We start from the raw sequence: 53,860 nt of genomic DNA, 5'->3' as shown, positions 1-53,860 counted from the left end.
CGGACATCCCGTGGTTGCAGCCCGCACCGGACAGCCTGTTGTACGGCGCCACCGACGACCCCGCGGTCGTCGTGTCGGTGCGCAGCAGCGTCCGGTTGGCGTTCGTCGCCGCCCTGCAGCATTTGTCGCCCTTGCAGCGCGCGGTCCTGCTGTTGCGCGACGTATTGGGTTGGCAGGCCGGCGAAGTCGCCGAAATGCTGGAGACGTCCACCCCGGCGGTCAACAGCGCCCTGCAACGCGCCCGCGCGCGATTGGCCGAGGCCGGCCCGACGCTCGACGAGCTCGGCGAACCCACCGAACCCGAACTGCGCGACGTGCTCGACCGCTACATGGCCGCCTTCGAACACGCCGACGTCGACGCATTGGCGGAACTGCTGCGCGCTGATGTCGAGCTCGAAATGCCGCCCATTCCAACCTGGTTCACCGGTCGGGATGCGGTGTGCGCGTTCCTGGCCCGGGTCGTGTTGCACACCGCGGATCAATGGCGGCTCGCCCCCACCCAGGCCAACGGCGCCCCGGCCCTCGCCATGTACCGGCGGGCGCCGGACGGTTCGTTTCACGCCCATGGGCTGGACGTGCTGTCGTTGGCCGGCGGTCGCATCTCGCGCATCGTTGCCTTCAACGACGCGGCGCTGGTCGCAAAGTTCGGGCTGCCCGAGGCGTTCGTGGCACCGGGGAGCTGAAGGCTCCGGGCGTGTCCGACACCGACGAGCGGGCCGTGCTGACAGAGGCGGCCCGTTACCTGTTCCAGAACCTGCTTCTGGTTCGCGAAGCGGACCTCGCGGCGCCGACGCCCTGTCGACAGTGGGACCTGCGCCGCCTGCTGCAGCACGTCTGCGCCTCGTTGGCGGAGGTCGCCGACGTGCTGGCGGCGCGCGACTTCGACGAAGGGCCGGCGGCACGTTCCGATCCGGTGGGCGCGGTGCGGGCCGCGATCGTCGACTTTGTGCTCGCGGTCCAGGCGCACCAGACCGCTCCCGGCCCTAGGGGCCGGTGGTGCGAAATCCAGGGCCGGACGCTGTCCGCCAAAACCGTTGTCCACGTGGGTGCCATCGAGATGGCCGTGCACGCGTGGGATATCGCCCAGGCCTGCGGGATCGATCGACCCATTCCCTCGGAGACTGCGTCGGCCCTGTTGTGGGTTTCGCCACCCCTGGCCCGGGCCGGGCGGGCCGGACACGTGTTCGCCGAACCGGTGCCGGCACCGGCGACCGCTACGCCAAGTGATCAGCTACTCGCCCTCTTTGGCCGTCGGTGCGTCCCTCGTTAAGACCGCCTCGTCGCCCCGACCGCACCGTTCGCGGCGCCGCACGGGGGCACGGACCGGCCGCGGCGGGCACCTAGACTGCGCTCATGGATTGCGGTTCCCGGCACAGCGCCGCGGCTCCACAGGGGCTGCTACTGATAGAGGACTGCCTGAACGCCGAGGGCGGCGTCGAGTTGCCGCCGGGCACCACCCTGATATCGCTCATCGAGCGCAACATCGCCAATGTCGGTGACGCCGTGGCGTATCGCTTCCTGGACTATGCCCGCTCCGAAGGAAACGCAAGAGAAGTGACCTGGGCCCAATTCGGGGTCCGGTTGGGGGCCATCGCTGCGCGGGTGCAGCAATTCGCCGGCGAGGGCGACCGGGTGGCGATCCTGGCGCCGCAGGGCATCGACTACGTCGCCGGCTTCTACGCCGCGATCAAGGCCGGGACCACCGCGGTGCCGTTGTTCGCGCCCGAACTGCCCGGCCACGCCGAACGTCTGGAGACGGCGCTGCGCGACTCCCGGCCCGCCGCGGTGCTCACCACGGCGGCCGCGAAGGAAGCGGTGGAGAACTTTCTCGTCAACCTCCCGGACTTGCGCAAGCCGCAGCTGATCGTCATCGACCGGATACCCGACTCGGCGGGGGAGCTGTTCGTGCCCGTCGAACTCGACGTCGACCGCGTTTCGCACCTGCAGTACACCTCGGGTGCGACGCGCCCCCCGTTCGGGGTGGAGATCACCCACCGCGCCGTCGGCACCAACCTCGTGCAGATGATCCTCTCGATCGACCTGCTGGACCGAAACACCCACGGCGTCAGCTGGTTACCGCTCTACCACGACATGGGCCTGTCGATGATCGGCTTTCCCGCCGTGTACGGCGGGCACTCCACCCTGATGTCGCCCACCGCCTTTGTCCGCAGGCCGCTGCGCTGGATCCACGCGCTGTCCGCCGGGTCGAAGCAGGGTCGGGTGGTGACCGCCGCTCCGAACTTCGCCTACGAGTGGACGGCGCAGCGCGGGCTGCCCGCGCCCGGTGACGACGTCGACCTCAGCAATGTCGTGCTCATCATCGGTTCCGAGCCGGTCAGCATCGAGGCGATCCGGACCTTCAACAAGGCCTTCGCCCCGTATGGATTGCCGCGCACGGCATTCAAGCCCTCGTACGGCATCGCGGAGGCGACCCTGATGATCGCGACCATCGATGCCTCCGCCGAGGCATCCGTCGTGTATCTCGACCGCGAACAGTTGAGCGCCGGTCGCGCGATTCGCGTCGCGGCGGACGCCCCGAACGCGGTGGCGCAGGTGTCCTGCGGGCGGGTCGCTCGCAGCCTGTGGGCGGTGATCGTCGACCCCGACAGCGGATCCGAGCTGCCCGACGGTGAGGTCGGCGAGATCTGGCTGCAGGGCAACAACGTCGGTCGCGGATATTGGGGGCTGCCCGAGGAAAGCCGGCTGGCCTTCGGCGCCACGCTGCACTCGCGGCTTGGCGACGGCAGCCACGCCGAGGGCTCGAAGGCCGGGCGGCCCTGGTTGCGGACCGGGGACCTGGGCGTGTACCTCGACGGCGAGATCTACGTCACGGGCCGCATCGCGGACCTCATCACCATCGCGGGCCGCAACCACTACCCGCAGGACATCGAGGCCACCGTCGCCGAAGCCTCGCCGATGGTGCGACGTGGGTACGTGACCGCGTTCTGCGTGCCGGAGCACGGCCAAGAGCGTCTCGTGGTGATCGCCGAACGCGCAGCGGGCAGCGGTCGCGAGGATCCCCAGCCGGCGATCGAGGCGATCGGGAACGCGGTATCACGCCGGCACGGCGTGCCGGTCTCCGACGTGCGTTTCCTGCCGGCCGGTGGCATCCCGCGCACCACCAGCGGCAAACTGGCCCGCCGAGCCTGCCGCGCGCAATACCTCAGCGACGCACTGGGAGTGCATTAGCAAGCGCCGCCCCCTCGCCGGAAGGCACAGCGGTGGCATCCTGGCGGGGTGGGTCTGCTCATCCGACTGGCGGAGCTCCTGATCGTGATCCTGCCGCTGACGGGCATGGTGGTCGCGGTGGTGCGGGCGTTCACCGCCAACAAGCGGCGCGCCGAAGAGCCGCGGGAGCTGGATCAAACGCGCCCGGCGGAAGCCGTGGGGGCGCCGGACGGTAACGCCAATAGCCAAGCGGCGCAATGGTATTCGCTCCGGCGTGTCATCGACGAGCACGGCCGCACCGACGCACGCTGGCTCGAGTACGAACTCGACGTCGCCAAGCTGCTCGACTTCCCGCTGATGACCGACATGCGTGATCCGCTCACGGTCGGCTTCCACAAAGCCAAGCTCCGGGCGGACTTCCTGCGCCCCGTCAAGGCCGAAGACCTCCTGGATGATCGGGAGGCAGCGGCGCGGTATCAATCCGCCGTCGAGGACTACGTGACCGCGTTCAACGTCGCCGAGGCCGAGGCGACGCGCAGGCGCCGCAGCGACTTCTCCGCCGAAGCCCGGCAGCGGATCGCGCGCGCCCAGAGCCTCTTGCGGGTGGCCGCGGACCCCGCCGCGGCGCCGCAGGAACGACAAAAAGCCTTCGACCTGGCCCGCAAAGAGCTCGACGGCCTCATCGTGTTGCCCTCGACGACGCAGGCCAGCATCGCGCGGGGGATCTCCGGTCAGCTGGAGGGATAGGCGGCAAAGCCGACGAGTGCCACCATGATCGAGTGGCCGTCCCTCCCGAACTTCCGGACGCGCAACCGGGTCTCGCCGGGTATCCGGTCGCGCCGCCACCGCTTCCGGGACGCGTCACCTTCGAGCAGCGCTGGGCCGATCTGACCTTCATCCACTGGCCGGTGCGGCCGGAAAGCGTCGACGCCCTCTACCCGCCCGGCACCCGTCCGGACGTCTTCGCGGACGGGATGACCTATGTGTCGCTGATCCCGTTCGTGCTCGCCAGCACCCGAGTTGGCACCGCGTTCCCGCTGCCTTACTTCGGCCGATTCGCCGAGACCAACGTCCGGCTCTATTCGATCGACGACGCCGACCGGCACGGTGTGATGTTCCGGTCGCTCGAAACCGCGCGCCTGGCCGCCGTGCCCGCGATCCGGGCGGGCCTCGGCGTGCCCTACACCTGGGCGAAGATGCGGGTGACGCGCCGCGGCGACCACATCGACTACGACAGCGTGCGCCGCTGGCCCCGCCGCGGCCTGCGCAGCCGGGTGACGGTCGCCCTCGGTGACGTGGTCGAGCCGACACCGTTGGAGGTCTGGCTGACCGCCCGGTGGGGCGCGCACACCCGCAAGGCCGGCCGGACCTGGTGGGTGCCCAACGAGCACGACCCGTGGCCGATGCGCGCCGCCGAGATCGTCGAACTGAGCGACGAGTTGCTGGGCGCGAGCGGGGTACGGCCCGCCGGCGAGCGCCTGCGTGCCCTGTTTTCCGACGGCGTGCGGGCGCGCTTCGGTCGCCCGTGCCTCGTGGACCGACCCACGATCACGGGCAGCAGTACCCACCATCGATGACGATGTCGGAGCCGGTCATGTAGCTGGACGCCTCGCCGGCCAGATACACGTACAGGGCGGCGAGTTCCTCGGGCCGGCCCAGCCGGCCCATCGGTATCTTCGGCTCCCACTGGGCGTGTAGGTCGGCGAAGGGCATGACGAGCTCCGTGAGGATGTAGCCCGGACTGACGCTGTTCACCCGGATGTGGTGCGGCGCGAACTCGACGGCCATGGCCTTGGTCAGGTGGATGACCGCCGCCTTGGAGGCGCAGTAGTGGCCGACCTGCTGGGGAATGTTGATGATGTGCCCGGACATCGACGCCGTGGTGATGATGGACCCACCCCGGCCCTGCGCGACCATCGCCCGCGCCGCGGCCCGGGCGGTCAGGAACACGCCCGTCACGTTGGTGTCCTGGATGCGCTGGAATTCCTCGGGCGGCATGTCCAGCATCGGTGTGACGGTGATGATCCCGGCGTTGCAGACCGCGATGTCGATGCCGCCCAGCTCCGCGGTCGCCCGGTCCAGCATGCCGTCGACCTGGTCGGGCCGGGTCACGTCGCAACTGATGGGCACCACCCGGCCGCCGGCCGCCGTAAGCTCCGCGGCGGCCTCCTCCAGGGCCTCGGGATGTCGTGCCGCGATCGCCACTTCCGCGCCGGCTTGGACGTAGGCCAGCGCCACTTCCTTTCCGATGCCGCTGGATGCCCCGGTCACCAGAGCCTTCTTGCCGTGCAGGTCGAACAGCTTCAGCACGCCCATGCGATATCTCCATTCAGAGCAGTCACCTTGAATCGAAACACGTTCTAGTGTGTCCGCTATGGGCAAATTCAGCAGGGCCGAAATCGAGCAAGCCGTCGACAACTACACGACGGTCGTCGAGGGGTGCAGCGCCTCGGGCGACTGGCGACCATTTGCGGATCTCTTCACCGAGGACGTCGTCTACACCGAGCATCACTACGGCGTCTTCCACGGCCGCGAGGCGGTGCGGGACTGGATCGTCGCGGTGATGGCGCCCTTCCCGCACATGCGTTTTCCGAATGACTGGGTTGCCCACGACGAGGACAACGACGCCGTCGTCGTCATGATCAAGAACCTGCTCGACCACCCGACCGACCCGGACGGCGAGCCGTTCTGGTTTCCCAACTGGACCCGGCTGGTCTACGCCGGCGACGGCCTGTTCTCCAGCGAGGAGGACATCTACAACCCGAACCGGGACGCGCCCCGGGTAGTCGCGGCCTGGATGCAGGCCGGCGGCCAGCTCGCGTCAACCGAGATCCTGCAACCCCAGGCGTAGCGCGGGGCTAATCGCCTGAAACCACTCGGCCCGCGACGAACGCGAGCGCTTCACGGAGCAGCGCGGGCCAGGCTTCTTCGCGGCCAGATCCGATGGAGGCCCATTCGCGAAAGCGCCGACCGGAAGGCGCGAACGGTTCGGCCGCACCGGCTTCGATGAGTCCGTCGACCCGGGCCGCCGGCAGCTTCACGACGAGCGCGTTGCTGCGCCGGTCGTAAGAGGCGAAGAAATGGCCGTCGGCGCGCAGGCAGGGGAGGCCCATCATGGTCGACCGGGTGATGGTGGCGTCGGCCAACAACGGTTCGGCGACCGCCCAGAAGCTGGCTTCGGTGGACCCGCCGGTCACCGGTGTAGCTCCGCACGACTTGGCACCCGACGATCGGCCCACGGATCGGCGCCGACGTCCTCGCCGTCGGCGGTGCGGCGTAGCCGGTCGAGGTAGTGGGTCCAGCCGCCGTCGTGAGCCTCCGCGGCCCCATCCTCGAGGCCACGATGGAGCAGTTTGACGAGCGTGGTGCCGTCCGGCTGCGCGACGAGGTCGATCTCGACTGTGGTTGAGCCCGGCGGGATCCCGACGTCGGCGCGTTCCCAGCCGTAGGTGAACACGATTCGCCGCGGCGGGTCGACTTCGACGTAGCGGCCCGACACGGTGTCGCCGTTGGGGTGGGTCCAGCGGACGACGCCGCCCGGGGTGGCCTCCAGGATTGCGCCCTCGGCCATCCATTGGCCGAATTGCACCGGGTCGGTGAACAATTCGAAGACACGCTCGGGGGTCGCCCGCACGGCAAGCTGCTGGATGACGAGCTTCACGGCGATTCGCCTTCGGCGGCGGCGCGTAGCCGTTGCAGCGGCGCGGCCCAGAAGTCGTCGAGCAGCGCGGCCACCTCGGCGACCCGCGCCAGGTCGGCGCGATACAGCCGACGCGTCGCATCGACACGGACGTCGACCAGTCCCGCGTCGCGCAAGATCTTGAGGTGTTGGCTCGCAGCCGATTTCGACAGCCCGGCGGCCTCGGCGAGGGCTGACGCGGGCCGCTCCCGATCCCATACCAATCGAAGCATCGTGCGCCGGCCCGGGTGGGCCAACGCCCGGATGGCATCCTCGACGGCCGGCTCTGTCATGGTGCGCGGCCCATCGCCGCCAGCAGCCGATCCTGCGCCGACGCGCCCGCGCCAGGCACCACCTCGGGGCCGATGATCCCCGCTTCGCGCCCCCGCCTTGGCATTTCGGGGAGAAACATGGCCGCGCAGGCCTCCACCAGGCCCGCGTCGAGCCGTTCATCCTGGCCCGTCGCCCGGGCCAGGTCCCAGGTGTGGATCAGCACGTCCATGAACGTGCCGGCGACGGCGTCGGACACCGGCCAGTCGAAGCCGAGCGGCGAGACGCAGACGCGCTCCATCGCGCCGGGCGATTCGAGGGCGGTCAGGACGCGGTCCACACGGTCTCGGTAGTCGGTGGCGGCCCGTCCCGCGGGCGAAACCGGCTCGGCCCCGGTCGCCGCCGAGAGCAGATAGTCCGCGCCGCCGACAAGGTGGTCAATGAGCTGCTGCACCGACCAGTCCGAGCACGGCGTCGGCCACCCGAGCTGGTCGGGCCTGACCGCCTCGACGGCCGCAACCGCACGATCCGTCGCAGCGCGGTACAGCAGCGGGGGAGCGACGCCTTTGTTAAGCACTCGCTAAATTTAGGACTTGCTAAACGAATAAGTCAAGCCCCGCGCGCACGCTACGACCTGCCGACCGGTACGGCCGTGGCGGTAAAGACCCGCCTCCGCCGGCGCGACCGGACCGCGCTCAACGCCTGATCCCAGGCCAGCAGCGTCGTCGCCTTCAGGTTGGCGGGCTTGACGCTGTCCCTGGACAGCAGCGCCGTGGCGGCGGCCTTCGTGCTCGCCGACGCCTTGGACATGTGACCGGAGTCGAACGGCGGCTGCGGGTCGTATTCGATCGCGAGCTGGATCGCCTTGGCGCGGCCCTCCCCGCCGATCTGGCCGGCCAGCCACAGCGCGAGGTCGATCCCGGCGGACACGCCCGCGCTCGTGATCACGTTGTCCTGCTGCACGATCCGCTCGTCGGACACCGGGATGACGCCGAACGCCTGCAGCGCGGGAAGAGCGATCCAGTGCGACGTGGCGCGGCGGTCCTTGAGCAGACCGGCGGCCGCCAGGATCACCGAACCCGAGCACACCGACGTCGTCCAGCCGGCGGTCGAATGCGCCCGGCGCAGCCACTCCAGCAGCGCCTCGTCGCGCGCGTGCACCGGAGTCGACGGGCCGCCCGGCACCAGAATCACGTCCGGGGAGGGGGTTTCGGCCAGCGAGTGCGAGGCCCCGATCACCAGCACGCCCGAGTCGGCGGTGATCGGTCCGGGTTCGTGCCACACGAATCGCACCTCAGCGCCGGGCAGGTTGCGCAGCACCTCGTAGGGGCCGATCATGTCCAGCGCGGTGAAGCCAGGGTAGACCACGATTGCGATTTGGGTTTGGGACATCGGGGTGATCCTTTCTCGATCAGGCGAAAGCCTTGCGGTACTGATCCGGTGGAATGCCGACGCGCCGAATGAAGTTGCGCCGCATCGTTTCCGCGGTGCCGAAGCCACACCGGGCCGCGATGGCGACGACGGTGTCGTCGGTCTCCTCCAACTGCCGGCGCGCGGCTTCGGTGCGGATGCGTTCGACGTAGTGGCCGGGCGCCTCGCCCACCTCGTCGGTGAAGACGCGCGTGAAGTGGCGCGGGCTCATCGCCGCGCGGCGGGCCAGGTCCCCGATGCTGTGCGGACCACCCGGTTCGGCCTCGATGGCCTCCTGCACCTGGCGGATGGAGGTGCGTTTGGCGCGCGGCATCCACACCGGCGCCGCGAATTGTGTCTGGCCGCCCGGGCGGCGCAAGTACAGCACGAGCCAGCGGGCGACCGTCTGCGCGACGTCGGTGCCGTGGTCGTCCTCGACCAGGGACAGCGAGAGGTCGATGCCGGCGGTGACACCCGCGGCCGTCCACACCGTGTCCGAGCTGCGGATGAAGATCGGGTCCGGATCGACGTCGACGGCGGGGAACTCGCGGGCCAACCGCCCGGCGAACGCCCAGTGGGTGGTAACCCGCCGGCCGTCGAGCAGCCCCGCCTCGGCGGCGAGGAACGCGCCCGTGCAGACGGTGACCACCCGGCGGGCGTTTCCGGTGACCCTTTTGATCCAGCCGAGCAACTCCGGATCGGATCGCGCTTCCTCGACGCCGCCGCCGCCGGGCAACACCACGGTGTCGATGGCTTCGCTCGGGTCGGGCAGCGGCTCGGCCAGGAAGGCCAGGCCGGTGGCGGTGGTCACCGGCCGGCCGTCGACCGACGCCACGAGGACGTCGTACCCGCCCCCGGTCAGCAGCGACGCACCGGTGAACACCTCGTGGGGCCCCACCACGTCAAGCCCCTGAACGCCGGGAAAGCCGACGATCACCACCTTGCGAGCCATGCACTCAGCCTCGGCCACCCCTGGCATGGCGTCAACGCCCCATACCCCACGAATTAGGACATACGGACCTGACCCGAGGGGTCCGCACCGGGCTTGGCAGACTGTGCCCATGGCACAGATAACCTTGCGTGGAAACCCGATCAACACCGTCGGCGAGCTTCCGGCCGTCGGCTCTCCGGCCCCGGCCTTCAATCTGGTCGGCACCGATCTGGGCGCGGTCAGCAACGACCAGTTCAGCGGTAAGCCCGTGGTGCTGAACATCTTTCCGTCCATCGACACACCGGTGTGCGCGACGAGCGTGAGGACCTTCAACGAGCGCGCGGCCGCGAGCGGCGCGTCCGTGTTGTGCGTGTCGAACGACCTGCCGTTCGCACAGGCGCGATTCTGCGGCGCGGAAGGCATCGAGAACGTCAAGACGGGGTCGGCGTTCCGCGACAGCTTCGGACAGGACTACGGCGTCAGCATCGTCGACGGCCCGATGGCCGGACTGCTGGCGCGCGCCGTGGTCGTGGTCGGCGCCGACGGGCAGGTCGCCTACACCGAGTTGGTGCCCGAGATCGCGCAGGAGCCCGACTACGACGCGGCGCTGGCGGCGGTGGGCTGACGCCGTCTGTTTGCAGCCTCGAGCGCTAGGGCCCTCTGAGCTGCCATATCGTCACAATTGCGTGTTAGCCTCAACAATGGCAAACAGCAGCGCCCGCTTAGTCGCGGGCTCCGTCGCAACCTTGGTCCTGCTGACCGCGTGCAGCCCCAAGTCCACCGTCAGGCCGGAGGGGGCGGCGCAATCCGTCGTCGACGTCGTCTCCGGCCAGACGGGCTTTCACCCGACCGATGTGCACTGCCCCTCGGGGGTGGAGGCCAAAGTCGGCCAGGAGTTCGACTGCCACTTCACCGGCCCCGAGGGCAAGCCCTACACCGCGCACATGCGCATCACCAAGGTCGACGGTGAACGGGTCGACTTCGACGTCAGAAGCCGTCCGTCGTAACCGGCCCTATTCGCTCGGCCGTGGCCACCGGCGTCAACGGTCATCAGCCGCGCGGGTCGATCAGGTCGCGGAAGCCCGCCGCGGGATAGACGGACGCGCCTAGCGCGGCGACCCGATCGGTCAGCCCTTTGTCCGATGTCACCACCCGAATGTCGTGCGGCCGGGCGTCGGCCCGCACCAGCCGGACGATCTGGTCGTCGGCGGAGTTCGCGGCCGGCCGGGGAGCGTACGCGACCTCGATCACCGAGGTGGGGATGGCGGTCGCGGGCGGCCGCTCAAACACCACGGTCACCGGCTCTCCTTGCATCGCTGCCCATCGGTCGAGACTTTCCACCAGCGCGACCATGGCGCGGCCGCGGTCCTTCCACCACCCGTCCGGGCGACTCCCGATCACGTTCATGCCGTCGACGATCCACCGCACAGACACACGGTAGGGCACAGCGGTTGCGGGGCTCTTCGGCGTTCTGGTGTGAACCCTGGGCGTTTCGTGTGCGCTCACGGCGGCGACACGCCGAGGGGACCTGCCCTGAACGCACGCTCAAAGCCCTCAGCGCACACTCGACCGGGACATGTGCAGGCCGAGTACTACGGCGGCGACGGTCGCGATGGTATTAACTACGGTCACCGGTATCAGTGTTCTCCACTGCTGCCTCACACCGATGATGGGAAACGCCGATGACGTCGTTAGCCGACACGGAAGACCGGGTGGTTTCGCTGGCCCGCGGCATGCGGGACCTCGTGCAGGCCCAAGCCGCCGAATCCGAGCGGGCGCGCACGCTGACCCCGGCGATCGTCGACGAAATGTGGGAAAGCGGGCTGATGTCGTCGTTCAACCCCGTCGAGGCCGGGGGCGTCGAGCCGTCGTTCACCGAGATGATCGAGACCTGGATCGAAATGGCTTGGCAGGACGGATCATTCGGGTGGATCGGCATCGCCAATCTGCCGTCTTCCTTCGCCGCCGCGGCGTACCTGCCCGACGAGGGCTTCGCGGAGGTGTTCACGGCGCACGACAACCGGGTCACCCTGGGCGGGCAGTTCTTTCCGAACGGGCAGGGCGCCGCGGTCGACGGCGGTTACCAGGTGACCGGGGCGTGGAACTTCGGCTCGGGCATCGGTCACTCCGAATACGTCGCGGCCGGGTTCCTGCCGATGGACAACGGCGAAATGCGTTGGATCAGCGAGGGCTTGCCGGAGATGCGCGTCGCCGTGATTCCGCGCGCGCAGATCAGCTTCGACGACGGCTGGCACGTGCAGGGCCTCAAGGGAACCGGCTCCTACGACTACAGCGTCCAGGACGTGTTCGTGCCGTCCAGCCGCACCTTCGAGCTGTTCGTCCGGGAGCCGCACCGCGGCGCCTCACCGGCCACGCGGATGGGGCTGATGCCGGTCACCGCGGCCGGTCACGCGTCGTGGGCGCTCGGCGTCGCCAAGAGCATGCTCGACGACGTCCAGGAACTGGCGGCGACGAAGTTCCGGATGAGCGACATGGCCTCGCTGGCCAGCCGCCCGACGTTCCAGAAGGGGCTGGCGCACCACCGCGCGGCCTGGCGCGCCGCGCGCCTGCTGGTGATCGACGCGTTCACCACCGCCGAGGCCGCCGTCGCGGCCGGCGACGACCTGACACCGGCCCTGCGCGCCGACATGCGGGTGGCCGCCGTCTATGCGACCGACACGGCGCGGGCCTGCGCCGAGTGGGCGCATCTGGTCGCGGGCACCAGCTCGATCCGCGAGGGCAGCCGCCTCGAGCGCGCCTTCCGCGACATCTACACCGGAACCCAGCATGCCTTCATCAGCGAGAAGGTGGCCATCGATGTGGCGCAGATCTGGCTGGGCATCATCGACGACCAGCCGGGTCTGTAAGTCGCTGACGCCGGCTATGGCGGCCGCCGGACGCCGAAATCGACGCTAGCTGCCGCCCACTCGAACTTCTGCGCGCCAGCGTCGATCTCGACGAATGACACCCCTGAGCACAATGCGCAAAACCGGGTAATCGTCGCTTATTTCGACTATCGCCCACAACCGCGACACCGGCCGCGCCGCACCGAAATTTCGGTTTCAGCAGATAACCGGCTACACCGCACCAACGCGGCGCGACGGCCCAATACCGCTAACGCGAACGAGATTCGCGCAGCAGCCATTCGGCCACTCCCGCGCCGCGACGGAAAGTGCGGATCAATGGAGGGACGGGATTCCACGTATTCGGTGACGGCCTCGGGCGCGACCAGCCCGAAGCGGACCTGCAGGTCGATGGGGTTCAAGCCGAAGTACTTCGCGGCCCTGATCAGATTGTCGGCGGTGATCAGCCTGCCCTCGCGAGCGGCCTTGTAGTTAGGCCGACTTGCGGTACCCGAACGCCTCGTAGACCTCAGTGGCGGCAAGGGGCCTACCCACCAGGTAGGGCAGGACCACCGTCGGATCCTTGTCGCGGTCGTCCATAGTGCGAAACCAGTAGCCCACGGCGGTGGACACCGCCCGGCATGAGGACACCCATCGGTGTCGGCGGATGGCAGCGCCTACTATCAGCGCATGCGCGGCTCAAAGATCTTGATCACCGGTCCGACCGGTCAACTCGCCACCCCCATCGCCCTGGCGCTGGCGTCGGAAAACGAAGTGTGGGGCATCGCCCGCTTCAGCAACCCCGCCGCACGAGAAGGCCTCGAGAAGGCGGGGATTCGGTGTCAGACCGTCGACCTGGCCGCCGGGGACTTCACCGGCGTCCCGGACGACTTCGACTACGTCCTGAACTTGGCGGTCGCCAAGAGCGGACATTGGGACAAGGACCTCGGCGCCAACGCGGAATCGGTCGGCCTGCTGATGGCGCACTGCCGCGGGGCGAAGGCCTTCCTGCACTGCTCCTCGGCGGCCGTCTACGACCCGCCCGACGACGAACCCCGAACCGAGCACGCCGCCCTCGGCGACAACCACAAGTTCTTGTTTCCCACCTATTCGATCTCCAAGATCGCCGGGGAGGTCGTCGCCCGGGCGATGTCGCGCATCCTCGATGTGCCGACGACCATCGCCCGTCTCAACGTGCCCTACGGCAACAACGGCGGGTGGCCGTATTACCACATGGAGATGATGCTGGCCGGCATCCCGATTCCGGTCCCGCCCGGCGGACCGGCCCACTACAACCCGATCCACGAGGACGACATCATCGCGACCGTCCCCAAGCTGCTCGAGGCGGCGTCGGTCCCGGCGACCACCGTCAACTGGTGCGGCGACCAGGCAGTCAGCCTCCAGGAGTGGTGCGCTTACCTCGGTTCGCTCGTCGGCAAGGAGCCGGTGTTCGAGGAAAGCGCGCACGCGTTGCGGGGCAATCCGACCGACGGGGAGCGGATGCACGAGCTCATCGGCCGCACGCAGGTCGACTGGCAGGACGGGTTGCGCCGCATGGCGGCGAAGTTCCACCCGGAGCTGGTCGGCGCGTAGGGACAACGCCTGATCACAGGTGGACTAGAAGCCGCTCGGCGAACGTCTCGGGATGCTCCCGGTGCATGAAATGCCCGCCGGGGACCTCCTCGACGACATACTCGTTCGCGAACATCCGCGCGGCGCGCCGGTAATCCGCTGGCTCGGCGATCGGGTCGTCCAGCCCCGCGAAGACCACGGTCGGCACCTCGATCTTCGCCTTCAGTGATGCGCTGGGGACGGGGGAGAGCTTGCGGTAGTAGCCGAACGCCGCGTTCAAACTCGCCGGGTTCGCGAAGCTGGCACGGACGGCGTCGAACTCGTGCGGGTCCGGGTTCCAGGTGGGCGACCAGCGCCGGCAAATGGCGGGCAGAGCCGCAAAGTCGTTGCGCGCGAAGCGTTTCGGTGCGCCCGGCAACTTGTACGCCGCGAAGTGGCGGACGCCCCAGAGCTTTTTCAGCGTCGGCTTGAGCGCCGCCGGGTGCGGAATGCCAACGACGAACAGCTTTTTGACGCGGCCCGGCCCGAGCGCCGCCGCGCCGTAGGCGGCCGAGGCTCCCCAGTCGTGCCCGATGACGACGGCCTCGCGGGCGCCGAGCGCGTCGATCAGCGCGAGCGGATCGCGGGCCAGCGTCTCCTGATCGGCATCCCGGGTGGGAATCGCACTGGGGTGGTACCCGCGCATGAACGGGCTGACCGCGCGGAAGCCCGCGGCGGCGAGCCGCGGGCGCAAATCGTCCCAGGTGTGCGGGGTGTCCGGGAACCCGTGCAGCAAGAGGACGAGCGGCCCGGTGCCGTCCTCCAGATAGGCGAACCTCAGCCCGTTGGCTTCGACGAAGTGGATCTCATCGGCCATGGCTTGGGACACTACGCGCTGTTCGATCTCGGCGGTCAGGTGCGCTCGACGGGTTTGACGAGTCGGGACGCCGCCTCGACGGCCGCGGCGCGCCGTCGGGCGATAACCGCCGCGTCCGAGGTGACCGCCGCGGGGTCGGGCCAGTGCGCCCACGCCAGGGCGATCGCGAAGAGAAAAACCAGCAGCTGCTGCGGATCCCATGCCGTGTCGACGTGGCCGTCGGCCTGCGCCTGCTCCAGGGCGGCGAGTGCCCGCTCGGGCGGGTGCTCCTCGTCGAACTCCGGAATGTCCAGTGGGAAGCCCTCCAGCCGGGCCCACGTGATCATCCGGTCGTGCTCGGGCCGGTTCTGCGCCAGGTCGAAGATGCCGCCGACGAACTCGGGCACCGCGTCGGGGCGCAGCTCCACGGCCCGGAAGAATTCCGCGCCGTCGGTGGCGACCACGTCGCGAAACAGGGTCTCCTTGTCGCCGAAATGGGCGTACAGCCGTTCCTTGCTGGCGCTGGCGGCGCGCGCGATGCGGTCGATGCGCGCGCCGGCCAAGCCGTACTGGGCGAACTCCGCGCGGGCGGCGGCGAGAATTTCGCCGCGGAGCTCTGTCCTGGATCTCACAGGATCATCATATACAGACGAACTAGTTCGTTTGTTATGGTGGTCTCAACCATGCGTGACGACACGAGAAGGAGACGCAGTGATGGTTACGACCCAAGCCCCGGACCAGGCAATTGCGACGATGCCGCGGGGTGGACCCGACGCATCGTGGCTGGATCGTCGATTCGAGACCGATGCGCTCGAGTACCTCGACCGCGACGACGTGGCCGACGAGGTCAAGCAGAAGGTCATCAGCATGCTCGACCGGATGGGCACGTTGACCAATCAGCATGAGAACTATGCGCGCGCGGCGCTCAGCGTCGTCGCCGACATCCCGAACCCGCGCATCCTGGAGCTCGGCGCGGGCCACGGCAAGCTCTCAGCGCAGATCCTCAAGCTCCACCCGTCGGCCAGCGTCACCGTGAGCGACGTGAACCCGCACTCGGTGGCCAACATCGCGGCGGGCGAGCTGGGGCAGCATCCGCGGGCGCGCACCCAGGTCGTCGACGCCACGGCGATCGATGCCGCCGACGACAGTTACGACCTGGTCGTGTTCGCGCTGGCGTTTCACCACCTGCCGCCCGCGGTCGCGGCCCGCGCCGTCGCCGAGGCCACCCGCGTGGCCAAGCGATTCCTGGTCATCGACCTCAAGCGGCGCAGCCCGTTGGGCACCTTGCTGTTTCCGGTCGTGGCGCTGCCCCTCAACCTGGCGCTGATGCCCTGGTCGTGGATTCGGCCGTCGCTGCACGACGGGTTCATCAGTGCGCTGCGCGCCTACAGCCCGTCGGCGATGCAGGCGCTGGGGCGCGCCGCAAATCCCGAGATGAGCGTCGAGATGCTGCCAAGCCCGACGCGGTTCGGGCCGCCCTCGCTCACCGTCGTGTTCACCCGCCCGAAAGCGGACCGCCGTGGCTGACAACACCGACCTGGCCGCGTTGACGGAGCCCAGCCCACGGGTACAGGCGCTGCGGCGAGTCCTCGACCACGTGACCGACCGGATCCGCCCGCTCACCGACCTCTCCCGGCCCTATGTCGACGGCGTCGAACACCTGCCCGCGGACGGGCGATTCCTGTTGGTGGGCAACCACACTCAGTTCGGCTCCGAGGTCTTTTTGATCTCGGACACTGTGCGACGCACGATCGGGACCCGGGTGCGCCCACTGGCCGAACGGGGTTTCGGGCGCATGCGTGGGTTGCCCGGCGACCTGATCGCGGCGTACGGCGCCGTGGTCGGCGCGCCGGAGACCGCGCGCGAACTCATGCGCAACGACGAGACCATCCTGGTGTTTCCCGGGGGCGGCCGCGAGATCGCCAAGTTCAAAGGCGAGGAGTACCGGCTGCGCTGGCAGGGACGCGCGGGATTCGCGCGGTTGTCGGTGGAGAACGGCTACCCGATCGTGCCGGCCGGTCTCGTCGGCGGCGACGACATGTACCGCAGCCTGACCACTCGTGACGGCGCGTACGGGAAATTCAGCGAAGCCCTGGGCCGTCGATTGAACGGACGCCCGGACATGGCGATGCCATTGCTGCGGGGGATGGGGCCGACTCTGATTCCGCGACCGCAGCGGATGTACCTCCGCTTCGGCTCGCCGATCGATACCAGCCGGCCGCTCGGCGTCACCGGACAGGAGTGGGTGGACATCGTCAAAGGCCAAACACAACGGGCGCTGGAGAACATCCTGAGCGACCTGCGGTGGCTGCGCGACGGCGATCCGTATCGCAACCTCAACCCGTTGGCGTGGCGAGCCGCGGTTACCCCGTAGTCGTTTCCGCGACACATAACCAGTTGCGAAGAATCGCCGACGGGCGTCGCAGTGGTTTATGTTTCGGGGGCCGTGGGTGGTGGCACCATCGTGAGGGTGACAGCGAGCTCCGCCGAACAGCAACTGCGTGACCTCGCGCTGCTGCGCCGCGTCCGCGACCGGATCGACCGGGACTACGCGCAGCCGCTGGACGTCGAGGCGCTCGCCCGCGGGGTGCACATGTCCGCCGGGCATCTCAGCCGTGAATTCCGCCGCGCCTACGGCGAATCGCCGTATTCCTACCTGATGACGCGGCGCATCGAGCGGGCGATGGCGCTGCTGCGTCGCGGCGACCTCAGCGTCACCGAGGTCTGTTTCGCGGTCGGCTGCTCATCGCTGGGCACGTTCAGCACCCGGTTCACCGAACTGGTCGGCATGCCGCCCAGCGCCTACCGGAGCCGCGCGGCCGACGCAACGGCGGGGATACCGCCGTGCGTCGCCAAACAGGTGACCAGACCGATCAGGAATCGAGAAGCGCGGGTCAACGGGCCGCACCTAGCCTGACGCCATGGACATCACGATTCACTCGAGCTTCCTCCCGCACGACGACCCGGAGGCCTCGCTGGCCTTCTACCGCGACACCCTCGGCTTCGAGGTCCGCCTCGACGTCGGACAGGGCAAGATGCGCTGGATCACGGTCGGCCCCCCGGCTCAGCCCGGCACGTCCATCGTGTTGAACCCGCCGGCCGCCAACCCCGGCATCACCGACGACGAGCGCCGCACCATCGCGGAGATGATGGCCAAGGGCACCTACGCGATGCTCCTGCTGGCCACCAAGGACCTCGACGGGGCCTTCGAGCAACTGCAGGCCGCCGACGCCGAAATCGTCCAGGAGCCAACCGAACAGCCCTACGGGCTCCGCGACTGCGCCGTGCGCGACCCGGCGGGCAACCTCATCCGCATTCAGCAAGTGCGCTGAGCCCGAAAACGGGAAAAGTCCCGAATCTCAAGCGGATTCGGGACTTTCCACTTCCAGCGGACCGGTTCAACTCGCCTTGAAATAGCGGTTCAGGAACGCGAAAGCCACGACCCCCGAGATGACACCGATCACGCCCCAGAGCAGCAGCTGGGGAACCATGGCGCCGGCGACCCAGTCGAACGTCATTGCCAGGTAAAAGCCCCAGATCACGCGGTAGACGCTCCAGACCGCAACCAACGCGTTGGCGATCCCGATGTAGAGGCTGCGCTGACGATCGACGCGGTTGACCTGCTCTTCGAGGCTGGCGGGTACGAGCTTCATCTGTCTGACTTCCTTTCACGTGGCGCCGCCTGGTTGGCGTCGTCGTTGCGGTAAGTACAGAGCGCCCGATCGGCTACCGATCCCAAGAACCCCGGCCGCGGTCCGGCGTCAGCCGGCCTGGTCGAGTTCGGCCTGGAATTGGCGGTACCGCTCGGCGCGGCCGGGCCGGCGCCGGACGACGAGCCACCCGGCTCCCAGTGCCACGAACCACAGCGGAAAACATGCCAGGGCGATCGCGGTTTCGTGTTCGGTGCACAGCGTCCAGACCACGAACGCGAAGAAACCGAGGATGGCCCAGCACATCACCATGCCGGCCGGCATCTTGTAGGCCGACTCGGCATGACGTTGTGCGTGGCGGCGGCGGTAGACGAGGTAGCTGACGACGATCATCGCCCACACGAACATGAACAACAGCGAGGCGACGGTCGTCACGAGCGTGAAGGCGCCCATCACGGAACCGCCGACATACAGCAGCGGAATGGTGGCCAGCAGGAGCGTCGCCGTCAGAAAAAGCGCGGTCGCGGGCACCCCGCCGCGGTTCAGCTTCCGAAACGGGGCCGGGGCGCTTCCCTTGTCCGCCAGACCGAAGAGCATGCGACCGGTGGAGAACACCCCGGAGTTGGCCGAGGAGGCGGCCGCGGTGGTCACCACGAAGTTGACGATCGAGGCCGCGGCGGCGAGCCCCGCCAGGGAGAACATCGTCACGAACGGCGACTCGCCGCTGGCGAAGCGGCGCCAGGGGACGACGGTGAGGATCGCCAGCAGCGCACCGATGTAGAAGATCGCCACCCGAAGGGGGACGGCGTTGATGGCCCGGGGGAGCGTGTGGCGCGGGTTCGCCGTCTCGGCCGCCGCAGTGCCGACGAGTTCCACGCCCACGAACGCAAAGAACGCGATCTGGAAGCCGCCGACGACGCCCATGAATCCCGTCGCGAAGAATCCGCCGTCGTTCCACAGGTTCTCAACCGTCGCCCGATGGCCTTGCGGCGAAACGAAATCCGTCGCCACGAGCACGGCGCCCACGACGATGAGGCCCACGATCGCGGCGACCTTGACCAGGGCGAACCAGAACTCCATCTCCCCGAAGTTGCGGACGTTGAACAGGTTGAACGCGAGGATCAGGCTGCCCGTCACCAGCACCGGCAGCCACACGGGCACATCGGGCCACCAGAACTTCGAGTAGCCGGCAATCGCGACGATTTCCGCGATCCCCGTGACGATCCAGGCGAACCAGTACGACCAGCCGACGAAAAAGCCCGCCGCGGGGCCCAACAGGTCGGCCGCGAAGTCGACGAACGACTTGTACTTCAGGTTCGACAACAACAGCTCGCCCATCGCGCGCAGCACGAAGAACACGAAGAACCCGATGATCCCGTACACCACCAACACCGCCGGACCGGCGTGCGAGATCGTCCGCCCCGAACCCATGAAGAGGCCGGTGCCGATCGCGCCACCGATCGCGATCAACTGGATGTGCCGGTTGGCCAGACCCCGGCGCAGTTGCGGGACGGCGTCCGCGGCCGTCGTGGGTGCGGGAGCGCCGGATGCCATGGCGAAGACATTAGAGGCGCGGCGCTGGGCCCGCGATAGTTGTGACTTGTCTCGGCCTATGCCAAAAAGACGCCTGACGAGGTAATCACGTCCCCGGCGGAAAGATCGTTTTTGTCGAGCGCCTTGAAGAGCAATCCGACGTTGTCACCGACCGTCGCGGTGTCGATCTTCTTGCGCAGCGACTCGATAGCGTCCACCCGGACGGCCGGCCCGTCGTTGATCTTCACCTGGTCGCCGACGCGCAGCTCCCCATACTCCACGCGGCCGGTGGCCACCGCCCCGCGACCGCGGATCACGAACGCGTCCTGGACCGTCATGCGAATCATGCGGTAACGGTAGTGGCCTTGCCGGCTATTTCGACAGCTTCACCACGAGCTTGCCGACGTTCTTGCCGTCGAACAGCATGTTGATCGCCGTCGGCAGCTGCTCGAAGCCCTCGACGACCGTCTCGAGCGGCGTCAGCGTGCCGTCGGCGATCAGGCCGGCGATCTCGCCGGCCGCCTCCGGCGCCCGCCCGAGGTGGTCCAGGACGATGAAGCCCTGCACCGTCGCGCGCTGGATGAGGAGGTTGCCGAACGCGCGGGGTCCCGGCGGCGGATCGACCGCGTTGTAGCCAGAGATCAGGCCGCAAAGCGCAACGCGCGCACCGATATTCAGCCGCGCGAAGACCGCGTCCATGATGTCGCCGCCGACGTTTTCGAAGTCGACGTCGATGCCGTTGGGGGTGGCCGCTGCGAGCCGGGCGGCCCAGTCACCGGCGCGGTGGTCGACGGCCGCGTCGAGGCCGAGTTGGTCGGTGAGCAGGGCGCACTTCTCGGGTCCGCCGGCGATCCCGACGACGCGGGCGCCGGCGGCCTTGGCGAGCTGCCCGGCGACCGACCCGACGGCACCGGCCGCGGCCGAGACCACGACCGTGTCGCCCGGCTTGGGCTTGCCGATGTCGCGGATGCCGATCCAGGCGGTCAGCCCGGTCGACCCCAGCGCGCCCAAGTAGGCGCTCGGCGAAATGCCCTCCGCGATGTCGACGGGCATCACGAACGCCGTGGGCGAGATGACCGCGTAGTCCTGCCAGCCGAGCAGGCCTTGCACGGTCTGACCGACCGCATAGTTCGGATTCTTCGACGCGACGACCTCGCCCAGACCGGCCGCGCGCATGACCTCGCCGATGCCCACCGGCGGCAGGTAGGTCGGAGTGTCGTTGATCCACATGCGGTTGGTGGGGTCGAGCGATATCCAGTCGACGCGCACCAGCGCCTCGCCGTCGCCGATCTCGGGCACCGCTTCCTCGCTCAGTTCGAAGGTGTCCGGGCCGATGCGGCCGGTGGGGCGTTCGCGGAGCAGAAAACGGCGGTTTCGGTCGGGCATATGCGCACCGTACCCTTCAACAAGGGAGCCGCCGAATGAAAGGTTTTGCGCGGTGAACGTGATGTCGCGAATCATCGTTGTCCCCATCGCCGCGCTGACGATGGCGGCTTTGGCGCTGCCCGCGTCGGCCGTCGCGGACCCGCCGCCCACCCAGCAGATCAGCGTGATGGCCGTCGGGCCCGACGGCCAGCCGATGAACGGATATCGAGAGTCGCCCCCGCAGGGCAACGTCGTCACCGTCGAAGGCTGCGAAGCGTCGCCGTCGGCGACGGCCGACAACGTCTACTCCTGCGCGCCCAGCGTGGCGGGCGCCGGCACCTGCTGGCCGTCCACACCCGGATCGCTGCTGTGCGTGGACAATCCCTGGGACAGGACCATGCACCGGGTGAAGTACAACGGTTCGCTGCCGCCGGTGCAGCCGACCGCCACGCCGGACCCGTTCGCGCTGACCCTCGACGACGGCGCCCAGTGCCGGCTCCGCAACGGCGGCGCGGGAGGTGGCCGCGCCGACGGGTACGTGGCCGCCTATTACTGCGGCGACCCCTACGCAAACGTCAGCGTGCTGGAGCTGCCCGGCCAGGGCCCCGGGAGCTGCATCGACCGCTCGTCGGCGACGTGGACGGTCAAGGTCGGTCCGCTCGGCAGGCCGGACACCGTCTATCCACCTCCCCAGACCCGCGCGGTGACATCGGCTTGGTTCGCCGGACCTAGGGCCGGTCAGTAGGGAGGCGGGGCGGCTGCTATAACGCACGTATGTCAGCCCTCAGACACACGATCACCCACGTCTCGGACACGGCGCGATGGACGGCGTTGCACCGGGCGACCGAATCGGCCCGTCCGGACGCGCTTTTCAACGATCCGCTCGCCGAGCGCCTCGCCGGCGAACACGGCCGCGAAATCGTCGCCAACGTGCCGCGGTCTACCCGCAACGGCTGGTGGCTCGTCGCGCGCACCAAGATCATCGACGACGCCATCGCCGAAGCGATTTCCGCCGGCTGTGACCGGGTGCTGAACCTGGCCGCCGGTTTGGACACCCGGCCGTACCGCCTGGAGCTGCCGTCCGACCTGACCTGGGTCGAGGCCGATCTGCCGAAGTTGCTCGAGGAAAAGACGCAGCTGCTGGCCGACCAGACACCGCGATGCCGGCTGACACGGACCGCCGTCGACCTGGCCGACGCCGCGGCCCGGGGCGCGTTCCTCGATGAGGCGCTGGCCGGCGCCGGCAAAGCGCTGGTGCTGACCGAAGGCCTGCTGATGTACCTGGAAGAAAGCGACGTCGTCGCGCTGTCAGCGGCGTTCACGCGCCCCGAAATCAATTGGTGGATGCTTGATTTCGCGGGCCCGGGCCTGAAGCGGATGATGAACAAGAAGATGGCCGGCATGCTGCAGAACGCGCCGTTCAAGTTCGCGCCCGAGAACGGCTTGGCCTTCTTCGAGGACCTCGGCTGGCGCACGGTCGAGGTGCAAGCGCTCTACGTCGCCGCCCACCGGTTCCGCCGCTTGCCGCTGTGGATGCGCCCGATGACCTGGCTGCCCGAGCCGGACCCCCGGCGCCCCGGCGGCCGGGTCTGGAGCGCAACCGCGCTTCTCACGCACTGACAACACGACGCCGGTAGCCGACTTCGCTTGTGCCGGTAGGGTTTGCTCGATGAGTCGAGCCAACGACAAAGTGGACGCGAGACTGCTGACGGCGTCTCGGAGACCGCACTGTTGACCCTCTACGGCAGGGCCGACCAGGCGGGCCGTCCAGACCCGATCATCGACGACCCGATGGCCATCAAGCTCGTGGAGTCAATCGAATTCGACTTCGAGAAATTCGGCCGCAAAGGCCAGGAGATGGCGTTGCGCTCACTGGCCGTCGACCGGTGCGCGATCCGGTACCTCTCCGAACACCCCCAGGCAACGGTCGTCGCACTCGCGGAAGGCTTCCAAACCAGGTCCTACCAGACCCGTATCCAGTCGACGAGCATGTCGGCGGGATAGGTGCCCGGTCCGGGATCGGCGCCGCCAGACCCGGCGACCGCGAGATTGAAGACCGGGAAAACGGTGTAGCCCGGACGGTTGAACGGCCAATCCGGCAGGGAGCTCGCCGGGACGTCGAAGTAGGGCTGCGCCCCGTCGGTGTAATCCTTCCAGAACCGGATGCCCGCCTCGTCCCACTGGGTCCGCCAGGTGTGCCAGCCGCTGTCCACCGCGATGTTGTGGGTCTTCCACTCGCCGCCGTTCGCTTTGGCGTGCACGGTGGTGGCCGAGGGCCAGTTGCCGTTGCCGTACCACTCCATGACGTCGATTTCGCCCTGATCGTCATTGCCCAGCCAATAGGCGGGCCAGGCGCCGGCGGTCAGGCAATTGAGCTTGATCCGGGCCTCCCAGGTGTGGCCCACGCCGCCGTGCCACAGGCTTTGGACCTTGCCGCTGAAGTAGGTGGGTCCATCTTTCGCGGCGCGCAGGACCAGGTTGGAGTTGCCGTCGAGGAACACGTTGCGGCGATCGTCGCGGTACTGCCCGATGTGGTCGGGCTGCTCCCAATACGTCGGGTCCTTGATCGTCTCGCGGGCTTTGGCCACCGACCATTTCGACGCGTCGGGGGCCGAGCCGGCCGGGCCGTCGAATTCGTCCTGGAAGATGTAGCTCCCGGCCTGGCCGCTGGGCGCGGCGGGCGGCGGGGCCTCGGGAGCTCCTGGTCGGCGCGGGTAGGCCCGGGCCTCGGGGAGCGGCAGCGCGGCTGCCAGCACTCCGATCCCGGCCGTCAGCATCATGCGGCGGCGGTCGATCTCTGGCATAAGCAAGGCACCATAGCAGCCGTCGCAGTCCGGATGCGAACGGGAAATCTTGTCGGTGGCCGTCGCTAGCGTAGGGATCGCCGCCGGCCGCAATGCGACGTCGGCGCGCAGTGGTTTTGGGATAGGCCGAAATTCATGGCTAATTCTCACGTTGGGGCGTGGTTTGGTCTCAGGATTGGCAGGGCATTCTGGAATCACGATCCGATAACCAGTGTTGACAAATTTTGCGGGTTGCTCGGGAGGAGTTGGAATCGTGGCGGATGCACCGGGGGCGACGGTCATTTTCCTGCAATCTCATCCGGCGTGGGTTGCAGCTCGCCGCCTTGAACGGGAGCGCCGCGCGGCGATGCGCCGTCATCCGTCCTATTTGGCCCGTCGGCACGCCGCCGCATCGGGCGGCCAGGTTACCCGCGACTTCAAGCTGTACTCGAGCACCGACACCTCTGCCTGAATTCCGATCTTTCAGATCACGGCTCGGGCGCCATGAACACTTTTGCAGGCCATTAACAACGCGTGCGAAACGGCCAGCGCCACCGCATAATTCTGCCCGAGGCAGAAACACGTCGGACAAAGGCGCTCGCCAACCCGAACCAACCGCATGGCGCGCTGCTACGAGCTGGAGCGCTACATCGAGGCGCACAATCCCGGCGTGACGGACGTCAACGTTGTGAGCGGGACGGAAACCGGTCAGGCGGACCCGGCGCACAAGCCGGGGCGTCACTGGTAGCAGGTCACCTACGCGGCCTGAGATTGGCGCCGGCCGAGAACCGGAAATGTCAGCAACGACGCCGTGACCATGGTGTATGGTCCAGCCAGTTCAGGGGGTAGATCAAGCAGCCGGTCCACCACGTTCATTGACGCGCTCCGTGCGGGGCGAAGGGGACCCGATGGCTCTGACTACCGACGACGCATCGCAGGCAGCGACCCTCCCGCTGGGAGCCAGGCTCTCGCGAACGACCATTCGCCTCGCCATCGCGGCACTGCAGCAGCGGTACGGGCTGGATGACCAGGCGGCCTTCGAAGTGCTGCGGGACGTCTCTCAGCGTCGCAATGTGAAGTTGCGCGCCGTGGCCGCCGAATTGCTGTCGCCGAGCGGCGACGGCCAATCGGGCCCCACCGCCCCTGCGCCGACCTTGCCGTTCACGATCGGGGGCCGGGCGTGCTCGAACCGCAGCGAGGTGTTGGCGGAGTTGATGCGTGCGGCCGTCACCCGCTGCGGCGCCGAGGGGGCGACCGTTCAGCTGCGCGACCCGGTGCATGGCGGGCTGCAAATCGAAGGCAAGCGCGGTTTCGGCCAGGACTTCGTCGACGCCTTCAGCTACCTGGACGAACCGGCGACGCCGTGCGGGCATGCGTTTGGCGATGCCCGGCAGGTGGTCGTCGCCGACGTCGACAGTTCGCCGTCGTTCAGCGAATCCGCGCGGGAAATCCTGCAGGCTAACGGGGTCCGCTCGTGCGTGTCCACCCCGATCGTCGACGCCGACGGGAAGGTCCGGGGCGTCGTGTCGACCCATCAGCGTCAGCGCGACGCCGTTCCGGACGAGGCCGACCTGCGCCATGTTCGGATGCTGGCCGACCAATGCGGTCGCTGGCTGCAGTGGTACGACGGCGCGGTGCTGCCGGTCATCGTGGGCGAGGTCCATCAAGCGGCGGCCGCCCAAGCCCAGCGCGCCGGCGCCCGTCGGGCCGCGAGCCGCGTGGAGCCGCCGGCCACCATCGCCGCCGCCGCTCGGCTGCTCTCCGAGCGCTACGGTGTCGAATCGAGCCATGCCGAGGGCGTGCTTGCGTCACTCGCAGCCCAGCGTGGCATCGCACTGGAGGAGCTGGCCGCCCAACTGGTCGGCTAAAGCTTGCCCGCCACGAAGTCGGCGGCCTGGTTGGCCATGCCCGCATCGATGTAGGCGCTGGCCAGATGCTGCGGCCAGTTCTCTTTCCAGGTGTTCGGGTCGGCGGGGTTGCAGATGGGATCCGCGCCGTGGCACAGCTCGATGGTCCTGTCGTTGTAGGTCGGGTTGAAGTTCGTGATGGGACCCGCCCACTGGCTTCCGTTGCCGAACAGCGCGACGGCGGCGATGTGCTGATCGATCCCCGGCGGCAGGGGGCTGTCGAAACCGAACGCGCTGATGGGTGCCGCGAGCACCACGTCGGTGACCGCCGCGCCCAGCGAGTAGCCACCCAGCACCAGGCGGGTGTTCGGGCAGTCGTTGACCATGTCCTGGATGTGATGGCTCATGTCGTTGGCGCCGATGTCGATCTGTGTGTCGGCGGGGTAATTCACGGCGTAGACGCCGATGTTCTTCGAAACCTTGGACCGCAAGGCGCTGATGAACGCGTTGCCGAGCGCGCCCGTGCCCGGCGATTCATATCGGCCGCGGGCGAAGACGACCTGCACTGGGGGACAGTTCGCCGCGGCGGCCGTCGGCGTCATGGACGGCAGCATCGTCAGCCCGGCTGCGGTCAGGATCACCGCCAAGCCGGCATCGACCCATCTGCGGGCAGACACGCGCACAGCACGATGGTAAAACGATCGCGACGATCCCGCTGGCCGGAGGCCCGAAGACGACCGATAGGTTCGGCTCATGAGCCGCGCCGACGTCAGTTCAACCGAGCGCCTGTTCGCGATGGCCGAACAGGTGCAAGGCTTCATGCCGCCCGACGAGGGACGCGCGATCTACGACGCCGCGCTGCGGTACCTCAACGGCGGCGTCGGCGTCGAGATCGGCACCTACTGCGGCAAATCCACCCTGTTGCTCGGGGCGGCGGCGCAACAAACCGCCAGCGTGCTCTACACGATCGACCACCACCACGGCTCGGAGGAACACCAAGCCGGCTGGGAGTACCACGACGCCACGATGGTCGATGACGTCACCGGTCTTTTCGATACGCTGCCCACCTTCCGTCGCACGCTCGACGTCGCGCAGCTCGACGACCACGTCGTCGCCGTCGTGGGCCGCTCGCCGGTAGTCGCCCGGGGCTGGGGAACACCGCTGCAGTTCCTGTTCATCGACGGCGGCCACTCCGAGCAGGCCGCGAGCGAGGACTTCGACGGCTGGGCCAAGTGGGTGGAGCCCGGCGGGGCGCTGCTCATCCACGACGTGTTCCCGGACCCGCGCGACGGCGGGCGCCCGCCGTACTTCATCTATTGCCGCGCGATGGACTCCGGCCAGTTCCGCGAGGTTGCGGCCACCGGGTCACTGCGGGTGCTCGAACGCACCGGCGGGCAGGCCGGTGCTGCCCCGGGCCAGGGCAGGGTCACCAGCCGGGACCGGTAACCACGCATTCGCAGTCGAAGTCGGTCTGCAGCCCCATCGGCAGCCCGTCCCCACGGAACATCGCGCTGCCTCTGGTGGTGTCCGACAACGCGTCGGCCGCCAGGATCATCGCCGCACCGGTCCAGGTGGTGCGCTCCTCGGGCCAGCGCTTCCCGTCGGCGAAAACCAGGCCGGTCCAATAGGACCCGTCCTCTTCGCGCAGGTGCTGCATCGCGGCGAACTGGCGATGCGCGGCCGACCTGTGCCCGATGGCGTCGAGCGCCAGCACCAGTTCGCAGGTTTCGGCGCCGGTCACCCACGGCCGGTCGCCGACGCAGCGAATGCCGAGATCGCCGACCACAAAGTCGTCCCAGCGCTCCCTGATCCGCGCGGCGGCCGCCGGGCCGCGCAGGGCGCCGCCGAGGATCGGGTAATACCAGTCCATCGAGTAGCGGTCCTTCTCGGTGAACGCCTCGGGATGCGCGGCGATCGCGTGCCCCAGGCGCCCCAGCGCCAGCTCCCACTCGGGCTGCGGTTCGGAGACCAACGCCGCCAGCGCCAGCGCGCAGCGGATGCTGTGGAACACGCTCGCGCATCCGGTCAGCAGCGCTTCCAGCAGAGGCCCGTCTTCGCTTCGGGCCCAGGCGATCTCGCCATAGCCGAACTGCAGGTCGATGACGAAATCGATCGCCTTGTGCACCACCGGCCACATCCGGGCGGCGAAGGACTTGTCGCCGGTGATCAGCACGTGGTGCCACACGCCGGTGGCGATGTAGGCGCAGAAGTTGCTGTCGCTGTTGTGGTCTTCGACGATCCCGTTGCGGGTTTGGATCGGCCAGGAGCCGTCGGGGCGCTGCGTGCGGCGACTCCACTCGAACGCGGCCTGCGCCGGCTCCAGCAGCCCGGCGACCGTCAGCGCCATCGCGCATTCCACGTGATCCCACGGATCGGTATGCCCACCCTCGAACCAGGGGATGGCGCCCGAGGGTTCCTGGGCGGCCGCTATCGACAGCGCGGTCTGCCGGCATTGGTCGGATGTGAGAACACCCGGAACGGCCGGCGTGCTACCCCGATGCAACTGAATACCCCAGGGCCGCTTCGCTTTCCGTGGCGCTCGACTTGGTGAAATACATCGCCACGCTCTTGCCGACGAGCGGGTTGAGCAGCGATTCAGCCAGCTGCGTGACCTTGGGCCGTTGCATCAGGTCCCACACCAGCAGCTTGTGGTAGGCGGCCACCGCGGGATGGTCGGGGTTCGACACGCCGACAGCGCATTTCAGCCACCAGAACGGCGAGTGCAGCGCGTGCGCGTGGTGGGTATGCGTCAGCTCCATACCGCCGCCCGCGATCTTGGCTCGCAGCTCGCTCGCCTTGTAGATGCGCACGTGGCCGCCCTCGTTGGCGTGGTATTCGTCGGATAGCAGCCAGCACACCCGCTCGGGAAGCCAGCGCGGCACGCTGACCGCCAGCGTGCCACCGACTTTGAGGACCCTGACCAGTTCGGCGATCGCGGCGTCGTCCTGCGGCACATGTTCGAGGATTTCCGAGGCGATGACGCAGTCGAACGTCTCGTCGGCGTAGGGCAGGCTCAGCGCGTCGCCAAGGACGACCTTCGCCGACGCCGCCGCCGGCGCCTCTCCGGTTTCGGCCATGGCACGCAGAATGGTGTCGACCGAGCGCAATTCGGCGGCGTCGCGGTCGAAGGCGACCACGTCCGCGCCGCGCCGATAGGCCTCGAACGCGTGCCGGCCCGCCCCGCAACCGACGTCGATCACCATCGTGGACGGCCCGATAGCGAGCCGGTCGAAATCGACGGTCAGCATCGCGCGATCGCCCGCTCGTAGACCCGCACGGTTTGGGCGGCCACCGCCTCCCAGCTGAACACACTGACCGCGCGGTCGCGGCCCGCCTTGCCCATGGTGCGGCGCTTTTCCGGCGAGTCGAGCAGCTCGCCGAGCGCACGGGTCAGGGCGTCGACGTCGGCGGGCGGCACCAGCTCGGCGCAGGCGCCGTCGATGCCCAGCACCTCGGGGAGCGCGCCCACCCGGCTCGCCACGATCGGCGTCCCACTGGCCATGGCTTCCACCGCGGGCAGCGAGAACCCTTCGTAGAGAGACGGAATGCAGGCGACCTCGGCCGAGGCGAACAGCGCGGCGAGCGCCTCGTCGGATAGCCCGCTGGTGATGTGGACGATGTCGGAGATGCCGAGTTCGGCGATGAGTTTGTGGGTGGGGCCGTTGGGTTCCACCTTGGCCACCAGCCGCAGCTCGAGGTCGCGGCGCGTGCGCAGCTTGGCGACCGCGTGCAGCAGCGTGCGCACACCCTTCAGCGGGGTGTCGGCGCTGGCGATCGCGATGACCCGGCCCGGTCGGCGGGGCTGCGAACCCGGCTGGAACAGTTGGGTGTTCACCCCCAACGGCACCACGTGCAGTTGCTCGGGGGAGACGCCGAAGTCGGCGACGATGTCGGCGGCCGACGACGACGAGACCGTCAACAGGTCGGGGATCCGGCGCGCCACCTGCTCCTGCATCTTGGAAAAGCCATACCAGCGGTGCACCAACGGCTTTCGCCACCACCTCGCGGCGGCCACGTCGAGCACCCGGTCGCGGGTGATCGGATGGTGCACGGTGGCCACCACCGGAAGTCCCGTGTCGGCGATCGCCAGCAGCCCGGTCCCCAGGCTCTGGTTGTCGTGCACGAGGTCGAAGTCGTGGGCCCGTTCGGCCAGCAGCCGGGCGACGCGCATGGTGAACGTCCGCGGCTCGGGGAAGCCCGCCGTCCACACCGTCAGGAGTTCCAGCAGGTCGATCGAGTCGCGGATCTCGCTGGGGCGCGGCACCCGGAACGGGTCGGGCTCGCGGTAGAGGTCCAGGCTGGGCACCTTGGTCAGCCGCACCCGCGGATCGAGCAGTTCCGGATAGGGCTGACCGGAGAAGACCTCGACGTCGTGGCCGAGATCGACCAGGCCGCGGCTGAGATGGCGCACGTAGACGCCCTGTCCGCCGCAATGGTCCTTACTGCGATAGGACAGCAGGGCAATTCGCATACTCAACTCTTATCCGCCGACCAAACAACGCGGGCGACCGCCCCCCAATCCATCGCTCTCAACGGACTCCCGAACCCCGCGACAGCAAACTGGACATGTGTCCAGACTATAGTTCGCCCACCTAAATGACGCAACGAGGCCGGGACCACATCGTTTGAGTGTGCGCCAGGGCTTTCCGTGTGAGCCCAGGGCGCAAATGCGCGCTGATTTTCGCCCAGAGCTCACACTCAAGACCGTCAGCGCACAACGGCTTGTTACCATCGCGCCGTGCGATCGGTATCCCGGCGCGACGTCCTCAGATTCGCCGCTCCGGTTCTCCTGGGCTTGGGCGCGGCGGCCGCGCCCGTTGACGAGGCGCGGGCCGCCGACCTGCGGTTGATCGATTTCGCCGAGAAGCGGATCGCGCCGGACGAGATCAAGGCGGCGGGGTATGGCGGGGTGGTGAACTACGTCTCCGAGTCGCGGCCGGGCGCGAACTTCGAGGCGAAACCCATCACCCGCCAATACGCGGACGCGCTGCGCGCGGCGGGCCTGCAGATCGTCAGCAACTTTCAGTACGGCAAGCCGGGCTGGCCCGACCCGTCGGATTTCACCCGCGGGTACGACGGCGGCGTGGCCGATGCGCACACCGCCCTGCAACTGCACGACGCGGCAGGGGGGACGGCCTCGGCCCCGATCTTCTTCAGCGTCGACGACAACATCGACGAGAACACGTGGAATGGCGCTGCGGTGCAATGGTTTCGGGGCATCAACTCGGCACTGGGCGTCGGCCGCACCGGCATCTATGGGCATGCCCGTGCCTGCGGCTGGGCGATCCGCGACGGCGTGATAGGAAATTCGAGCACGCCCGGGCACCGATGGGCGTGGCAAACGAGGTCGTGGTCGAACGGCGATCGCGAGCCGGCGGCGGTGCTCTATCAGGCCGTGGTCAACAGCCCGTCGAACCCAAGCCCGTTGCTGGGCGGGATCAACGTCGACATCGATGACGTCCTCGCGCCCGACTACGGCCAGTGGGATTTCCCGCGCTGAATTAAAGCTGAGCTCAACGCACGACACCCCGCGAGCCGATGGCCGCGGGGTGTCGCTTGCTATCCGGCTGTTACTTCAGGTCGAACCGGTCGGCGTTCATGACCTTGACCCAGGCCGCCACGAAGTCCTCGACGAACTTCCCCGCGTTGTCGTCCTGGGCATAGACCTCGGCCAGCCCGCGCAGCACCGAGTTCGACCCGAACACCAGGTCGTTGGCGGTGGCGGACCACTTCTTCTGTCCCGACGAGCGGTCGACGACCTCGTAGACGTTCTCCGCCGACTCGGACGTCTTCCACGCATTGCCCATGTCGAGCAGGTTGACGAAGAAGTCGTTGGTCAGCGTGCCGGGCCGGTCGGTGAACACGCCGTGCTTGCTGCCGCCGTGGTTGGCACCGAGGACCCGCAGACCACCGACGAGCACCGTCATCTCCGGACCGGTCACGCCCAGCAGGTAGGCCCGCTCCTGCAGCAACTGCTCCAGCGGTGCCTTCTCGCCGGCCCGGATGTAGTTGCGGAACCCGTCGGCCCGCGGCTCGAGCACCGCGAACGACTCCACGTCGGTGCTCTCCTGCGAGGCGTCGGTCCGCCCCGGCGCGAAGTGCACCGTGATCTCGTAGCCGGCGTCCTTGGCCGCCTTCTCCACCGCCGCGGATCCGGCCAACACGATCAGGTCGGCCAGCGAGATCTTCTTGCCGCCCGACGCCGAAGCGTTGAAGTCCTGCTGGATCTTCTCCAGCGCGGGCAACACCTTGTCCAGCTCCGAGGGCTCGTTGACCTCCCAATTGCGCTGCGGCTCCAGGCGCAGCCGCGCCCCGTTGGCGCCGCCCCGCTTGTCGGTGCGCCGGAAGCTGGACGCCGCGGACCAGGCCGTCTTGACCAGCTGCGGCACCGACAGACCGGAGTCGAGCACCTTTTGCTTCAGTGCCGCGACGTCCTTGTCATCGACCAGCTCATGGTCGACGGCCGGAACCGGGTCCTGCCAGAGCTGCGGCTCGGGAATCCACGGCCCGAGGTAGCGGCTGATCGGCCCCATGTCGCGGTGCAGCAGCTTGTACCACGCCTTGGCGAACGCCTCGGTCAGCTCCTCGGGGTGGTCCAGCCAGCGCCGGGTGATGTCGCGATAGATGGGGGACTCACGCATCGAGATGTCGGTGACCAGCATCGTCGGGGCGCGACCCGGGCCGCCGAACGGGTCGGGGATGGTGCCCGCACCGGCGCCGTCCTTGGCGACGAACTGCCAGGCATCGCCGGGGCTCTTGGTCAGCTCCCACTCGTAGCCGTACAGCGTCTCCAGGAAGGTGTTGTCCCACTTGGTCGGAGTCGGCGTCCAGACCACCTCCAGGCCGCTGGTGATGGCGTCCTTGCCCACGCCGGTGCCATGCGAGCTCTTCCAGCCCAGGCCCTGCTGCTCGATCGGGGCGGCCTCCGGCTCGGGGCCGACCAGGTCGCCGCCGCCGGCGCCGTGGGTCTTGCCGAAGCTGTGGCCACCGACGATCAGCGCGGCCGTCTCCTCGTCGTTCATCGCCATCCGCCCGAACGTCTCGCGGATGTCGATGGCCGCGGCGATCGGGTCCGGCTTGCCCTCCGGGCCCTCCGGGTTCACATAGATCAGGCCCATGGTGGTCGCGCCGTAGGGCTGCGAGAGGTCACGCTCGCCGGAACCGGCGTAGCGCTTGTTCGTGCCGAGCCATTCGTCCTCTTCGCCCCAGAGGATCTCTTCGGGCTCCCAGACGTCCTCGCGGCCGAAGGCGAAGCCAAAGGTCTTGAAACCCATGGACTCCAGGGCGCAGTTGCCGGCGAAGATGATGAGGTCGGCCCAGGAAATCTTGTTGCCGTACTTCTTCTTGACCGGCCACAGCAGCCGGCGCGCCTTGTCCAGGCTCACGTTGTCCGGCCAGCTGTTGAGCGGGGCGAAGCGCTGCATGCCCTGGCCGCCGCCACCGCGGCCGTCGAAGATGCGGTAGGTGCCCGCGGCGTGCCAGCTCATCCGGATGAACAGGCCGCCGTAGTGGCCGTAGTCGGCGGGCCACCAGTCCTGCGAGTTGGTCATCACCGAGATCACGTCCGCCTTGAGCGCGTCGACGTCGAGCTTGGCGAACTCCGCGGCGTAGTCGAAGTCGTCGCCGAGCGGGTTGGCCTGCGGTGAGTGCGGGTGCAGCGTCGACGGGTCGATCTGGTCCGGCCACCAGTCCCGGTTCGTGAGGGGCGCATGCGATTTAGGCTCCGGCGCGGGAATTACCGGGTTTTCGCTCTCTGACACAACATTCCTTTCGGTGTTAGGTGATGCGGGGCTGCGACCACCGGAGTGATCAAGAATCTGCGGTCGAGCAAGCGGGGCACATGCCCCAGTAGATGACTTCGGCCTCGTCCAAGACGAAGCCCTCCAGCCCGCGGTCGTCGTCCAACGGGGTCAAGCAGGGCGCCTCTCCGACCGCGCAGTCGACGTCGGCGATGATCCCGCAGGCGCGGCACACGACGTGGTGGTGGTTGTCGCCGACCCGGGCCTCATAGCGGGCGACCATCCCCAGTGGCTGGATCCGGCGAACCAGGCCCACCGCGGTCAGCGCGCTGAGCACGTCGTAGACCGCCTGTCGCGACACGTCGGGCAAATCGTCGCGCACCGCGGTGAAGATCGTGTCCGTGTCGGCATGCGGGTTGGCGTGCACGACCTCCAGGACGGCGAGCCTGGGCCGGGTCACCCGCAGATCGGCCATGCGCAGCCGATCCGCGTTGCTCGCCGATGAGGACACGCGGTCCATATCACTCTCTTATTTGGAATCAGTCAAGACTTTCCGGGGAGAGTGTTGCGCGAATACGCGGTGAACGTTGCCCGTCGGGGAGTCGAGCTACGCCGGCCGTGGGTCGAACAACGTTGGGTCCGAGAGCAACTCGGCAATAAGAGCTAGGACGCCGGCTGCAACGCGCTGCCCTTGCGCCACTGGTCCCAGCTCAGCGTCCAGTCGCCGTTCTGGGCCAGCGTCAGTGGCGGCCCGCCGCTGTTGCGGATCTCGACCACGTCGCCGGGCACCGAAAAATCGTAGAACCACTTGGCGTTGTCGGCGTTGAGGTTCAGGCAGCCGTGCGAGGTGTCCTGATGGCCCTGGGCCCACACCGTCGCGTCGAGCTCGTGCAGGTAGATGCCGTCGGTGCTGATCTTGGTGGCCCAGCTGATGGTCTCGCGGTAGCCGAGGCGCGAATTCTTGGGCAGTCCGAACGTCGAGGAGTCCATCACGACCGGGTTGCCCTTGTCGAGCACGGTGTAGATTCCCGGCGGGGTCCACAACGAGATGGTGTGCCCGGCGACGTCTTCGGTGCCGCCCATCCCCATCGACGTGGGCATCGTCCTGACCAGGGCACCGTTGTTGAACACGCTGACCTGGTGGGTGGCGTCATCGGCGATGGATACGTGCGCATCGCCGATCCGGAACGACACCCGCGTGTCGTCCTGCCCGAACAAGCCGTCGCCCAAGGCGATTCCGTAGATCTTGGCCTCGGCGGTGACGGTGGTTCCCGGGGCGTAGTAGCGCTCGGGACGCCAGTGCGCGTTTTGCCCGTCGACCCAGAACCACGAGCCCGGCACCGGCGGGTTGGTCGTCACCTTGAGCTGCCGCTCGGCGGCTGCCCGGTCGCCGATCTGCTCGTCGAAGTGCGCGACGACCACGGTTCCGACCCCGTAGGTGCCGCCGTCGTGCAGCGCGGCCTCGGCCGTCGTGGTGAACGAAACCTTGGTCTGGTTGGACGGCCGCAGCGTCGAGAACGACGAAACCTGGGTGGCCGCAACGCCGTTGGTGCCCTGCCCGGTGGCGGTCAGCGTGTAGGTGCGGCCGTACCCCAGCGGGACCGTAGGCTTCCAGACGGTGTTATCCGGGGTCATCACGCCCTCGACCGATTTGCCGCTTTCGTTGACCATGCGCACGTCGGTCAGCGTCCCCACTTCGGCTTTCACCATGACCGGCGCGAGCGGGTCGACGTCGTGTGCGCCCGTGCCCGGCGTGATCGTTATTTGCGCGGCGGCAGGCGCTTTCGATGCGACACCGTGGCGCGAGCACGATGCCACCAGGGTCGGGCCGGCCACGCAGAGGACGACAAGCAATGCCAACAGGAACCAGCGAGGCCAAGCAGCCCAACCCCGGTGCGCATCGCTTGCGGGCATGATCATCAAATAGCCCGGCGCGTGCGCAATGAAACGTCGGCCGGGGATCATGGCGTCATGGCCGACGACGAACTCGACAGTCTGTACTGCGCGGCACCCGACGCCTTCTCGGCGCTGCGCACCACATTGGCCGCCGAGGCGAAGCGCCGCGGCGACGCGGCGGCCGCCAAACGGATCTCGGCGGCGCGCAAGCCGACGACGGCGGCGTGGATCGCCAACCGGCTCGCGCTCGAGCGTAAGGACACCAAGAAGCGCCTGTCCGACCTCGGCGACCGCCTGCGGGCCGCTCATGCCGAGATGGACGGCGAACGCATCCGCGACCTGTCGGCCGAGCAACACAAACTGATCGACGAACTCACCCGGGCCGCGCTGGAAGCCGCCGACGTGAAGCGGCCGTCGGCATCGGTGCGCGAGGACCTGACCGGCACGCTGCAAGCCGCGGTCGCCGACCCCGACGTCACCCGGCGGCTGGGCCGGCTGACCAAGCCCGAGCGCTGGTCCGGTTTCGGCTTCGGCGACGCAGCGCCCGTATCGACACCCGCGAAGCGCCCCGGCACGGCCGCGCAGCGGCGCCTGGACAAGCTGAAGGCGGCCGTCACCGAGGCCGAGCGGGCCAAGGCCGAAGCCGGCGACGCCCTGTCGCGGCGGATAGCCGAACGCGACGAAGCGCGCACGGCCCTGCGCGACGCCCAGCGCCGACTCGAGAGGGTCGAAGCCGCGTACGACAAGGCGGAGCGGGCCGACCGTGCCGCCACCGAATCGGTCAAAGAGGCGAAAGCGCAGCTCAACCGGGCGTGACCGCCGCTGTGCGGGTAACGGCCAGGTTTTCCTGGGTGTTCCGGGGGTATCAGCCCAGGCGTGACTTCTTTATGGTTGGCCGACCGAGCCGAACAGCCTTGGGCTGCAAGCCAGCTTGACGACGGTCCCCGTTCCGCCGACGTCATCGTCGTCGGCGCCGGGATCACCGGGCTGATGACCGCCGTCCTGCTGGCCCGCGCCGGCATGGACACGTTGGTCCTGGAGGCGCGCACGGTTGGTGCCTGCGCCACCGGCAACACCACCGCCAAGATCAGCTTGCTGCAGGGCACCCAGCTGTCGAAGCTCCTGCCCAGGCACGGCAGGGACGTCGCGCGGGCCTACGTCGACGGCAACCGGGAGGGCCAGGACTGGGTGCTGCAGCACTGCGAGTCGCACGGCATCGCGGTGCAGCGCGAGGACGCCTACACCTATGCCCAGTCCGCTAAGGGGGTCTTCTCCGCGCGCGCAGAGCTCAAGGCCTGCGAGACGGTCGGGCTGCCAGCCCTGTGGGACGACGACGCGGACGTGCCGTTTCCGTACCACGGCGGCGTGCGGCTGCCCGACCAGGCGCAGTTCGACCCGATGCCGTTCCTGGACTCCCTGGCCGCCGAGCTCCTCGATCGCGGGGGACGGCTGGTCGAGCACGCCCGGGTCCGGCGGGTCTCGTGGCGCGGCAAGGGGGTGCGCGTGCACGTCAACGACGCCGCGCAGCGCGATGTCGAACTCGAGGCGGGCCAGCTGGTGCTCGCCACCGGAATCCCGATCCTGGATCGCGGCGGCTATTTCGCGCGGGTGAAGCCGAGCCGGTCCTACTGCCTGGCCTTCAAGGTCCCCGGCAACATCACCCGGCCGATGATGATCTCCACCGACTCGCCGACGCGTTCGGTGCGTTATGCGCCCGTCGCCGACGGGGAGCGGCTGATCGTAGGAGGGGCCGGCCACACAGTGGGTCGCAAGAAGAGCCCGTCGCAATCCCTGGCGGAACTGTCGAGCTGGGCGCGCAAGCACTACCCGGGCGCCGTGCAGACCCACTTCTGGTCGGCGCAGGACTACACGCCCATCGACCACCTGCCGTACGTCGGACCCATCCTGCCGAACACCGAAACCATCTTCGTCGCAACGGGTTTCAACAAGTGGGGCATGACGAACGGCCCCGCCGCCGCGCTGGCGCTGTCGAGCCGCATCCTGGGCGGCCGGATGGACTGGTCCGGTGCGTTCGCCAGCTGGAGCCCCCACGAGCTGTCGGGTCTGCTGACGGCCCTGCAGGCCAACCTCGAGGTCGGGTTCGACTTGGCGAAGGGCTGGATCACGCCGGCAATCCGCGCCGGCCGTCGCAGCCCGGTCAACGGCGAGGGCGGCGTGGTGAGCGGGCCCCCGTGGCATCTGGAGGCCCGCTGCCGCGTAGACGGCACCGAGCACCGCGTTTCGCCGGTCTGCCCGCACCTGGGCGGGATCGTGAACTGGAACGACGCCGACAACGCGTGGGAATGCCCGCTGCACGGGTCGCGCTTCGCACCGGACGGCACCCTGCTGGAGGGCCCGGCCACCCGGGACCTGACGGCCTAGAGTTCTGCGCCGAACGTGCACTCACTGCGAAAAAATCGCCGCATCCTCGCCGTGAATGCACGTTCGGCGCAACGGGATTCAGCCCGACTTCTGGTAGACCAGCCAGCGCAACTCGATCGGCGACTCATCCCGCGGGACATCGAACACGTCGAGCCCGCTGGCCCAGCCCTCGAACCATCCCGTCGGGGGCCAGGCGCCTTCGGGCAGGTGGGCCTTCTCGTACTCATAGGCCGAATCGTCGGCGATGAGCTCCAGGGGCAGCTCCGCCGCGGCGCCGGTCACCTCGTCCCGGGTGAAGATCATGGTGTTGCACTGCTGCCCGAGTTCGCGCGCGGTGCTGTCGGGGGTGTAGCCCGGTCGCGCCAAGAAGACGTTGAACACCAGTCGTCCGCCGGGGGCCAGGCAGTCGGCGGCGAGTTCGAACAGGCCCCGCAATTCGTGGGTCGTCCGGAAGTCGGGCACCACCTCCGAGAGCACCATCAGCTGATACTCGTCGTGGACACCCTCCACCGCCGTGAACACGTCGCTTTGGATGACGCGCACCCCGAGCGATTCGCGTTCCACCTCCGCGCGCATGACGTCGGCGAACTTCGGCGCCATCTCGACCGCGTCGACGGGGTGCCCGAGCCGGGCCAGCGGCAGCGCGTTACGGCCGGTTCCTGCGCCGACGTCGAGCACCCGAAACGTCGCGGGATCGGCCGCCTCGCCCGCCAGCGCCACCACGCGCGCGTCGGCTTCGGTGCCGAACAGCGGCGGCGGCCGGGTGGCGACCCAGTTGTCGTAGTCGGCCTCGACCGTCCGCCATTCGGCTTTGACTTGGTAATTCAGGCCGGTGCCGAAGGGAAGCTGAAACGAGATCGCGATATCGGAGCGTTGCGAGGCCTTGAACGCCTTGGCCAGCTCGCCTTCCAGCACCTTCCGGAGCTGGATGGATTGTTCCGGCGTGTAGGGAACGCCCAGGGTGGCGCACAGGTTGGCACACATCTGGACGTAGTCCTCGAGCATGCCCGGCACGGCCGGCACCGTGATCTGGCCCTCGGCCAACGATCGGCGATACAGCCGGCTGACCATCGCGTCGCGCAACGTCGACCGATCGAACGATTTGGGAGGCTCGTCCACCAGACTCTTCTACACGACCGGGTCCGTGGTCGCACGGTGGCCACCTCGGTCATCGAGCCTTAACCCGCCCGTTCGGCGAGGTATTGGCAATGTTGGGGTACTGGACATGTACTACTGAGGGACGTGCGATCGTTTGCTGGCTCGGTTCTGGCTCTGCCGCCCAGTACGCGACACCGAAAGCGCCAACGCCTGGCGGTTTTGAACCGATCGGAGGGACGACATGGACTACGCTGCGCTGCCGCCGGAGGTCAACTCCGCGCGCATGTACGCCGGTCCCGGATCGGGTCCGATGCTGGCCGCGGCGTCGGCTTGGGACGGTTTGGCCGCCGCCCTGCAATCGGCCGCGAGCTCGTACCAATCGGAGCTCGCGGCATTGATCGCCGGCCCCTGGCTCGGCCCGTCGGCGGGGTTGATGGCCGCCGCGGCCACGCCGCACATCGCGTGGACGAGGGTCTCCGCCACGCAGGCCGAGCAGGCCGCCAACCAGGCCGCGGCCGCGGCCGCCGCCTACGAGACCGCGTTCGCGGAAACGGTGCCGCCGCCGGTGATCGCGGCCAACCGCAGCCTGCTGCTGGCCCTGGTCGCGACGAACATCTTCGGCCAGAACACCCCGGCGATCGCGACCACCGAGGCGCAGTACGCCGAGATGTGGGCCCAGGACGCCGCCGCCATGTACGGCTACGCCGCCGCGTCCGCGCTGGCGACGGCGCTGACGCCGTTCTCGCCGCCGCCGCGGAGCACCAACGAAGGTGGGCCCTCCGCCCAGGCCGCGGCGGTGGCGCAGGCCACGGGCACGTCCGCGGGCAACGTGCAGGGCGCGTTGTCCAGCGCCCCGCAGGCGATATCCGGGGTGCCCGCCGCCCTGACCAGCCTTGCGGCCGCACCCGCCCAGTTCGGGCCCCTCGACCTCCTTGCGGTGCTTGCGAACCTGAGTGGGGTTTTCATCGACCCCGAATTGAGCGCGGCGAGCCTCGGGGTCGACACGGGGGTGGCGCTGCCGGCCCTTCCGTTCGACGTTGCCGGTGCCCTGACCGGTTTTCACACCGACGACATCGTCAGTGGCTGGGCAGGGGTCCAGGCGTGGCCGGGGAACGCGCCGGTGCCACCCTCGCCGTTCCCGGTGATCACGAACCTGGCCGGCGGCTCGGCGGTATCGGCGGGCCTGGCCGAGGCGAAAACGATTGGGGCGCTCTCGGTTCCGCCGGCGTGGACCTACGAGACCACGATGATCCGGCCCCTGGCCGTCGCGTTGCCGGCGGCCACCGCGGCCGCCGCCGATGCCTCAGCCGGGAGCGCGGGAAGCCTGTTCAGCCAGATGGCGTTGGCCGGCATGGCCGGGCGCGCAATGGCAGGCACCGGCGGCGCCGGCGGCGGCCCCGGACGGCGGGAGCGGATCGGGATGCCCACGACGAGCGGGAAGACCGATGCGAAGGAGGCGCCACCCGAGGCCGGCGGCCCGGTCACCAGCATCGCCGCGGAGCTGCGTGAGCTGGCGTCCCTGCGCGACGCGGGCGTGCTCACCGAAGAGGAATTCACCGAGCAGAAAAAGCGCCTGCTGGCCCACTGAGCCCCTAGCAAATTGTCGATCAGGGCAATAGTTGTCATTTGACGGCATATAACGCCGGGCGTATTCGGCAGCTTCGCATTCCGGCCACCCGGTTGACCGAATATGAGACCCAGCTGTGCGATTTTCCGCCAAGTGCGCGTGCCGGAGGTGCTACCGTTTGCACGCAATTCAAATCTGCACTGCCCTCCGCGAGTGATCATGTTCGGTTACCGGATCGAAGCCGCGGCGCGCGCCGCACTGGCGGCGGCTTGCGTCGCCGCCGCGTGTGTTCTCGCAGGGGGTAGCCCGGCGGCGAGGGCCGCCGGCGGCATGTACGGCGACCCGCAGGCGGCCGCCAAGTACTGGCAGGAACAGTCGCTCGAGGACAACTGCGGCCTGATGGCCGCGGCCGACGTCGTCGGGGAGGTCACCGGCGCGCCGCCGACGGAGCGCCAGATGGTCAAGCTGGCCCAGAACACACCGTCGGGGACCAATGCCGGCCCCATTTACGCCCCCCGCGGCGACCCGAGCCACACCAACGGCAACGGCGGCATCGAGATGGCGGACGAGGTGGTGCTCCTCAAGCACTTCGGCGTCAAGTCGACCATGTTCTGGGACAAGCAACCCGACGACCGGACGGGACTGCCGGCCTTGGAGCAATACCTCAGCAACAACCGCAAGATCATCGCCTATGTGAACTACGCGTTCATCTGGAGCACCAGCGACCAGCGTAAAGACGCAGACCACTTCGTCGTCGTCACCGGGATCGACACCAACAAGGAGATGGTTCACCTCAACGACCCCGCCGCAGGGTATGCCGACACGCAGGTCCCCATCTCAGCCTTCACGAATGCGTGGCGCGCGGGCGAGGACTCGGTGGTCGTCACCTCCTAATCGGCCCCTCACAAGTTTCGATATTTTTAATATTCGATTAGCGTGAACGCTCATATACTGACGGCACACAGACGCCGACCGGAAAAGAAGGGGCACGAAATGTTTGCACCTCGCTGGCTCACCAAACTCACTATCCCCGTAATGGTTGGCGTTGCCCTGACCGCAAGCACCGCGATCGCATCGGCCGACGGCACGGACGACGCCTACTTGGCGAAACTGAAGAACCTGGGATTCAGTTGGCCATCGTCGAGTGACACCGACATGATCGCGATGGGGCACGCGGTCTGCGCCGACCGGATGGCCGGCAAGACCCCGGATGCGATCGCCTCCGACTTGCACTCCAGCATGAGCTCGAAGGGCTTCTCGTTCGCGGACATGACCGGCTGGGTCAGCGCCGCGGAATCGACCTACTGCCCGGGCTAGTCGCCTCCCGGCCCTACAAGCGGCCGTCCTGACCGCATACTGTTTCCCCTGACGATGGATGCACGGTCTCTCGCGGGGGAAGGGTTGTGGAGGAACAACTGCGGGTAGCGAGTTTGCGCCGGTACCCGGTGAAATCGATGCTCGGCGAGAGCGTGGACAGCCTGTTCGTCGACGAGGGCGGCGCCGAGGGCGACCGGCGGCTGGCCCTGATCGACACCGAGACCGGGCACGTGGCCAGCGCCAAACACGCACGACTTTGGCGCGGGCTGCTCAAGTGCACCGCCAACGCCGACACCGGACGGGTGAGCATCCGGCTCCCCGACGGGACGAACCTCGCGTCCGACGACCCCGGCGTCGACGACACGCTGTCGCGGCTGCTGGGACGGACGGTCCGGCTGGTCAGGCAGCGACCGGCCGGCGCGACGCTGGAACGCCCGGACCCGGAGAAATTGCTGGAGCTCGGGTTGGACGCAGCCGACGCCGAGGCCGGGGGCCGAATCCTCGAGATCGCTCAGGCGACGCCGGGCGACTCGTTCACCGACGAGGCCCCGCTGCACGCGATTTCCACCGCCACCCTCGACCACATCGGCGTCGAGGCGCTGCGCTACCGGCCGAACCTGGTGATCGCGACGCCACCGGGCTACCCGCCGTACGGCGAAAGCGACTGGATCGGAAGGGAACTCGTGTTGGGGGAGGCGCGACTGCGCGCCCTGACGTCCACGTCACGCTGCGTGGTGCCCACGCTGGAGCACGGCCCGCTGCCCCGGGCCCCGCAGGCGCTTCGCACGCCCGCGGCCGAGAATCGTTGGAACACAGGCGGTCACGGACCGCAGCCGTGCGCGGGCGCGTACCTCGAGGTGCTGTCGGCGGGCGTCATCCGCGTCGGCGACCCCGTCACCCTTGGGCCGTAGCCACTTTCAGTCGGTTACCGCGGCGAAGTCCACCCACAGGTGCCGCGGCCCGCGGAACACCTGGTTGTGCCGGTACGGTGGCGGGTCGACGACCAGCTTCGGAGACTCGACACGGCGCAGGAAAGTCTCCAGCGCCAGGTTGACCTCGAGGCGCGCCAATGGGCCGCCCATGCAGGTGTGAATGCCGCTGCCCCAACCGAAATGCTCGTTGTCCTCGCGCAGCGGGTCGAAGCGATCCGGGTTGTCGAACCGCCGGGGATCCCGGTTCGCCGCCGCGTAGACGAGATGCACAGCCGACCCGGCCGGGATCAGAGTCCCGCCGATGTCGATGTCGGCGGTGGCGCTGCGGCTGGGGAAGAACTGCACCGCCGACTGCAGCCGTTGGACCTCCTCGATGGCGCGCGGGATCAGCTCCGGGCGCTGCCGCAGCAGATCCCAGGAGCCGGGGTTGCGCAGCAGCGTCATCACGCAATTGGTGATGGTGTTCACGGTCGAGTCGTGGCCGGCGACCAACAGCAGCATGGCGTTGGACGTCGTCTCCTGCACCGACATCGGGCCGTCCGGCCCGTCGTCGTGCAGCAGTGTGGACAGCAGGCCGTCACCGGGTGTTTGCGCGTACTTGCGCACCAGGGCGCCCAGGTAGTCCTGCAATGCGGCGGTGCTGGCGCGGCCCTTGTCGGCCAGGGCCCGGCCCTCGTCGGTCGCGCCCTCCGGGCCGAGGTCGCTGCCCATCATGAAGTCGAAGATCCAGCCGTGGAACATCGGCTCGTCTTCGACCGGCACGCCGAGAATCTGGCAGATGACCGCGACGGGTATCGGGTAGGCGAAGTCCTCCACCACATCCAGGCGAGCCTTGCCGCGGGCCTTCGCCCGGTCCAGCGTCTCGTTGGCGAGTCGCACGACGAACGGCTCCATGCCCGGGATCACGTCGGGGGAGTGCGGCGGACCGAAATGGCGCATCACCTGGCGGCGGGCCCGGTCGTGGTCGGGTGGGTCGGAAACGATGATGCTGGGGGAGCGGCCGTAGGCCTCCATGTGTTCGCTTCCGGCAGCGGGCTTTTCGCCGGCCAGGCCCGCCGGGCTGCGGCGGGTGTCGGAGCTGATCCGCGGGTCGTGGGCCAACGCGAGCAACTCGGGATACCCGGTGACGACGTACGTGTTGGCCGAGACCTTGGCCACCGGCGTTTCGCGCAGCTCCCGGAAGAAGGGGTACGGGTTCGGGCGGTTCTCGAACTTCATCGCCTCGGCCCAGGCGGTTTCGGCGTCCATCATCGGCTCCTGGGCCGGAATTCCGCACCGCGCGAGGTGGGGTCGTGTCCGGTCAGCACCACGTCGGGGATGGCGGTCGGTTCGCGGGGATCGGGGAACCGGGCCGGCATCGACTCGAAGATGACGGGGCGGTCGTAGCCCGGGGGAGGTGGCGGGAACGGCGCGGAGCGCTCGATCAGCGACGCGTAGTACGGCAGCCACTTGCCGTGGTTGAACGTTACCGCCCCGACGATGCGGCCGCGGTACCCGTAGGCCGCCGCGAACCGGCGTTGCGCGGGCGAGCCCTGCGTGAACACGATCTCGTCACCGAACGAGCACACCCCGACGCTCTTGATGTTGACCCCGAACTGGCCGGACCAGAACGACGGCAGCGGCAGGTGCGGCCGCCGCCCCATCTCCAGGCTGATCATGTTGTTGGCCGCCACCTCCGCTCCGAAAACGGCGTTGTCCCAATGCTCTTGGGACATGAACTCGTATTCGTAGAGGACGTGCGGGGCGCGGGCCACGTCGCCGGCGACGAAGATGTTGTCGGTCACCACACCGTTGATGTCGAACGCGCGGCACCCGGCGTCGCACGCCACCCCCCAGAACCCGCTCGCCAGCTGCGCGCCGTCGAGCCATTCGACGTTGCGGATCGAGCCCAGGCAGGCCACCACCACGTCGACGTCGAGCACGGTGCCGTCGGAGAGCCGGGCCCGCCGGACGTGGCCGTCGTCGTCGCCGTCGAGGCCCTCCACGGCCACGCCGGTCCGCAGGTCCACCCCGGCGTCGATCTGCATCTGGGCGGCGATGTCGCCGATCACGCCGCCGAGCGCGCCGGTCAACGGCGCCTTGCCGCGCTCGGCCACGGTCACCGGAAGGTCGAGATCGCGGCAGACCGAGGCGATTTCGGAGCCGACGAACCCCGACCCGACGATGAGCACGCGGCGCGGTCGCTCCCGCAGAGCGGCGGCCAGCCGCGCGGCGTCGTCGCGCGTGCGCACCGTGAACAGCCCCTGCAAGGCGGCCTCGTGCGCGTTGAACCACGGGCGCGCCCTGGTCCCGGTGGCGATCAGCAGGCGGTCGTAATCCACCTTCTCCCCGTCGGCGAGCAGCACCTGGCGGTTGGATCGGTCCAGGCCCACCGCCGCCACGCCCAGCCGCCAGTCGGCGTCCACCGGACGCAGGCGGGGGAGCTTCGTGTGATCGGCGGGCACCCAGCCCTTGAGGACCTGCTTGGACAGCGGCGGCCGGTCGTAGGGTTCGTGCGGCTCGTCGCCGATGATCGTGAGCGGACCACGAAAGCCCCTCTCCCGCAAGGCTTCCGCGGCCCGCAGCCCGGCCAGCGACGCGCCCACGATGACGATGCGGCCCTCGGACTTGAACGCATCGACGAGCCGGGCGACGAGCGAAGCGGCCGTCATCGGGTGTCCCGGTCGGCCGGCGGATCGAGCTCCAGGATGATGGCTTGCACGGGACAGGACGCCGCCGCGCGCAGCACGCGCTGGCGCTGGGAGTCGTCGGGATTGGGGTCGTAGGCCAGAGCCTCCTCGCCGACCATCCGGAGCACTTCGGGCGCGAGCGGCACGCATTGGGCGTAGCCCTGGCACTTGTTGAGATCGACCACCAACCGCATATCGCGAGCCTTCCGCCCGTGGGCTACCTGACCCCTCGCGCGCAGATTACGCGGCCGGGACGGGCCGCGACAGCCATCGCCGGAATTCGCCCGGCGGGCCGGTGTCCTGAGGCCCCAGAGATCTCAGCCCACCCCAACGATTTTCATCACGAGCAGCACCCCGACCGCGGCGAACGCCACGACGAAGACGCATACCCCGATGATCGTCAGCACGGCGCTCGGCGTCATCCGCCCCGTTGCGGGGGCTTGGTGTTCGGCCACACCGGAGGTCTGCGGGGCCGCCGGCGGGGTGGTTCCCGGCGCGACGCCCCCGCCCGGCTCGAGGCCGGGGGTCTGCGTGGGATCGGGGTCGGGAGGTTGCGCGGTCATGGGTGCTGTGGCGATACCCGCCCAAGGACCAGCCAAACCGAGCGCGCCGAGATCTACCCGGTGGCGGCGGTGCGCGCCGCGCTCAGCGCCACTTGATGCCGCACCCGATCGACGGCCGCTGATCGGGGTCGACCGGCTGCCCGGCGAGCACGGCGTCGACGGCCGCGCGGACGTCGGCCGCCGTCACCGGCTTGTCGTTGCCCGGGCGGGAGTCGTCGAGCTGGCCGCGGTAGACGAGCCGGCGCTGTCCGTCGAAGACGAACGTGTCGGGCGTGCAGGCGGCGGAGAAGGCGCGGGCGACATCCTGGGTCTCGTCGTAGAGGTACGGGAACGTCCAGCCGTGACCGCGCGCCTCGGCGACCATCTGTTCGGGCCCGTCCTGCGGGTAGGTGACGACGTCGTTGCTGGAGATGCCGGCCATCGCGACCCCCTTGTCCGCGAGGTCGCGGCCCAGCGCGGCGAGGCCGGCGGCGACGTGCTTGACGTACGGGCAGTGGTTGCAGATGAACGTGACGACGAGCGCCGGGCCCGTGAGGTCGTCGAGGCTGACCGTGGCCCCGGTGGCCGGGTCGGGCAGCGAGAACGGCGGCGCGGGGGTGCCGAGCGCGAGCATGGTGGACTCGATGGCCATACCGGCCAGACTAGCCCGGCGCTACAGCTTGGAGCCCAGCCCCGCAACCAGATTGATCGTGACGGCCAGGACCACCGCGCCGAGGAGGTAGGACAGCAGCGCCTGGCGCAACACCGTCGCCCTGATCGAGCTCAGCCCGATCTCGGTGTCCGACACCTGATAGGTCATGCCGACGGTGAAGGCCACGTAGGCGAAGTCCCGGAACCGGGGCGGCTCGGGGTCGTGAAAGTTGATCCCGCCCGGTTCGTCGACGTAGTAGAGCCGCGCGTAGTGCACGGTGAACAGCGTGTGCACCGCGAACCAGGACGCCGCGACGGCCGCGATTCCGAGCAGGGCCGCCGCGACGGCCACGGCGCCCGAGCGCGAACCCGCCGCCACGACGTAGGCGACGCCGAGCAGGCTCGCGACGCTCGCGGACACGACGACGGTGTCGGCGACCCAGCGGGTGGGGTCCTCGCGGGTCACGTAGGCACGGGTTTGCTCGGCGTCCATGCCGCCGATGAGCAGCCGCGTCCACACCACGTAGACGCCGGCGGTGACGACCCACCCGAGCAACGCGAACCGCCAGCCGATCGTGTTGCCGACCGTGACGGCGACGGCGACGCCGACCACCACGGCTATCAGGATCCGGACCGCGACCGTGTCGCGGGACAACGCAACGAGGGATTTCACGGATTTCACACTTCCGACCTAAGCATCATCGGAAGCGTGCCCGGACGAAACTAGCCGTTCTGGTCCCGTGGCGGCGCCTGCCCGAGCTTGTTGACCGCAAACGTCGCGGCCTGGTTGACCATTCCGTTGTCGATGTAGGACATGTGGGACATGATGTTGCCGCCCGGGGAGCAGATCGGGTCGTCGGGGGCGCACAGGCTGATGGTCCTGCCGACCAGCGCCGGGCTGATCGTGGGCAGCGGCTGGCCGCCCCACAGCATGCTGGAGAACCCGCTGGTGGGCTCGCCGAACAGCGCGACGGCGGCGACGCGGTCGGCCGCCGGGCCGGGCAGCGTCTGGCTGGCGAGGTCGATCACCGTCGAGCCCTGCGAGTACCCGCCGAGCACCATCTTCGTGTTGGGGCAGCTGGCGGCGACGTCCTGGATGTGCGCGCTCGCGTCGTTGGAGCCGGCCGTCGCGCTGTTGTGGTAGTCGTCATTGGCCGGGTAGTTGACGGCATAGGCGCTGATGGACCGGCCGCCGAGCTGCGCGGTGAGCGAGTCGACGAACGCTTGCCCGACGTTGGCAAGGCCGGGTTCCTGATGGGTGCCGCGCGCAAACACCACCGCGACGTCGGTGCAGGGGTCGGCGGACGCGGCCGGGGCGGCGAAAGGCGCGCTGAGCGCCGCCCACGCGGTCACGGAGGAAACACCCACGATGCGGGCAAGGCTGCGTGAATTCATTTCCAAATGCTGACACACCGTCGGCGGCGGCGACGCATGCGGGCCGACCGCTCACCGCCGCGCGGCGTGCAAACGTTTGGTGAATACCGAGAATTTCGGGCCGGAGTTTCCTAGAGTCGGCATACCGGCGCGTGGCGTGAGCTGCCCGTCCCCGGTACGAAACGTGGTCGTGGGGCAGAGGGGAAGGACACCGGGGGATGAGTTTCCTGACGTCGCCGCCAGAGATCATCTCGGCATTACTCCATGCGGGCGCCGGCCCTGAGCCGATGCTCGCCGCGTCCGCGGCGTGGGACGGGCTGGCCACCGAATTGGCTTCGGCGGCGCAGTCGTTCTCCTCGATCACCACCGGTCTGGCCGGTGACGCCTGGCAGGGCGCCGCGTCGACGGCGATGGTGTCCACCGCGGGGCAGTACACGGGGGTGCTGAGCGCGGCGGCGGCGCAGGCGCAAACGGCCGCCCTCCAAGCCCAGGTGGTGGCCGGCGAGTTCGAATCCGCCCTGGCCGCCACCGTGCACCCCGCGTTGGTTTCCGCCAACCGCAGTCAGCTGATTCAGCTGGTGTTCTCGAACCTTTTCGGGCAGAACGCACCCGCGATCGCCGCGGCGGAGGCGCAGTACGAGGAGATGTGGGCCCAGGACGTGTCCGCGATGGTGGGCTACCACGGCGGGGTTTCGGCCGCCGCCGCCCAGCTGTCGTCCTGGTCGTCGGCCATCCAGGGCCTGCCGGGCCAGGCGACCGCCGCGATCGCCGGCAGCCCCGCGGCCGCTGCGCTGAGCCCGGCCACCCCGGCGGCCGCCAACCCCATCGTCGACCTGCTCGGGGGCGTCGAGAACGAGGCGACCAACGTCGTCGCCCAGGTCGAGCACTACGCCGTCAACATCATCAACGCGCCCACCGACCTGTTGTTCGGCTTCCCCCTGATCGGCGGCGGGGGGTCGGCCCCGCTCGGCGGCACGATCACCGGCGGAAACGCAACCGCCCCTCTGACGGTCTTCGGCGGCACCGAGCCGCTGGTGAACGCCACCGTGGGCACCGGGTCGGGCATGCCGCTGCTGGTCGACACCGGATCCACGGGCCTGGTCGTCCCCTTTACCAAGGTCGGGGGCCTGTTGGGATTGCTCCAACTCGGCATACCGCACGGAGCGGGTATCGGCGGTTACAGCGGGGGATTGGACTACCTGTACCTCACGTACAACGCGCCGGTCAATTTCGGCGGCGGAATTATGACCGCGCCGACCCCCGTCAACGTCGAACTCTTCGCCTGGCCGGTGTCCATCTCGTCCGCGATGAACAGCGGCCTGACGTTCCAGTCCTTCTTCGCGACCGACGGAGCGTCGGGCGTCCTCGGTGTCGGCCCGAACGCAGGCGGCCCCGGCCCGAGCATTCCGCTGCAGGCTTTGCCGTCGCCCTACAACTCCGGCCTGCTGATCAACCAAACTGCGACGAACCCTTACCTGCAGTTCGGTGGCCACAACACTGTCAGCACCCCGGTGCTGACGACGCTCAACGGGTCACCCATCACCAACCTGCAGGTGCAGATTGGTGCCGGGCCGCTGCAACCAAACGTCGCCTCGATCGTCGACTCCGGCGGTGTGCAAGGGACCCTGCCGGCGAGCATCGGCGCGGTACCCGGGGACCTAATAAATGTCTACGACAGCAACGGTACGCACCTGCTGTATTCCTACGTTTTGGACGGGACGGGTTCAAACGGTTATTCCCCCACGCCGATCTCGAGCGGGTTGATGAATACCGGGAACCTGATTTTCGCGGAGCACCCGGTGTACGTCGATTTCGGCAACAACACCTCGACCATTTTCCAGTGACCTGAGGCGTCCGCGCCGATTACGCCCGAATTCCGTTGCGGAAGGGCGCATTTTCACGTCGGCGCCCCGGTCTTTTCCTAAAGTTTGCCGTACCGGTCTAGGCCGTTCTCGAATCCGACCGGGCGCGGAGGGGAAGGACATCGGGGATGAGCTTTTTGGTCTTACCGCCGGAGATCAATTCGATGCTCATGTACGCGGGCGCGGGCTCGGCACCGATGCTGGCCGCCGCGACGGCGTGGGACGGACTGGCCGCCGAGTTGGGCGCAGCGGCGCAGTCGTTTTCGTCGATCACCTCCGGCCTGGCCGGCGAGGCCTGGCGGGGGACCGCCTCGACGGCGATGCTGTCGACCGCCGCGCGATACACGGGCGTCCTGAGTGCGGCTGCGACGCAAGCGCAATCGGCCGCCGCGCAAGCCCAGACGATCGCGAGCGCGTTCGAATCCGCCGTCGTCGCCACCGTGCATCCCGCGTTGGTGAGCGCCAACCGCAACGAGCTGGTGCAGCTCGTCGTCTCAAACCTGTTCGGGCAGAACGCACCCGCGATCGCCGCCGCCGAATCCGACTACGAGCAGATGTGGGCCAGGGACGTGGTCGCGATGGTCGACTACCACGGCGGTGTTGCGGCGGCGGCGGCGCAACTGTCCTCGTGGTCGGCCGCGGTGCAGGGCCTGCCGGCCCAGGCATCCGGCGCGACGAGCGCGAATCCCGTTGGCACCGTAATGAGTTCACTGAACTCCGCGGCCAGCGGCCCGGGGCTCGGCACCCTCGAGCACTACGCCATCGCCGCGATCAACGGGCCCACCGAGTTTCTGTTCGGGCGTCCGCTGATCAGCGCCGGGCCGGCGGTGGGCCTCGGCGGCGCCGTGAACGGCGGGACGGCGACCGCCCCGCTGACCCTCTACGGCGGCGCGGAGCCGTTGGTGAACGCGTCCGTCGGCGGCGGGGCACCCGTGCCGTTGCTGGTCGATACCGGGTCCACCGGTCTGGTGATCCCATTCCAGAACGCCGGGGGATTACTGGGCACACTCCAGCTCGGTTTGCCCACCGGTTTCGGCATTGGCGGCTACAGCGGCGGAATCAACTATCTGTACGCGACGTATAACGCGCCGGTGAATTTCGGCGGCGGACTCGTCACCTCGCGCACGCCCGTCGACATCGAACTCTTCGCATGGCCGGCATCCATTTCGGCGGCAATGAACCACGGCCTGACGTTCCAGTCCTACTTTGCCCCAGACGGTGCGAGCGGCGTTTTGGGTGTCGGCCCCAACGCCGGGGGTCCGGGCCCGAGCATCGCCACCCAGGCGTTGCCGGCGCCCTACAACTCGGGCCTGCTGATCAACGAAACCGGGCAGCACCCTTACCTGCAGTTCGGCCCGCCGCCGACGAACCTGAACCCCATCGCCACCTTCGCCGGATCTCCGATCGCCACCCTGGAGATCGGCACCGGCCCGCTCGGCGCGATCTTCCCGCAGTACTCGGTGAACGCGGTCATCGATTCCGGCGGTGTGTCAGGGACCATCCCGACCGGCCTCAATGCGGTGCCGGGCGAGCTCATCAGCGTCTTTGCCCCCAACGGGGCGCTGCTGTACTCCTACATCTACGACGGGACGTACTTCCCGACGCCGTCGCCGTACATCATGAACACCGGGGCCCTGCCCTTCCTGGCACATCCGGTCTACGTCTCCTACAGCCCCAGTGGCGTCGGGACGACGACCTTCTACCAGTGACCGGTCGCTCGTCGCGCGGCGTTTTGCCGCACTAAGACCCGGGGTACCTGCAGGGTCATGGGGTGGGTGGCGCTGCACGCGGTGGCGATCGTGTCCGCGTTGCTCGCAGCGTTCTGGGCCGCGCTGGGCATCGTGATTCGGCAGCGAGTGGCCCAAGGCGTTCCCGCCGGCGGAGCCGTGTCGACCGCCGTGACGACGACCGTGGTACGCGATCCGTTGTGGTGGGCGGGCACGCTGGCCGCCGTCGCCGGTTACGTCTTTCAGGCGCTGGCGCTGGCTCATGGGTCCCTGCTGTTGGTCCAACCGCTGCTGGTGTCCTCGCTGCTGTTCGCCTTGCCGATGAGCGCCAGACTCAGCCACCAGCGCATCAGGCGGGCCGACTGGGGCTGGGCGGCGGTGCTGACCGCCGCGCTGGCGGTGTTCGTGCTCGTCGGACAGCCCCGCGAGGGCCACAACCGGCCTCCCGTACCGGCGTGGACGCTCGCGCTGGTGATGACCGTGCCGCTGGTGGCTGCGTGCGTGGTTGCGGCACGCCGCACCGCTGGACGCGCGCGTGCGATGCTGCTGGCGGTCCCGGTCGCGGTCCTGCTGGGCATGGTCGCCGTGCTGACCAAGATCTGCACGCACCGTTTTGCCCTAGGCGGCTGGCACGGGCTCATGACCGTCCCGGCGCCTTATGTGCTGGTCGCGTCGGCGGTCGCGCTAACGGTGTTGCAGCAGTCGGCATTTCATGCCGGCGCGCTGCAGGCGTCGGTGCCGATCATGCTGGTGGGTGAGCCGGTCGTCGCCGTAGCGCTCGGGGTGGTGGTGCTCGGTGAGCACGTGGCGGTGCGCGGCGCGGCGGCCCCAGTGCTCGCGGTCGCGGTGCTCGCGATGGTGGCGTCCGCCACCGCGCTGGGCCGCGATGAGGCTCCCGACGCGAACGCGGCGACGCGGCGGCCATCCCCGTCGTCGCGGGTGCCCCCGATGGCCGCCGCCGGTGTCGCTACCGTTGACGTACCCCGACTCGGATCGGACCGAGGTGAACGTTATGAGCCGTAACCGTGCAGGCGCCCTTGTCCTGGGAGCGATCGTGCTCGCGCTCGCCGGCGTCACCCAGCCAGGTGCGGCGTTGGCCGCCCCGACCACCGTGTTGCCCGCTGCGCCCAGGATGCCCGAGGGCGCGCAGCCCCAGCTGGCATCCGACCCCGCGCAGGTGGCCGACGACCTGGTTGCCGACGAGCACGCGCTGCGCGACCCGTCGACCTCCGAGCCGGCGCTGACGGCGGCGGCCAAGCGCCAGCAGGCGGCGTATCGCGCCATCGGGCGGCATCCCGAATGGGACGCGACCGCGCGACCGCGAATCCCGGCGTCGCTGCTCGACGTCTACGACCGCAACGTCGACGCCCGCCGGCAGCTGACCGCGATGACGCCCGTGCGGGACACGCTGCCCGCGTGGCGCATCGAGCCGCCGGCCCCGGCCGACGAGCTGCTGGGCTACTACCACCAGGCGGAGGCGGCCTCCGGGGTCGGCTGGAACTACCTGGCCGCCATCAACCTCATCGAGACCCGCCTGGGCAGCATCGTCGGCGTCAGCACCGCCGGCGCGCACGGACCCATGCAGTTCTTGCCCGCGACCTTCGCCGGCTACGGGCAGGGCGGCGACATCGACTCACCCCGCGACAGCATCATGGCGGCCGGGCGTTACCTGGCCGCCAACGGCTTTGCGAACGACCGCGATCACGCTATTTACCAGTACAACCACGCGAACGAATACGTCCGCGCGGTCGACCAATACGCGGCGCTGCTGGCCGCCGATCCGTCGACCTTCGGCGCGTATTACCGGTGGGACGTCTACTGCCGCACGACCGCGGGCGACGTGTTGCTGCCGATCGGCTACGCGGCGACGTCGCCGATTTCCGCGGCGGACTACGTGGCGAGCCACCCGCAGTAACCCCTCGCTCTGGCGGCCGAAAATTGTCGGACCCCGCTGTGATGATGGGGCTATGTCTTCGACCGCATCCTCTCCCGTGGCGCTAAGCCCGAAAGAGCGGCTGGAGGTGTTGTTCGAGGAGTTGGCGGAGCTGGCCGGGCAGCGCAACGCGATCGACGGGCGCTTGGTGGAGATCGCCGCGGAGTTGGATCGCGATGAGTTGTGGGGGATGACGGGGGTGCGGTCGCTGGCGGGGTTGGTTGGCTGGAAGCTGGGCTTGTCCTCGGCCACCGCGCATACGATCTCGACGGTGGCGCGCCGGGT

64 protein-coding genes and 1 pseudogene (1 of these 65 cut by a window edge) are annotated in these 53,860 nt (G+C 68.8%); 34 read left to right on the top strand and 31 right to left on the bottom strand.

Annotated features, from left to right (window positions below; genetic code table 11):
- The 5 genes from A5787_RS21545 to A5787_RS21525 form a co-directional block, all read left to right on the top strand.
- Nucleotides 1-683: the 3' portion of a sigma-70 family RNA polymerase sigma factor gene (locus A5787_RS21545; protein ID WP_066970779.1), read on the top strand. Its footprint begins 304 nt before the window's first position; 683 of the gene's 987 nt are visible here — the last part of the coding sequence; its start codon lies beyond the left edge, outside the window; the stop codon is at nt 681-683.
- A gap of 11 nt (nt 684-694) precedes the next feature.
- A complete protein-coding gene (locus A5787_RS21540) occupies nt 695-1,270 on the top strand; it encodes a TIGR03086 family metal-binding protein (RefSeq protein WP_066970777.1) in 576 nt (191 codons plus the stop codon).
- Nucleotides 1,271-1,353: 83 nt separating this feature from the next.
- A complete protein-coding gene (locus tag A5787_RS21535; protein WP_066970775.1) occupies nt 1,354-3,189 on the top strand; it encodes a fatty acyl-AMP ligase in 1,836 nt (611 codons plus the stop codon).
- A gap of 48 nt (nt 3,190-3,237) precedes the next feature.
- Entirely contained in the window at nt 3,238-3,915 is a 678-nt protein-coding gene (locus A5787_RS21530) for a hypothetical protein (RefSeq protein WP_066970773.1), read from the top strand.
- A 32-nt stretch (nt 3,916-3,947) separates the two neighbouring features.
- Nucleotides 3,948-4,745, top strand: a complete 798-nt coding sequence (locus A5787_RS21525; protein WP_066970771.1) for a YqjF family protein — start codon at nt 3,948-3,950, stop codon at nt 4,743-4,745.
- Here the strand turns inward: A5787_RS21525 and A5787_RS21520 are convergent.
- On the bottom strand, nt 4,717-5,484 hold the full coding sequence (locus A5787_RS21520) for an SDR family oxidoreductase (protein WP_066970770.1): 768 nt from the start codon (nt 5,482-5,484) through the stop codon (nt 4,717-4,719). The two genes, A5787_RS21525 and A5787_RS21520, sit on opposite strands and share 29 nt — an antisense overlap.
- 58 nt (nt 5,485-5,542) lie before the next feature.
- On the opposite strand from A5787_RS21520, the gene A5787_RS21515 reads away from it, so the two are divergent.
- Entirely contained in the window at nt 5,543-6,019 is a 477-nt protein-coding gene (locus A5787_RS21515; protein WP_066970768.1) for a nuclear transport factor 2 family protein, read from the top strand.
- Nucleotides 6,020-6,026: 7 nt separating this feature from the next.
- On the opposite strand, the gene A5787_RS21510 is transcribed toward A5787_RS21515, so the two are convergent.
- The 6 genes from A5787_RS21510 to A5787_RS21485 are packed head-to-tail and all read right to left on the bottom strand — an operon-like array spanning nt 6,027 to nt 9,479.
- Entirely contained in the window at nt 6,027-6,365 is a 339-nt protein-coding gene (locus tag A5787_RS21510; protein ID WP_082977365.1) for a hypothetical protein, read from the bottom strand.
- Nucleotides 6,362-6,829: an SRPBCC family protein gene (locus A5787_RS21505; protein ID WP_066970766.1), complete on the bottom strand. Its 468-nt coding sequence runs from the start codon at nt 6,827-6,829 to the stop codon at nt 6,362-6,364. Before A5787_RS21505 ends, A5787_RS21510 begins: the two co-directional genes overlap by 4 nt.
- The gene (locus A5787_RS21500; RefSeq protein ID WP_066970764.1) at nt 6,826-7,140 is read right to left on the bottom strand and encodes a helix-turn-helix transcriptional regulator; all 315 of its coding nucleotides are present in this window, start codon (nt 7,138-7,140) and stop codon (nt 6,826-6,828) included. The genes A5787_RS21505 and A5787_RS21500 overlap by 4 nt, the downstream gene beginning before the upstream one ends.
- On the bottom strand, nt 7,137-7,694 hold the full coding sequence (locus A5787_RS21495; protein WP_082977364.1) for a TIGR03086 family metal-binding protein: 558 nt from the start codon (nt 7,692-7,694) through the stop codon (nt 7,137-7,139). Before A5787_RS21495 ends, A5787_RS21500 begins: the two co-directional genes overlap by 4 nt.
- A 50-nt stretch (nt 7,695-7,744) precedes the next feature.
- Nucleotides 7,745-8,509: a DJ-1/PfpI family protein gene (locus A5787_RS21490; RefSeq protein WP_066970762.1), complete on the bottom strand. Its 765-nt coding sequence runs from the start codon at nt 8,507-8,509 to the stop codon at nt 7,745-7,747.
- Nucleotides 8,510-8,528: 19 nt separating this feature from the next.
- Nucleotides 8,529-9,479 carry a GlxA family transcriptional regulator gene (locus tag A5787_RS21485; protein WP_066970760.1) on the bottom strand — a complete coding sequence of 317 codons (951 nt, stop codon included), beginning with the start codon at nt 9,477-9,479 and terminating at the stop codon, nt 8,529-8,531.
- A gap of 109 nt (nt 9,480-9,588) precedes the next feature.
- On the opposite strand from A5787_RS21485, the gene tpx reads away from it, so the two are divergent.
- Nucleotides 9,589-10,083: a thiol peroxidase gene (gene tpx / locus A5787_RS21480; protein ID WP_066970759.1), complete on the top strand. Its 495-nt coding sequence runs from the start codon at nt 9,589-9,591 to the stop codon at nt 10,081-10,083.
- A gap of 76 nt (nt 10,084-10,159) precedes the next feature.
- Nucleotides 10,160-10,465, top strand: coding sequence for a DUF4333 domain-containing protein (locus A5787_RS21475; RefSeq protein WP_066970757.1), 306 nt, complete (start codon nt 10,160-10,162; stop codon nt 10,463-10,465).
- A gap of 43 nt (nt 10,466-10,508) precedes the next feature.
- Here the strand turns inward: A5787_RS21475 and A5787_RS21470 are convergent, their stop codons facing one another.
- Nucleotides 10,509-10,886, bottom strand: coding sequence for an NYN domain-containing protein (locus A5787_RS21470; protein ID WP_066970755.1), 378 nt, complete (start codon nt 10,884-10,886; stop codon nt 10,509-10,511).
- 254 nt (nt 10,887-11,140) lie between these two features.
- On the opposite strand from A5787_RS21470, the gene A5787_RS21465 reads away from it, so the two are divergent.
- Together A5787_RS21465 and A5787_RS28360 are read left to right on the top strand one after the other, a co-directional pair.
- Nucleotides 11,141-12,325 carry an acyl-CoA dehydrogenase family protein gene (locus A5787_RS21465; protein WP_066970753.1) on the top strand — a complete coding sequence of 395 codons (1,185 nt, stop codon included), beginning with the start codon at nt 11,141-11,143 and terminating at the stop codon, nt 12,323-12,325.
- Between the two features lie 315 nt (nt 12,326-12,640).
- Nucleotides 12,641-12,793 carry a hypothetical protein gene (locus tag A5787_RS28360; RefSeq protein ID WP_231994103.1) on the top strand — a complete coding sequence of 51 codons (153 nt, stop codon included), beginning with the start codon at nt 12,641-12,643 and terminating at the stop codon, nt 12,791-12,793.
- Here the strand turns inward: A5787_RS28360 and A5787_RS28355 are convergent, their stop codons facing one another.
- Nucleotides 12,794-12,934: a hypothetical protein gene (locus A5787_RS28355; protein WP_231994102.1), complete on the bottom strand. Its 141-nt coding sequence runs from the start codon at nt 12,932-12,934 to the stop codon at nt 12,794-12,796.
- A gap of 57 nt (nt 12,935-12,991) precedes the next feature.
- Here A5787_RS28355 and A5787_RS21455 point away from each other — a divergent pair, with 57 nt between their 5' ends.
- Nucleotides 12,992-13,894 carry an NAD(P)-dependent oxidoreductase gene (locus A5787_RS21455; protein ID WP_066970833.1) on the top strand — a complete coding sequence of 301 codons (903 nt, stop codon included), beginning with the start codon at nt 12,992-12,994 and terminating at the stop codon, nt 13,892-13,894.
- Between the two features lie 13 nt (nt 13,895-13,907).
- Here the strand turns inward: A5787_RS21455 and A5787_RS21450 are convergent, their stop codons facing one another.
- On the bottom strand, nt 13,908-14,729 hold the full coding sequence (locus A5787_RS21450; protein ID WP_066970752.1) for an alpha/beta fold hydrolase: 822 nt from the start codon (nt 14,727-14,729) through the stop codon (nt 13,908-13,910).
- 35 nt (nt 14,730-14,764) lie between these two features.
- Nucleotides 14,765-15,340, bottom strand: coding sequence for a TetR family transcriptional regulator (locus A5787_RS21445; protein ID WP_066970750.1), 576 nt, complete (start codon nt 15,338-15,340; stop codon nt 14,765-14,767).
- A gap of 82 nt (nt 15,341-15,422) precedes the next feature.
- Here A5787_RS21445 and A5787_RS21440 point away from each other — a divergent pair, with 82 nt between their 5' ends.
- The 4 genes from A5787_RS21440 to A5787_RS21425 all read left to right on the top strand — a co-directional run bounded on the left by A5787_RS21440 (nt 15,423) and on the right by A5787_RS21425 (nt 18,040).
- The gene (locus A5787_RS21440) at nt 15,423-16,235 is read left to right on the top strand and encodes a class I SAM-dependent methyltransferase (protein WP_066970748.1); all 813 of its coding nucleotides are present in this window, start codon (nt 15,423-15,425) and stop codon (nt 16,233-16,235) included.
- A complete protein-coding gene (locus A5787_RS21435; RefSeq protein ID WP_066970747.1) occupies nt 16,228-17,082 on the top strand; it encodes a lysophospholipid acyltransferase family protein in 855 nt (284 codons plus the stop codon). Before A5787_RS21440 ends, A5787_RS21435 begins: the two co-directional genes overlap by 8 nt.
- A gap of 96 nt (nt 17,083-17,178) precedes the next feature.
- The gene (locus A5787_RS21430) at nt 17,179-17,625 is read left to right on the top strand and encodes a helix-turn-helix transcriptional regulator (protein WP_156764065.1); all 447 of its coding nucleotides are present in this window, start codon (nt 17,179-17,181) and stop codon (nt 17,623-17,625) included.
- A 4-nt stretch (nt 17,626-17,629) separates the two neighbouring features.
- A complete protein-coding gene (locus A5787_RS21425; RefSeq protein ID WP_066970745.1) occupies nt 17,630-18,040 on the top strand; it encodes a VOC family protein in 411 nt (136 codons plus the stop codon).
- A 66-nt stretch (nt 18,041-18,106) separates the two neighbouring features.
- Here A5787_RS21425 and A5787_RS21420 read toward each other — a convergent pair whose 3' ends face one another.
- The 4 genes from A5787_RS21420 to A5787_RS21405 all read right to left on the bottom strand — a co-directional run bounded on the left by A5787_RS21420 (nt 18,107) and on the right by A5787_RS21405 (nt 21,277).
- On the bottom strand, nt 18,107-18,361 hold the full coding sequence (locus A5787_RS21420; protein ID WP_066970743.1) for a hypothetical protein: 255 nt from the start codon (nt 18,359-18,361) through the stop codon (nt 18,107-18,109).
- A 108-nt stretch (nt 18,362-18,469) separates the two neighbouring features.
- Nucleotides 18,470-19,912 (bottom strand): amino acid permease, encoded by a 1,443-nt coding sequence (locus A5787_RS21415; RefSeq protein WP_066970742.1) that lies wholly within the window; start codon nt 19,910-19,912, stop codon nt 18,470-18,472.
- 56 nt (nt 19,913-19,968) lie between these two features.
- On the bottom strand, nt 19,969-20,238 hold the full coding sequence (locus tag A5787_RS21410; protein ID WP_066970740.1) for an EF-Tu/IF-2/RF-3 family GTPase: 270 nt from the start codon (nt 20,236-20,238) through the stop codon (nt 19,969-19,971).
- Nucleotides 20,239-20,263: 25 nt separating this feature from the next.
- On the bottom strand, nt 20,264-21,277 hold the full coding sequence (locus tag A5787_RS21405; protein WP_066970738.1) for an NADP-dependent oxidoreductase: 1,014 nt from the start codon (nt 21,275-21,277) through the stop codon (nt 20,264-20,266).
- 61 nt (nt 21,278-21,338) lie between these two features.
- Here A5787_RS21405 and A5787_RS21400 point away from each other — a divergent pair, with 61 nt between their 5' ends.
- The 3 genes and pseudogenes from A5787_RS21400 to A5787_RS21390 form a co-directional block, all read left to right on the top strand.
- Complete coding sequence (locus A5787_RS21400) at nt 21,339-22,001, top strand: hypothetical protein (RefSeq protein WP_231994104.1); 663 nt, start codon at nt 21,339-21,341, stop codon at nt 21,999-22,001.
- 29 nt (nt 22,002-22,030) lie between these two features.
- Nucleotides 22,031-22,876, top strand: coding sequence for an SAM-dependent methyltransferase (locus A5787_RS21395; RefSeq protein ID WP_066970735.1), 846 nt, complete (start codon nt 22,031-22,033; stop codon nt 22,874-22,876).
- Between the two features lie 42 nt (nt 22,877-22,918).
- Nucleotides 22,919-23,212, top strand: a pseudogene (locus tag A5787_RS21390) (class I SAM-dependent methyltransferase); the annotation flags it as partial.
- Between the two features lie 5 nt (nt 23,213-23,217).
- Here the strand turns inward: A5787_RS21390 and A5787_RS21385 are convergent.
- Nucleotides 23,218-24,060 (bottom strand): family 16 glycosylhydrolase, encoded by an 843-nt coding sequence (locus A5787_RS21385; protein ID WP_066970731.1) that lies wholly within the window; start codon nt 24,058-24,060, stop codon nt 23,218-23,220.
- 253 nt (nt 24,061-24,313) lie between these two features.
- On the opposite strand from A5787_RS21385, the gene A5787_RS27000 reads away from it, so the two are divergent.
- From A5787_RS27000 to A5787_RS21380, 3 genes are all read left to right on the top strand, one after another.
- The gene (locus A5787_RS27000; protein ID WP_082977363.1) at nt 24,314-24,511 is read left to right on the top strand and encodes a hypothetical protein; all 198 of its coding nucleotides are present in this window, start codon (nt 24,314-24,316) and stop codon (nt 24,509-24,511) included.
- Nucleotides 24,512-24,658: 147 nt separating this feature from the next.
- Entirely contained in the window at nt 24,659-24,787 is a 129-nt protein-coding gene (locus A5787_RS28545) for a hypothetical protein (protein WP_255361737.1), read from the top strand.
- Nucleotides 24,788-24,947: 160 nt separating this feature from the next.
- Nucleotides 24,948-25,907, top strand: coding sequence for a GAF and ANTAR domain-containing protein (locus A5787_RS21380; protein ID WP_066970729.1), 960 nt, complete (start codon nt 24,948-24,950; stop codon nt 25,905-25,907).
- Here the strand turns inward: A5787_RS21380 and A5787_RS21375 are convergent.
- Complete coding sequence (locus A5787_RS21375; protein ID WP_066970830.1) at nt 25,904-26,500, bottom strand: cutinase family protein; 597 nt, start codon at nt 26,498-26,500, stop codon at nt 25,904-25,906. The two genes, A5787_RS21380 and A5787_RS21375, sit on opposite strands and share 4 nt — an antisense overlap.
- A gap of 139 nt (nt 26,501-26,639) precedes the next feature.
- Between A5787_RS21375 and A5787_RS21370 the strand changes: the two genes are divergently transcribed.
- Nucleotides 26,640-27,332 carry a class I SAM-dependent methyltransferase gene (locus tag A5787_RS21370; protein WP_066970727.1) on the top strand — a complete coding sequence of 231 codons (693 nt, stop codon included), beginning with the start codon at nt 26,640-26,642 and terminating at the stop codon, nt 27,330-27,332.
- Here A5787_RS21370 and A5787_RS21365 read toward each other — a convergent pair.
- From A5787_RS21365 to A5787_RS21355, 3 genes are read right to left on the bottom strand one after another with little or no spacing between them, the layout of a single operon-like run.
- Nucleotides 27,313-28,389, bottom strand: a complete 1,077-nt coding sequence (locus A5787_RS21365) for a prenyltransferase (protein WP_066970725.1) — start codon at nt 28,387-28,389, stop codon at nt 27,313-27,315. The genes A5787_RS21370 and A5787_RS21365 overlap by 20 nt on opposite strands.
- A complete protein-coding gene (locus A5787_RS21360; protein WP_066970723.1) occupies nt 28,376-29,134 on the bottom strand; it encodes a class I SAM-dependent methyltransferase in 759 nt (252 codons plus the stop codon). The genes A5787_RS21365 and A5787_RS21360 overlap by 14 nt, the downstream gene beginning before the upstream one ends.
- Complete coding sequence (locus A5787_RS21355; protein ID WP_066970722.1) at nt 29,128-30,357, bottom strand: glycosyltransferase family 4 protein; 1,230 nt, start codon at nt 30,355-30,357, stop codon at nt 29,128-29,130. The genes A5787_RS21360 and A5787_RS21355 overlap by 7 nt, the downstream gene beginning before the upstream one ends.
- Nucleotides 30,358-30,624: 267 nt before the next feature.
- On the opposite strand from A5787_RS21355, the gene A5787_RS21350 reads away from it, so the two are divergent.
- Nucleotides 30,625-31,386 carry a DUF1906 domain-containing protein gene (locus A5787_RS21350; protein WP_066970720.1) on the top strand — a complete coding sequence of 254 codons (762 nt, stop codon included), beginning with the start codon at nt 30,625-30,627 and terminating at the stop codon, nt 31,384-31,386.
- Between the two features lie 70 nt (nt 31,387-31,456).
- Here the strand turns inward: A5787_RS21350 and katG are convergent, their stop codons facing one another.
- From katG to A5787_RS21335, 3 genes are all read right to left on the bottom strand, one after another.
- Nucleotides 31,457-33,703: a catalase/peroxidase HPI gene (katG, locus tag A5787_RS21345; RefSeq protein ID WP_066970718.1), complete on the bottom strand. Its 2,247-nt coding sequence runs from the start codon at nt 33,701-33,703 to the stop codon at nt 31,457-31,459.
- Complete coding sequence (locus tag A5787_RS21340; protein WP_197507332.1) at nt 33,696-34,145, bottom strand: Fur family transcriptional regulator; 450 nt, start codon at nt 34,143-34,145, stop codon at nt 33,696-33,698. The genes katG and A5787_RS21340 overlap by 8 nt, the downstream gene beginning before the upstream one ends.
- A 143-nt stretch (nt 34,146-34,288) precedes the next feature.
- Nucleotides 34,289-35,539, bottom strand: coding sequence for an Ig-like domain-containing protein (locus A5787_RS21335; RefSeq protein ID WP_066970826.1), 1,251 nt, complete (start codon nt 35,537-35,539; stop codon nt 34,289-34,291).
- A gap of 57 nt (nt 35,540-35,596) precedes the next feature.
- Here A5787_RS21335 and A5787_RS21330 point away from each other — a divergent pair, with 57 nt between their 5' ends.
- Both A5787_RS21330 and A5787_RS21325 read left to right on the top strand, forming a co-directional pair.
- Nucleotides 35,597-36,337 (top strand): hypothetical protein, encoded by a 741-nt coding sequence (locus A5787_RS21330; protein ID WP_066970716.1) that lies wholly within the window; start codon nt 35,597-35,599, stop codon nt 36,335-36,337.
- A gap of 60 nt (nt 36,338-36,397) precedes the next feature.
- A complete protein-coding gene (locus tag A5787_RS21325; RefSeq protein ID WP_066970714.1) occupies nt 36,398-37,903 on the top strand; it encodes an FAD-dependent oxidoreductase in 1,506 nt (501 codons plus the stop codon).
- Between the two features lie 78 nt (nt 37,904-37,981).
- Here the strand turns inward: A5787_RS21325 and A5787_RS21320 are convergent, their stop codons facing one another.
- Nucleotides 37,982-39,022 carry a bifunctional 2-polyprenyl-6-hydroxyphenol methylase/3-demethylubiquinol 3-O-methyltransferase UbiG gene (locus A5787_RS21320; RefSeq protein WP_066970712.1) on the bottom strand — a complete coding sequence of 347 codons (1,041 nt, stop codon included), beginning with the start codon at nt 39,020-39,022 and terminating at the stop codon, nt 37,982-37,984.
- Between the two features lie 220 nt (nt 39,023-39,242).
- On the opposite strand from A5787_RS21320, the gene A5787_RS21315 reads away from it, so the two are divergent.
- From A5787_RS21315 to A5787_RS21300, 4 genes are all read left to right on the top strand, one after another.
- On the top strand, nt 39,243-40,589 hold the full coding sequence (locus A5787_RS21315) for a PPE domain-containing protein (RefSeq protein WP_066970710.1): 1,347 nt from the start codon (nt 39,243-39,245) through the stop codon (nt 40,587-40,589).
- Between the two features lie 198 nt (nt 40,590-40,787).
- Nucleotides 40,788-41,462 (top strand): C39 family peptidase, encoded by a 675-nt coding sequence (locus tag A5787_RS21310; RefSeq protein WP_066970824.1) that lies wholly within the window; start codon nt 40,788-40,790, stop codon nt 41,460-41,462.
- Nucleotides 41,463-41,603: 141 nt separating this feature from the next.
- On the top strand, nt 41,604-41,885 hold the full coding sequence (locus tag A5787_RS21305; RefSeq protein ID WP_231994101.1) for a DUF732 domain-containing protein: 282 nt from the start codon (nt 41,604-41,606) through the stop codon (nt 41,883-41,885).
- A gap of 86 nt (nt 41,886-41,971) precedes the next feature.
- On the top strand, nt 41,972-42,796 hold the full coding sequence (locus A5787_RS21300; protein WP_066970707.1) for an MOSC domain-containing protein: 825 nt from the start codon (nt 41,972-41,974) through the stop codon (nt 42,794-42,796).
- 6 nt (nt 42,797-42,802) lie between these two features.
- Here A5787_RS21300 and A5787_RS21295 read toward each other — a convergent pair whose 3' ends face one another.
- The 7 genes from A5787_RS21295 to A5787_RS21265 form a co-directional block, all read right to left on the bottom strand.
- A complete protein-coding gene (locus A5787_RS21295) occupies nt 42,803-44,065 on the bottom strand; it encodes a cytochrome P450 (protein ID WP_066970705.1) in 1,263 nt (420 codons plus the stop codon).
- The gene (locus tag A5787_RS21290) at nt 44,065-45,468 is read right to left on the bottom strand and encodes an NAD(P)/FAD-dependent oxidoreductase (protein WP_066970703.1); all 1,404 of its coding nucleotides are present in this window, start codon (nt 45,466-45,468) and stop codon (nt 44,065-44,067) included. The genes A5787_RS21295 and A5787_RS21290 overlap by 1 nt, the downstream gene beginning before the upstream one ends.
- Nucleotides 45,465-45,680: a ferredoxin gene (locus A5787_RS21285; RefSeq protein WP_066970701.1), complete on the bottom strand. Its 216-nt coding sequence runs from the start codon at nt 45,678-45,680 to the stop codon at nt 45,465-45,467. The genes A5787_RS21290 and A5787_RS21285 overlap by 4 nt, the downstream gene beginning before the upstream one ends.
- A 123-nt stretch (nt 45,681-45,803) precedes the next feature.
- Nucleotides 45,804-46,049, bottom strand: coding sequence for a DUF6480 family protein (locus A5787_RS21280; RefSeq protein WP_066970699.1), 246 nt, complete (start codon nt 46,047-46,049; stop codon nt 45,804-45,806).
- Nucleotides 46,050-46,131: 82 nt separating this feature from the next.
- Nucleotides 46,132-46,680 carry a thioredoxin family protein gene (locus A5787_RS21275; RefSeq protein WP_066970697.1) on the bottom strand — a complete coding sequence of 183 codons (549 nt, stop codon included), beginning with the start codon at nt 46,678-46,680 and terminating at the stop codon, nt 46,132-46,134.
- Between the two features lie 21 nt (nt 46,681-46,701).
- Nucleotides 46,702-47,352: a DUF1345 domain-containing protein gene (locus A5787_RS21270; RefSeq protein ID WP_066970822.1), complete on the bottom strand. Its 651-nt coding sequence runs from the start codon at nt 47,350-47,352 to the stop codon at nt 46,702-46,704.
- Between the two features lie 50 nt (nt 47,353-47,402).
- Nucleotides 47,403-48,074 (bottom strand): cutinase family protein, encoded by a 672-nt coding sequence (locus tag A5787_RS21265; RefSeq protein ID WP_066970695.1) that lies wholly within the window; start codon nt 48,072-48,074, stop codon nt 47,403-47,405.
- 197 nt (nt 48,075-48,271) lie between these two features.
- Between A5787_RS21265 and A5787_RS21260 the strand changes: the two genes are divergently transcribed.
- The 5 genes from A5787_RS21260 to A5787_RS21240 form a co-directional block, all read left to right on the top strand.
- Nucleotides 48,272-49,897 (top strand): PecA family PE domain-processing aspartic protease, encoded by a 1,626-nt coding sequence (locus tag A5787_RS21260; protein ID WP_082977360.1) that lies wholly within the window; start codon nt 48,272-48,274, stop codon nt 49,895-49,897.
- A 146-nt stretch (nt 49,898-50,043) separates the two neighbouring features.
- Nucleotides 50,044-51,624, top strand: a complete 1,581-nt coding sequence (locus A5787_RS21255) for a PecA family PE domain-processing aspartic protease (RefSeq protein WP_066970691.1) — start codon at nt 50,044-50,046, stop codon at nt 51,622-51,624.
- A 57-nt stretch (nt 51,625-51,681) separates the two neighbouring features.
- Entirely contained in the window at nt 51,682-52,665 is a 984-nt protein-coding gene (locus tag A5787_RS21250; protein WP_066970688.1) for a DMT family transporter, read from the top strand.
- Nucleotides 52,655-53,557, top strand: coding sequence for a lytic transglycosylase domain-containing protein (locus tag A5787_RS21245; protein WP_066970686.1), 903 nt, complete (start codon nt 52,655-52,657; stop codon nt 53,555-53,557). The genes A5787_RS21250 and A5787_RS21245 overlap by 11 nt, the downstream gene beginning before the upstream one ends.
- A gap of 52 nt (nt 53,558-53,609) precedes the next feature.
- Nucleotides 53,610-53,860, top strand: a 251-nt coding sequence (locus A5787_RS21240) for a DUF222 domain-containing protein (RefSeq protein WP_156764063.1), incomplete at its 3' end; no start/stop codon positions are given.

Origin of the sequence: Mycobacterium sp. 852002-50816_SCH5313054-b (genome assembly GCF_001667185.1) — a bacterium.
Lineage (GTDB): Bacteria > Actinomycetota > Actinomycetes > Mycobacteriales > Mycobacteriaceae > Mycobacterium.
This window is presented reverse-complemented; position numbering and strand designations above follow the sequence as displayed.

Excerpts from the sequence above, each read along its gene's own strand:
- A5787_RS21535 (WP_066970775.1), top strand. The coding sequence starts at position 1,354 with ATGGATTGCGGTTCCCGGCACAGCGCCGCGGCTCCACAGGGGCTGCTA.
- A5787_RS21520 (WP_066970770.1), bottom strand. The coding sequence starts at position 5,484 with ATGGGCGTGCTGAAGCTGTTCGACCTGCACGGCAAGAAGGCTCTGGTG.
- A5787_RS21515 (WP_066970768.1), top strand. The coding sequence starts at position 5,543 with ATGGGCAAATTCAGCAGGGCCGAAATCGAGCAAGCCGTCGACAACTAC.
- A5787_RS21500 (WP_066970764.1), bottom strand. The coding sequence starts at position 7,140 with ATGACAGAGCCGGCCGTCGAGGATGCCATCCGGGCGTTGGCCCACCCG.
- A5787_RS21490 (WP_066970762.1), bottom strand. The coding sequence starts at position 8,509 with ATGTCCCAAACCCAAATCGCAATCGTGGTCTACCCTGGCTTCACCGCG.
- A5787_RS21485 (WP_066970760.1), bottom strand. The coding sequence starts at position 9,479 with ATGGCTCGCAAGGTGGTGATCGTCGGCTTTCCCGGCGTTCAGGGGCTT.
- tpx (WP_066970759.1), top strand. The coding sequence starts at position 9,589 with ATGGCACAGATAACCTTGCGTGGAAACCCGATCAACACCGTCGGCGAG.
- A5787_RS21475 (WP_066970757.1), top strand. The coding sequence starts at position 10,160 with ATGGCAAACAGCAGCGCCCGCTTAGTCGCGGGCTCCGTCGCAACCTTG.
- A5787_RS21465 (WP_066970753.1), top strand. The coding sequence starts at position 11,141 with ATGACGTCGTTAGCCGACACGGAAGACCGGGTGGTTTCGCTGGCCCGC.
- A5787_RS28360 (WP_231994103.1), top strand. The coding sequence starts at position 12,641 with ATGGAGGGACGGGATTCCACGTATTCGGTGACGGCCTCGGGCGCGACC.
- A5787_RS21455 (WP_066970833.1), top strand. The coding sequence starts at position 12,992 with ATGCGCGGCTCAAAGATCTTGATCACCGGTCCGACCGGTCAACTCGCC.
- A5787_RS21450 (WP_066970752.1), bottom strand. The coding sequence starts at position 14,729 with ATGGCCGATGAGATCCACTTCGTCGAAGCCAACGGGCTGAGGTTCGCC.
- A5787_RS21440 (WP_066970748.1), top strand. The coding sequence starts at position 15,423 with ATGGTTACGACCCAAGCCCCGGACCAGGCAATTGCGACGATGCCGCGG.
- A5787_RS21425 (WP_066970745.1), top strand. The coding sequence starts at position 17,630 with ATGGACATCACGATTCACTCGAGCTTCCTCCCGCACGACGACCCGGAG.
- A5787_RS21420 (WP_066970743.1), bottom strand. The coding sequence starts at position 18,361 with ATGAAGCTCGTACCCGCCAGCCTCGAAGAGCAGGTCAACCGCGTCGAT.
- A5787_RS21415 (WP_066970742.1), bottom strand. The coding sequence starts at position 19,912 with ATGGCATCCGGCGCTCCCGCACCCACGACGGCCGCGGACGCCGTCCCG.
- A5787_RS21410 (WP_066970740.1), bottom strand. The coding sequence starts at position 20,238 with ATGATTCGCATGACGGTCCAGGACGCGTTCGTGATCCGCGGTCGCGGG.
- A5787_RS21405 (WP_066970738.1), bottom strand. The coding sequence starts at position 21,277 with ATGCCCGACCGAAACCGCCGTTTTCTGCTCCGCGAACGCCCCACCGGC.
- A5787_RS21400 (WP_231994104.1), top strand. The coding sequence starts at position 21,339 with ATGTCGCGAATCATCGTTGTCCCCATCGCCGCGCTGACGATGGCGGCT.
- A5787_RS21395 (WP_066970735.1), top strand. The coding sequence starts at position 22,031 with ATGTCAGCCCTCAGACACACGATCACCCACGTCTCGGACACGGCGCGA.
- A5787_RS21385 (WP_066970731.1), bottom strand. The coding sequence starts at position 24,060 with ATGCCAGAGATCGACCGCCGCCGCATGATGCTGACGGCCGGGATCGGA.
- A5787_RS28545 (WP_255361737.1), top strand. The coding sequence starts at position 24,659 with ATGGCGCGCTGCTACGAGCTGGAGCGCTACATCGAGGCGCACAATCCC.
- A5787_RS21380 (WP_066970729.1), top strand. The coding sequence starts at position 24,948 with ATGGCTCTGACTACCGACGACGCATCGCAGGCAGCGACCCTCCCGCTG.
- A5787_RS21375 (WP_066970830.1), bottom strand. The coding sequence starts at position 26,500 with ATGCTGCCGTCCATGACGCCGACGGCCGCCGCGGCGAACTGTCCCCCA.
- A5787_RS21370 (WP_066970727.1), top strand. The coding sequence starts at position 26,640 with ATGAGCCGCGCCGACGTCAGTTCAACCGAGCGCCTGTTCGCGATGGCC.
- A5787_RS21360 (WP_066970723.1), bottom strand. The coding sequence starts at position 29,134 with ATGCTGACCGTCGATTTCGACCGGCTCGCTATCGGGCCGTCCACGATG.
- A5787_RS21355 (WP_066970722.1), bottom strand. The coding sequence starts at position 30,357 with ATGCGAATTGCCCTGCTGTCCTATCGCAGTAAGGACCATTGCGGCGGA.
- A5787_RS21340 (WP_197507332.1), bottom strand. The coding sequence starts at position 34,145 with ATGGACCGCGTGTCCTCATCGGCGAGCAACGCGGATCGGCTGCGCATG.
- A5787_RS21335 (WP_066970826.1), bottom strand. The coding sequence starts at position 35,539 with ATGCCCGCAAGCGATGCGCACCGGGGTTGGGCTGCTTGGCCTCGCTGG.
- A5787_RS21330 (WP_066970716.1), top strand. The coding sequence starts at position 35,597 with ATGGCCGACGACGAACTCGACAGTCTGTACTGCGCGGCACCCGACGCC.
- A5787_RS21315 (WP_066970710.1), top strand. The coding sequence starts at position 39,243 with ATGGACTACGCTGCGCTGCCGCCGGAGGTCAACTCCGCGCGCATGTAC.
- A5787_RS21310 (WP_066970824.1), top strand. The coding sequence starts at position 40,788 with ATGTTCGGTTACCGGATCGAAGCCGCGGCGCGCGCCGCACTGGCGGCG.
- A5787_RS21305 (WP_231994101.1), top strand. The coding sequence starts at position 41,604 with ATGGTTGGCGTTGCCCTGACCGCAAGCACCGCGATCGCATCGGCCGAC.
- A5787_RS21295 (WP_066970705.1), bottom strand. The coding sequence starts at position 44,065 with ATGGACGCCGAAACCGCCTGGGCCGAGGCGATGAAGTTCGAGAACCGC.
- A5787_RS21290 (WP_066970703.1), bottom strand. The coding sequence starts at position 45,468 with ATGACGGCCGCTTCGCTCGTCGCCCGGCTCGTCGATGCGTTCAAGTCC.
- A5787_RS21285 (WP_066970701.1), bottom strand. The coding sequence starts at position 45,680 with ATGCGGTTGGTGGTCGATCTCAACAAGTGCCAGGGCTACGCCCAATGC.
- A5787_RS21280 (WP_066970699.1), bottom strand. The coding sequence starts at position 46,049 with ATGACCGCGCAACCTCCCGACCCCGATCCCACGCAGACCCCCGGCCTC.
- A5787_RS21275 (WP_066970697.1), bottom strand. The coding sequence starts at position 46,680 with ATGGCCATCGAGTCCACCATGCTCGCGCTCGGCACCCCCGCGCCGCCG.
- A5787_RS21265 (WP_066970695.1), bottom strand. The coding sequence starts at position 48,074 with ATGAATTCACGCAGCCTTGCCCGCATCGTGGGTGTTTCCTCCGTGACC.
- A5787_RS21260 (WP_082977360.1), top strand. The coding sequence starts at position 48,272 with ATGAGTTTCCTGACGTCGCCGCCAGAGATCATCTCGGCATTACTCCAT.
- A5787_RS21255 (WP_066970691.1), top strand. The coding sequence starts at position 50,044 with ATGAGCTTTTTGGTCTTACCGCCGGAGATCAATTCGATGCTCATGTAC.
- A5787_RS21250 (WP_066970688.1), top strand. The coding sequence starts at position 51,682 with ATGGGGTGGGTGGCGCTGCACGCGGTGGCGATCGTGTCCGCGTTGCTC.
- A5787_RS21245 (WP_066970686.1), top strand. The coding sequence starts at position 52,655 with ATGAGCCGTAACCGTGCAGGCGCCCTTGTCCTGGGAGCGATCGTGCTC.